The 54,204-nt window shown below is 74.2% G+C and carries 59 protein-coding genes, 1 other RNA gene and 2 pseudogenes (1 of these 62 only partly in view); 41 read left to right on the top strand and 21 right to left on the bottom strand.

From position 1 onward, the window contains the following. Positions 1–677: the 3' portion of an Imm1 family immunity protein gene (locus DLJ47_RS15165; protein ID WP_146228097.1), read on the top strand. 370 nt of this gene lie to the left of the window's left edge; 677 of the gene's 1,047 nt are visible here — the last part of the coding sequence; its start codon lies off the left edge, out of view; its stop codon occupies positions 675–677. Between the two features lie 54 nt (positions 678–731). Here the strand turns inward: DLJ47_RS15165 and DLJ47_RS15160 are convergent, their stop codons facing one another. Then, a complete protein-coding gene (locus DLJ47_RS15160; RefSeq protein ID WP_109900659.1) occupies positions 732–1,262 on the bottom strand; it encodes a GNAT family N-acetyltransferase in 531 nt (176 codons plus the stop codon). Positions 1,263–1,355: 93 nt separating this feature from the next. Between DLJ47_RS15160 and DLJ47_RS15155 the strand changes: the two genes are divergently transcribed. Continuing rightward, the gene (locus DLJ47_RS15155) at positions 1,356–2,081 is read left to right on the top strand and encodes a GNAT family N-acetyltransferase (RefSeq protein WP_109900658.1); all 726 of its coding nucleotides are present in this window, start codon (positions 1,356–1,358) and stop codon (positions 2,079–2,081) included. A gap of 35 nt (positions 2,082–2,116) precedes the next feature. Continuing rightward, the gene (locus tag DLJ47_RS15150; RefSeq protein ID WP_109900657.1) at positions 2,117–2,680 is read left to right on the top strand and encodes a hypothetical protein; all 564 of its coding nucleotides are present in this window, start codon (positions 2,117–2,119) and stop codon (positions 2,678–2,680) included. Between the two features lie 18 nt (positions 2,681–2,698). Here DLJ47_RS15150 and DLJ47_RS15145 read toward each other — a convergent pair whose 3' ends face one another. Together DLJ47_RS15145 and DLJ47_RS15140 are read right to left on the bottom strand one after the other, a co-directional pair. Further along, positions 2,699–3,025 (bottom strand): DMT family transporter, encoded by a 327-nt coding sequence (locus DLJ47_RS15145; protein WP_109900682.1) that lies wholly within the window; start codon positions 3,023–3,025, stop codon positions 2,699–2,701. A 51-nt stretch (positions 3,026–3,076) separates the two neighbouring features. After that, on the bottom strand, positions 3,077–3,985 hold the full coding sequence (locus DLJ47_RS15140; RefSeq protein ID WP_109900656.1) for a LysR family transcriptional regulator: 909 nt from the start codon (positions 3,983–3,985) through the stop codon (positions 3,077–3,079). A gap of 70 nt (positions 3,986–4,055) precedes the next feature. On the opposite strand from DLJ47_RS15140, the gene DLJ47_RS15135 reads away from it, so the two are divergent. Further along, positions 4,056–4,913 carry a dihydrodipicolinate synthase family protein gene (locus DLJ47_RS15135; RefSeq protein WP_109900655.1) on the top strand — a complete coding sequence of 286 codons (858 nt, stop codon included), beginning with the start codon at positions 4,056–4,058 and terminating at the stop codon, positions 4,911–4,913. A gap of 51 nt (positions 4,914–4,964) precedes the next feature. Beyond that, positions 4,965–5,762 carry an alpha/beta fold hydrolase gene (locus DLJ47_RS15130; protein WP_109900654.1) on the top strand — a complete coding sequence of 266 codons (798 nt, stop codon included), beginning with the start codon at positions 4,965–4,967 and terminating at the stop codon, positions 5,760–5,762. A 127-nt stretch (positions 5,763–5,889) separates the two neighbouring features. Here DLJ47_RS15130 and DLJ47_RS15125 read toward each other — a convergent pair whose 3' ends face one another. The 3 genes from DLJ47_RS15125 to DLJ47_RS15115 all read right to left on the bottom strand — a co-directional run bounded on the left by DLJ47_RS15125 (position 5,890) and on the right by DLJ47_RS15115 (position 8,001). After that, the gene (locus tag DLJ47_RS15125; RefSeq protein ID WP_109900653.1) at positions 5,890–6,633 is read right to left on the bottom strand and encodes an SDR family NAD(P)-dependent oxidoreductase; all 744 of its coding nucleotides are present in this window, start codon (positions 6,631–6,633) and stop codon (positions 5,890–5,892) included. Between the two features lie 118 nt (positions 6,634–6,751). Then, the gene (locus tag DLJ47_RS15120) at positions 6,752–6,967 is read right to left on the bottom strand and encodes a DNA-binding protein (RefSeq protein WP_109900652.1); all 216 of its coding nucleotides are present in this window, start codon (positions 6,965–6,967) and stop codon (positions 6,752–6,754) included. 98 nt (positions 6,968–7,065) lie between these two features. After that, positions 7,066–8,001: a phosphotransferase gene (locus DLJ47_RS15115; RefSeq protein WP_199235859.1), complete on the bottom strand. Its 936-nt coding sequence runs from the start codon at positions 7,999–8,001 to the stop codon at positions 7,066–7,068. A gap of 145 nt (positions 8,002–8,146) precedes the next feature. On the opposite strand from DLJ47_RS15115, the gene DLJ47_RS15110 reads away from it, so the two are divergent. The 3 genes from DLJ47_RS15110 to DLJ47_RS15100 all read left to right on the top strand — a co-directional run bounded on the left by DLJ47_RS15110 (position 8,147) and on the right by DLJ47_RS15100 (position 10,144). Further along, complete coding sequence (locus tag DLJ47_RS15110; RefSeq protein ID WP_109900651.1) at positions 8,147–8,440, top strand: hypothetical protein; 294 nt, start codon at positions 8,147–8,149, stop codon at positions 8,438–8,440. A gap of 8 nt (positions 8,441–8,448) precedes the next feature. Next, positions 8,449–8,928 carry a GNAT family N-acetyltransferase gene (locus tag DLJ47_RS15105; protein ID WP_109900650.1) on the top strand — a complete coding sequence of 160 codons (480 nt, stop codon included), beginning with the start codon at positions 8,449–8,451 and terminating at the stop codon, positions 8,926–8,928. 67 nt (positions 8,929–8,995) lie between these two features. After that, on the top strand, positions 8,996–10,144 hold the full coding sequence (locus DLJ47_RS15100) for a polysaccharide pyruvyl transferase family protein (RefSeq protein ID WP_109900649.1): 1,149 nt from the start codon (positions 8,996–8,998) through the stop codon (positions 10,142–10,144). A 69-nt stretch (positions 10,145–10,213) separates the two neighbouring features. Here DLJ47_RS15100 and DLJ47_RS15095 read toward each other — a convergent pair whose 3' ends face one another. Then, complete coding sequence (locus tag DLJ47_RS15095) at positions 10,214–10,420, bottom strand: hypothetical protein (RefSeq protein WP_088992592.1); 207 nt, start codon at positions 10,418–10,420, stop codon at positions 10,214–10,216. Positions 10,421–10,502: 82 nt separating this feature from the next. Between DLJ47_RS15095 and DLJ47_RS15090 the strand changes: the two genes are divergently transcribed. After that, on the top strand, positions 10,503–11,024 hold the full coding sequence (locus DLJ47_RS15090) for a DinB family protein (protein ID WP_109900648.1): 522 nt from the start codon (positions 10,503–10,505) through the stop codon (positions 11,022–11,024). 68 nt (positions 11,025–11,092) lie between these two features. On the opposite strand, the gene DLJ47_RS15085 is transcribed toward DLJ47_RS15090, so the two are convergent. Continuing rightward, positions 11,093–11,956, bottom strand: coding sequence for a carbohydrate kinase family protein (locus DLJ47_RS15085; protein ID WP_109900647.1), 864 nt, complete (start codon positions 11,954–11,956; stop codon positions 11,093–11,095). 63 nt (positions 11,957–12,019) lie between these two features. On the opposite strand from DLJ47_RS15085, the pseudogene DLJ47_RS37880 reads away from it, so the two are divergent. From DLJ47_RS37880 to DLJ47_RS15075, 3 genes and pseudogenes are all read left to right on the top strand, one after another. After that, a pseudogene (locus tag DLJ47_RS37880) lies at positions 12,020–12,695 on the top strand (ATP-dependent helicase); the annotation flags it as partial. Between the two features lie 65 nt (positions 12,696–12,760). Then, positions 12,761–15,289: pseudogene (locus tag DLJ47_RS15080) on the top strand (DEAD/DEAH box helicase); the annotation flags it as partial. Further along, positions 15,286–16,242 carry an SWIM zinc finger family protein gene (locus DLJ47_RS15075; protein ID WP_109900645.1) on the top strand — a complete coding sequence of 319 codons (957 nt, stop codon included), beginning with the start codon at positions 15,286–15,288 and terminating at the stop codon, positions 16,240–16,242. The pseudogene DLJ47_RS15080 and the gene DLJ47_RS15075, both read left to right, overlap by 4 nt. Here DLJ47_RS15075 and DLJ47_RS15070 read toward each other — a convergent pair. Beyond that, positions 16,237–16,494, bottom strand: coding sequence for a DUF3040 domain-containing protein (locus DLJ47_RS15070; protein WP_109900644.1), 258 nt, complete (start codon positions 16,492–16,494; stop codon positions 16,237–16,239). The genes DLJ47_RS15075 and DLJ47_RS15070 overlap by 6 nt on opposite strands. 480 nt (positions 16,495–16,974) lie before the next feature. Between DLJ47_RS15070 and DLJ47_RS15065 the strand changes: the two genes are divergently transcribed. Genes DLJ47_RS15065 through DLJ47_RS15045 form a run of 5 tightly spaced genes read left to right on the top strand, consistent with a single transcriptional unit; the run spans position 16,975 to position 23,250 of the window. Next, positions 16,975–19,017 carry a DUF1800 domain-containing protein gene (locus tag DLJ47_RS15065; RefSeq protein ID WP_109900643.1) on the top strand — a complete coding sequence of 681 codons (2,043 nt, stop codon included), beginning with the start codon at positions 16,975–16,977 and terminating at the stop codon, positions 19,015–19,017. 8 nt (positions 19,018–19,025) lie between these two features. Next, positions 19,026–20,405: a DUF1501 domain-containing protein gene (locus DLJ47_RS15060; protein WP_109900642.1), complete on the top strand. Its 1,380-nt coding sequence runs from the start codon at positions 19,026–19,028 to the stop codon at positions 20,403–20,405. Next, positions 20,402–21,880 carry a ferredoxin reductase family protein gene (locus DLJ47_RS15055; RefSeq protein WP_109900641.1) on the top strand — a complete coding sequence of 493 codons (1,479 nt, stop codon included), beginning with the start codon at positions 20,402–20,404 and terminating at the stop codon, positions 21,878–21,880. The genes DLJ47_RS15060 and DLJ47_RS15055 overlap by 4 nt, the downstream gene beginning before the upstream one ends. 10 nt (positions 21,881–21,890) lie before the next feature. Then, positions 21,891–22,478, top strand: coding sequence for an FMN-binding protein (locus DLJ47_RS15050; protein WP_109900640.1), 588 nt, complete (start codon positions 21,891–21,893; stop codon positions 22,476–22,478). Between the two features lie 49 nt (positions 22,479–22,527). Continuing rightward, positions 22,528–23,250: an FAD:protein FMN transferase gene (locus tag DLJ47_RS15045; RefSeq protein WP_109900680.1), complete on the top strand. Its 723-nt coding sequence runs from the start codon at positions 22,528–22,530 to the stop codon at positions 23,248–23,250. A gap of 30 nt (positions 23,251–23,280) precedes the next feature. On the opposite strand, the gene DLJ47_RS36290 is transcribed toward DLJ47_RS15045, so the two are convergent. Both DLJ47_RS36290 and DLJ47_RS15035 read right to left on the bottom strand, forming a co-directional pair. Then, entirely contained in the window at positions 23,281–23,442 is a 162-nt protein-coding gene (locus DLJ47_RS36290) for a hypothetical protein (protein ID WP_157748057.1), read from the bottom strand. 79 nt (positions 23,443–23,521) lie between these two features. After that, positions 23,522–24,202: a bifunctional DNA primase/polymerase gene (locus DLJ47_RS15035; RefSeq protein ID WP_199235858.1), complete on the bottom strand. Its 681-nt coding sequence runs from the start codon at positions 24,200–24,202 to the stop codon at positions 23,522–23,524. A gap of 235 nt (positions 24,203–24,437) precedes the next feature. Here DLJ47_RS15035 and DLJ47_RS15030 point away from each other — a divergent pair, with 235 nt between their 5' ends. The 7 genes from DLJ47_RS15030 to mctP all read left to right on the top strand — a co-directional run bounded on the left by DLJ47_RS15030 (position 24,438) and on the right by mctP (position 31,278). After that, positions 24,438–25,664, top strand: coding sequence for a helix-turn-helix domain-containing protein (locus tag DLJ47_RS15030; RefSeq protein WP_109900638.1), 1,227 nt, complete (start codon positions 24,438–24,440; stop codon positions 25,662–25,664). A 16-nt stretch (positions 25,665–25,680) separates the two neighbouring features. Continuing rightward, positions 25,681–26,262, top strand: a complete 582-nt coding sequence (locus DLJ47_RS15025) for a flavoprotein (RefSeq protein WP_109900637.1) — start codon at positions 25,681–25,683, stop codon at positions 26,260–26,262. Between the two features lie 95 nt (positions 26,263–26,357). Continuing rightward, positions 26,358–27,188, top strand: coding sequence for a Nif3-like dinuclear metal center hexameric protein (locus DLJ47_RS15020; RefSeq protein ID WP_199235860.1), 831 nt, complete (start codon positions 26,358–26,360; stop codon positions 27,186–27,188). Next, on the top strand, positions 27,185–27,922 hold the full coding sequence (locus DLJ47_RS15015) for a zinc ribbon domain-containing protein (protein WP_109900635.1): 738 nt from the start codon (positions 27,185–27,187) through the stop codon (positions 27,920–27,922). The genes DLJ47_RS15020 and DLJ47_RS15015 overlap by 4 nt, the downstream gene beginning before the upstream one ends. Positions 27,923–27,925: 3 nt before the next feature. Further along, positions 27,926–29,146 (top strand): bifunctional RNase H/acid phosphatase, encoded by a 1,221-nt coding sequence (locus DLJ47_RS15010; protein ID WP_109900634.1) that lies wholly within the window; start codon positions 27,926–27,928, stop codon positions 29,144–29,146. Between the two features lie 225 nt (positions 29,147–29,371). Next, a complete protein-coding gene (locus tag DLJ47_RS15005) occupies positions 29,372–29,629 on the top strand; it encodes a DUF3311 domain-containing protein (RefSeq protein WP_088992608.1) in 258 nt (85 codons plus the stop codon). Continuing rightward, complete coding sequence (mctP, locus tag DLJ47_RS15000) at positions 29,629–31,278, top strand: monocarboxylate uptake permease MctP (RefSeq protein ID WP_109900633.1); 1,650 nt, start codon at positions 29,629–29,631, stop codon at positions 31,276–31,278. The genes DLJ47_RS15005 and mctP overlap by 1 nt, the downstream gene beginning before the upstream one ends. A gap of 61 nt (positions 31,279–31,339) precedes the next feature. Here mctP and DLJ47_RS14995 read toward each other — a convergent pair whose 3' ends face one another. Next, the gene (locus DLJ47_RS14995) at positions 31,340–32,101 is read right to left on the bottom strand and encodes a sulfite exporter TauE/SafE family protein (RefSeq protein ID WP_109900632.1); all 762 of its coding nucleotides are present in this window, start codon (positions 32,099–32,101) and stop codon (positions 31,340–31,342) included. A 151-nt stretch (positions 32,102–32,252) separates the two neighbouring features. Here DLJ47_RS14995 and DLJ47_RS14990 point away from each other — a divergent pair, with 151 nt between their 5' ends. The 7 genes from DLJ47_RS14990 to DLJ47_RS14965 all read left to right on the top strand — a co-directional run bounded on the left by DLJ47_RS14990 (position 32,253) and on the right by DLJ47_RS14965 (position 37,947). Then, positions 32,253–32,768 (top strand): SigE family RNA polymerase sigma factor, encoded by a 516-nt coding sequence (locus DLJ47_RS14990; RefSeq protein WP_109900631.1) that lies wholly within the window; start codon positions 32,253–32,255, stop codon positions 32,766–32,768. Continuing rightward, complete coding sequence (locus DLJ47_RS14985) at positions 32,765–34,198, top strand: hypothetical protein (protein WP_146228096.1); 1,434 nt, start codon at positions 32,765–32,767, stop codon at positions 34,196–34,198. The genes DLJ47_RS14990 and DLJ47_RS14985 overlap by 4 nt, the downstream gene beginning before the upstream one ends. A gap of 172 nt (positions 34,199–34,370) precedes the next feature. Continuing rightward, positions 34,371–34,784, top strand: an RNA gene (rnpB, locus tag DLJ47_RS14980) — RNase P RNA component class A. 497 nt (positions 34,785–35,281) lie between these two features. After that, positions 35,282–36,673, top strand: coding sequence for a ferredoxin reductase family protein (locus tag DLJ47_RS14975; RefSeq protein ID WP_109900629.1), 1,392 nt, complete (start codon positions 35,282–35,284; stop codon positions 36,671–36,673). Positions 36,674–36,731: 58 nt separating this feature from the next. Continuing rightward, a complete protein-coding gene (locus DLJ47_RS14970; protein ID WP_109900628.1) occupies positions 36,732–37,214 on the top strand; it encodes an FMN-binding protein in 483 nt (160 codons plus the stop codon). After that, positions 37,211–37,390, top strand: coding sequence for a hypothetical protein (locus DLJ47_RS36285; protein ID WP_199235857.1), 180 nt, complete (start codon positions 37,211–37,213; stop codon positions 37,388–37,390). The genes DLJ47_RS14970 and DLJ47_RS36285 overlap by 4 nt, the downstream gene beginning before the upstream one ends. A gap of 38 nt (positions 37,391–37,428) precedes the next feature. Continuing rightward, positions 37,429–37,947 (top strand): FAD:protein FMN transferase, encoded by a 519-nt coding sequence (locus tag DLJ47_RS14965; RefSeq protein ID WP_199235856.1) that lies wholly within the window; start codon positions 37,429–37,431, stop codon positions 37,945–37,947. A gap of 136 nt (positions 37,948–38,083) precedes the next feature. Here the strand turns inward: DLJ47_RS14965 and DLJ47_RS14960 are convergent, their stop codons facing one another. Genes DLJ47_RS14960 through DLJ47_RS14950 form a run of 3 tightly spaced genes read right to left on the bottom strand, consistent with a single transcriptional unit; the run spans position 38,084 to position 39,277 of the window. After that, positions 38,084–38,470: a VOC family protein gene (locus DLJ47_RS14960; protein ID WP_109900627.1), complete on the bottom strand. Its 387-nt coding sequence runs from the start codon at positions 38,468–38,470 to the stop codon at positions 38,084–38,086. Continuing rightward, entirely contained in the window at positions 38,467–38,757 is a 291-nt protein-coding gene (locus DLJ47_RS14955) for an ArsR/SmtB family transcription factor (protein WP_199235855.1), read from the bottom strand. Before DLJ47_RS14955 ends, DLJ47_RS14960 begins: the two co-directional genes overlap by 4 nt. 22 nt (positions 38,758–38,779) lie before the next feature. Further along, a complete protein-coding gene (locus tag DLJ47_RS14950) occupies positions 38,780–39,277 on the bottom strand; it encodes a hypothetical protein (protein WP_146228095.1) in 498 nt (165 codons plus the stop codon). Positions 39,278–39,439: 162 nt separating this feature from the next. Here DLJ47_RS14950 and DLJ47_RS14945 point away from each other — a divergent pair, with 162 nt between their 5' ends. Together DLJ47_RS14945 and DLJ47_RS14940 are read left to right on the top strand one after the other, a co-directional pair. After that, the gene (locus tag DLJ47_RS14945; protein WP_109900625.1) at positions 39,440–39,925 is read left to right on the top strand and encodes an FBP domain-containing protein; all 486 of its coding nucleotides are present in this window, start codon (positions 39,440–39,442) and stop codon (positions 39,923–39,925) included. Between the two features lie 62 nt (positions 39,926–39,987). Next, entirely contained in the window at positions 39,988–40,368 is a 381-nt protein-coding gene (locus tag DLJ47_RS14940; RefSeq protein WP_109900624.1) for a VOC family protein, read from the top strand. A 13-nt stretch (positions 40,369–40,381) separates the two neighbouring features. Here the strand turns inward: DLJ47_RS14940 and DLJ47_RS14935 are convergent, their stop codons facing one another. The 3 genes from DLJ47_RS14935 to DLJ47_RS14925 form a co-directional block, all read right to left on the bottom strand. Beyond that, the gene (locus tag DLJ47_RS14935) at positions 40,382–41,209 is read right to left on the bottom strand and encodes a TrmH family RNA methyltransferase (RefSeq protein WP_109900623.1); all 828 of its coding nucleotides are present in this window, start codon (positions 41,207–41,209) and stop codon (positions 40,382–40,384) included. Positions 41,210–41,276: 67 nt separating this feature from the next. Then, the gene (locus tag DLJ47_RS14930) at positions 41,277–42,071 is read right to left on the bottom strand and encodes a nucleotidyltransferase (protein WP_109900622.1); all 795 of its coding nucleotides are present in this window, start codon (positions 42,069–42,071) and stop codon (positions 41,277–41,279) included. A gap of 46 nt (positions 42,072–42,117) precedes the next feature. Next, positions 42,118–42,609 carry an NUDIX hydrolase gene (locus tag DLJ47_RS14925; protein WP_109900621.1) on the bottom strand — a complete coding sequence of 164 codons (492 nt, stop codon included), beginning with the start codon at positions 42,607–42,609 and terminating at the stop codon, positions 42,118–42,120. A 507-nt stretch (positions 42,610–43,116) separates the two neighbouring features. Between DLJ47_RS14925 and DLJ47_RS14915 the strand changes: the two genes are divergently transcribed. The 3 genes from DLJ47_RS14915 to npdG all read left to right on the top strand — a co-directional run bounded on the left by DLJ47_RS14915 (position 43,117) and on the right by npdG (position 46,265). Beyond that, positions 43,117–43,887: a histone gene (locus tag DLJ47_RS14915; protein ID WP_109900620.1), complete on the top strand. Its 771-nt coding sequence runs from the start codon at positions 43,117–43,119 to the stop codon at positions 43,885–43,887. Between the two features lie 93 nt (positions 43,888–43,980). After that, a complete protein-coding gene (locus DLJ47_RS14910; RefSeq protein ID WP_109900678.1) occupies positions 43,981–45,414 on the top strand; it encodes an RNB domain-containing ribonuclease in 1,434 nt (477 codons plus the stop codon). 152 nt (positions 45,415–45,566) lie between these two features. Further along, positions 45,567–46,265, top strand: coding sequence for an NADPH-dependent F420 reductase (gene npdG / locus DLJ47_RS14905; protein ID WP_109900619.1), 699 nt, complete (start codon positions 45,567–45,569; stop codon positions 46,263–46,265). Positions 46,266–46,388: 123 nt separating this feature from the next. Here npdG and panB read toward each other — a convergent pair whose 3' ends face one another. Both panB and DLJ47_RS14895 read right to left on the bottom strand, forming a co-directional pair. Beyond that, positions 46,389–47,234: a 3-methyl-2-oxobutanoate hydroxymethyltransferase gene (panB, locus tag DLJ47_RS14900; RefSeq protein WP_109900618.1), complete on the bottom strand. Its 846-nt coding sequence runs from the start codon at positions 47,232–47,234 to the stop codon at positions 46,389–46,391. 129 nt (positions 47,235–47,363) lie between these two features. Beyond that, entirely contained in the window at positions 47,364–49,124 is a 1,761-nt protein-coding gene (locus DLJ47_RS14895; RefSeq protein WP_109900617.1) for an NAD+ synthase, read from the bottom strand. Between the two features lie 235 nt (positions 49,125–49,359). On the opposite strand from DLJ47_RS14895, the gene glnA reads away from it, so the two are divergent. From glnA to DLJ47_RS14875, 4 genes are all read left to right on the top strand, one after another. After that, the gene (gene glnA / locus DLJ47_RS14890; RefSeq protein ID WP_088992624.1) at positions 49,360–50,709 is read left to right on the top strand and encodes a type I glutamate--ammonia ligase; all 1,350 of its coding nucleotides are present in this window, start codon (positions 49,360–49,362) and stop codon (positions 50,707–50,709) included. Between the two features lie 89 nt (positions 50,710–50,798). Continuing rightward, a complete protein-coding gene (locus DLJ47_RS14885; RefSeq protein ID WP_109900616.1) occupies positions 50,799–51,224 on the top strand; it encodes a DUF350 domain-containing protein in 426 nt (141 codons plus the stop codon). Between the two features lie 35 nt (positions 51,225–51,259). Beyond that, the gene (locus DLJ47_RS14880; protein WP_109900615.1) at positions 51,260–51,958 is read left to right on the top strand and encodes a helix-turn-helix transcriptional regulator; all 699 of its coding nucleotides are present in this window, start codon (positions 51,260–51,262) and stop codon (positions 51,956–51,958) included. Positions 51,959–52,160: 202 nt separating this feature from the next. Beyond that, positions 52,161–52,535 carry a VOC family protein gene (locus DLJ47_RS14875; protein ID WP_109900614.1) on the top strand — a complete coding sequence of 125 codons (375 nt, stop codon included), beginning with the start codon at positions 52,161–52,163 and terminating at the stop codon, positions 52,533–52,535. A 165-nt stretch (positions 52,536–52,700) separates the two neighbouring features. Here the strand turns inward: DLJ47_RS14875 and DLJ47_RS14870 are convergent, their stop codons facing one another. Continuing rightward, a complete protein-coding gene (locus DLJ47_RS14870) occupies positions 52,701–53,168 on the bottom strand; it encodes a hypothetical protein (protein WP_109900613.1) in 468 nt (155 codons plus the stop codon). 217 nt (positions 53,169–53,385) lie between these two features. On the opposite strand from DLJ47_RS14870, the gene DLJ47_RS14865 reads away from it, so the two are divergent. Continuing rightward, a partial coding sequence (locus DLJ47_RS14865) for a Vgb family protein (RefSeq protein ID WP_109900612.1) occupies positions 53,386–54,204 on the top strand: 819 nt, incomplete at its 3' end.

Here is a 54,204-nt window from a genome sequence, read left to right as displayed (position 1 = left end):
CCTGGCTGGACCTTGCCGGCAACCAGCTTGCGGAGCTGCCGGAGTGGTGGGGTGAGCTGACCGCCCTCTCCCGGCTGGACCTGACCGAGAACCAGCTCACCGGGCTACCCGAGTCGATGGGCGAGCTGACCGCTCTCACCCAGCTCTTCCTGACCGGCAACCGGCTCACCGCGCTGCCGGAGTCGCTCGGTGCCCTGACCACCCTCACCCGGTTGGACCTCGCCGGCAACCAGCTCACCGTGCTGCCGGAATGGCTGCGCAACCCGACCGCCGGCGAGCCGACGACCGGGCCGTTGCAGGCCTGGATCGACGGCACTCAAAGCACGGTCGCCGGCCCGGCCGACCTCGACGCCATCCTCGACCGCGTCCCGCCCAGCGGCGTGTCGCTGGTCAGCGAGGACGGTGTCCGGAGTCTGCACATCACCCTGCACGGGGACAGCTCCGGGCTGGTCTGGGAGAGCGAGGACGAGATCATGCTCAGCTGGGGACCGGTGCCGGCGGGCGCCCCGCCCGGCCAGACGGCCGGCGACGCCGAGTACGCCTACGACGACCCGTGGTTCACCGCCGAGGACGCGGAACCCTTCGACCTCAGCGAGGAGCAGGCCCGCCGGGCGGGGCACGAGTTCCTCCGCACCGGCCGCCGCCCCGTCACCGTCCAGTGGGTGGACAAGCCCTAGGCTTGCCCATTCCCGGCCAAGGGGACCAGCCGCCGGGTCCGCGCTACCGGCCGGTCAGCCGGGCAGCTTCTCGAAGAGTTCGTGCGGGGCGTCGTAGTACCGCGTCGTACGGCCGAGGTGGGTCATGCCGAGCCGCCGGCAGACGGCCTGGGAGGCGTGGTTCGCCGGATCCGTGACGGCGACCACCCGGGTCAGCCCTCGGGCGAACGCATCGTCGAGGGCGGCCGCCGCCGCCTCGGTGGCGTAGCCGTGCCCCCAGGCGTCCGGGTGCAGGTGCCAGCCGATCTCGACCTCGCTCGGCCCGCCGACGGGCTCGCCCGCCGACCCGGGGATCGGCTTGAGCAGCAGGTTCCCCACCAGCCGGCCGTCCGCGGCGGTGGTGACGGCCCAGATCCCGTGGATCGGGTGGTCGACGGCGCGCCGCCGACCGATCGAGGCGAGGGCGTCCTCGCGGCTGCTCATGGTGGCGGGGTGCGCGCCCAGGAAGCGGACGACCTCCCAGCGCGACTCCAGATCCAGCAGGAAATCGGCGTCGTCGTCGCGCCAGGGGCGCAGCAGGAGGCGGTCGCTGGTGATGGTGCGCACGGCAGGCAATCTAGTCGGCGCCGGTCGGACCACCTGCACTCGGGCGCACGAAGTCGGTGGCCGGCGAGGCGCCTGCCCGGGGAGGATGCGTCGATGGCGAGTTCCACCCCGCTGCGCCGCGCGCAGGATCTCTGGGTGCACCTGACCGGTGTGCCGACCAGCTTCCCCGCCGACGGCGTGCGGGTGGTGGTGGCCGCCGACTCGCGGCTGTGCCCACCGGGGTGGGCGGGCGTCGTGGTGCTGGGAGACGCCGGCCTCGCCACCGCGCCGGACGCCGCCACCGCGCGGTTCCTGCGCGACCCGCTCGCCGGCCGGTCCGCCCGGGCCGCCGTCGCGGCGCAGCGGTGGCACGGCGTGCCCGGAATCCGGGACGTGCTCGGTCCCGCCACCCTGGCCTACCTGGACGAACCCGAGTTCCGGCCGACGACGGCGGCGGTCGACGTGGCGCCGCTGCCGCCGGGGCACCCGGACGTTGCCGGGTTGCTCGCGGAGGTCCCCGCGGACGACGCCGCGGAGAGCGGCCTGGGGGACGTCACCTCAGCGGTATTCGTCGTACGGGAGGATTCCCGGGTGGTCGCGGCGGCCGGATACCGCCGGTGGCCGGGCTCCGTCGCCCACCTCGCCGTGCTGGCCGGCGCCCGGTCGCGGGGCCGAGGGCTCGCCGCCGCGGCGGCCTCCGCGGCGGTCGCGGACGCCCTCCGCGACCACCTGCTGCCGCAGTGGCGGGCACGTCCCGAGCCCTCCCGCCGGCTCGCTCACCGGCTCGGGTTCCGCGAACTCGGCAACCAGGTGAGCATCAGGGTCGACCCGAATGCCTGACGCCTGCCGTTGACAGGGAGCGACACCATTCAGGCGTGAGCCTCCCTCCCGTCTTTCCGCCGCCCGAGGCCGCCGCCGGGTCGGCGCCGTCCGGGCGGGGCACGGCGGGGCGGTGGGTCGTCGGTGCCGTCCTGATCCTCGTGGTCGCGGTCGGCGGCGTCGTCGTGTTCTGCGCCGGTCTCTGGACGTACGCGAACCACGACCGGCCCGAGCTGATCGACAACCCGCCGGTCAGCGAGGTGGCGGAGAGCGCCTGCGCCACGATGCGCGCCGCCGTGGCGGCGCAGGCCGCGCCGCCCGGCGCCCCGGTCGACGCGCGGGTGCGCGCGATCCGCGAGCAGAACGCCGCGGTGACGGCCATGGTGGCGCAGGTGCGCGGCCTGGACCGCGACCTGCTCGCGGACGACCGGCCGACCAACCTGTGGCTGGCCGACTGGGAGACCCTCGTCGAGGCCCGCGAACGGTACGCCGCCGACCTGGCCGCCGGCGGCCGACCGCACTTCGTGGTGCCGACCGCCGACGGTGAGCCGCTCACCCAGCGGATGAACTCGGTGGGGCTGATCTGCGAGGTCCCGCCGCAGCTCGTAGACCTGACATAGCCGGACGGGCCCGCCCGGTCAGTGCGACGTCGCCCCGCCCGCGTTCAGGGTCACCACGCCGGCGACGATGAGGCCGACCCCGACCACCTTGACCACCGTGATCGGTTCGCCCAGGAACGCCGCGCCGATCGCGACGATCGCCGCGGTGCCCAGCGCCGACCACAGCGCGTACGCGACGCCGACCGGGATGTCCTTCACCGCCTGCGACAGCGCCGCGAAGGAGACCAGGTAGCCGGCCAGGCAGGCGACCGTCGGCCAGAGCCGGCTGAACCCGTCGGTCGCCTTGAGCGTGCTGGTGGCGAAGACCTCGGCCGCGATGGCGGCGAGCAGGAAGACGTACGGCACGGGCACTCCTCGGGGGCGGTCAGGCGATCCGGGCTGGTCCCGTTCCGCCGGTCATTGTGCCGGGCGATCCGTCAGCAGGTCGGTGGCGGCCCGCAGCGCGCGTACGCAGGCGGCCACCGCCGGATGGTCGCCGGCGCCCCGGCGGTACGCCACCCGGGTGCGCCGCCGGACGTCCAGCGGCATCAAACGGACCCGGGGTACCGGTTGCCCGACCGCGAGCTCGGGCACCAGGCCGACGCCCTGGCCGGCGGCGACCAGGGCGAGCACGGCGGTGAAGTCGTCGGCGTGGTGCCGCACGGTGGGGCGGAAGCCGGCGAGCTGGCAGGCGTGCAGGGCCACGGTGTGGCACAGCGTGCCGGGGCTGCCGACGATCCAGTCCGCCGACCGCGCGGCCCGCACCGGGTCGCCGTCCGCGGTCGCGGCTGGCACCGCCGGCACCGCCAGGTAGACCGTCTCGTCGAGCAGCGGGGTGGACTCGAGCGCCGGATCCGGCTCGACCGGGGCGATGTCGTAGTCGTGCAGCAGCGCCACGTCGAGGCGCCGGTCGCGCAGCGCGGCGGGCACGGCGACCGGGTCCAGTTCGGTCACCATCAGGTCGAGCGCCGGGTGGTCGCGGGTCAGCGTCACCAGCGCCGCCGGCAGCAGGGTGCGCACGGCGCTGGGGAAGGCGCCGATGCGTACGGTGCCGGACAGGCCCGCCCGCGCGGCGGCCAGGGTGGCGTCGGCCGCCTCCAACGCGGCGAGGACCGCCTCGGTGTGCCGGACCAGCGCCTGCCCGGTCGCGGTGAGCGCGACCCGTCGGCCGGCCCGTTCCAGCAGCGGTACGCCGGCCTGGCGTTGCAGCGCCGCCAGTTGCTGGCTGACCGCGGAGGGCGTGTACGCGTGGGCCTCGGCGACGGCCGCGATGGTGCCGAGCCGGGCCAGGTCGCGCAGCAGGCGGAGACGGCGAACGTCGAGCATCAGCTCAGCTTACGTTTCCGTTCAGGAATCTGAACTGGTGCTGCACGATCCTCCGGCCCAGGCTGGAGGCATGACACTGACCGGCCTGTACGTTCCGCTGATCACCCCGTTCGACGACGCCGGGGCGGTGGCCCCCGCCGCGCTCGCCGCGCTCGCCCACCAGGTGCTGGACGCCGGCGCCACCGGGGTGGTCGCCCTCGGCACCACCGGGGAATCCACCGCGCTGACCGAGCGGGAGCGCCGGGAGGTGGTCGACGTGGTCGCCGGGGTGTGCCGGGAACGCGCGGCGCCACTGCTGGTCGGCGCGAGCAGCGTCGAGGCGCTGCGCGCGCTGGCCGGCCGGCCCGAGGTGACCGCCGCGCTCTGCCTGGTGCCGCCGTTCGTCCGCCCCGGAGAGGCGGGCGTGCTCGCCCACTTCGCCGAGCTGGCCCGGGTGAGCCCGGTGCCGCTGGTCGCCTACCACGTCCCGTACCGGACCGGGCAGCCGTTGTCGGTGGACGCGCTGCGCCGGCTGGTCCGGCTGCCCGGCGTCGCGGGCGTCAAGTACGCGACCGGGATCGACGCCGACACCACCGCGTTCCTCGCCGACCTGCCAGCCGACGTCGCGGTGCTCGGCGGCGACGACGCGGTGGTCGCACCGCTGCTCGCCCTCGGCGCGCACGGCGGCATCCTGGCCTCGGCGCACCTCGCCACCGCCGAGTTCGCCGCGCTGATCGACGCGTGGCGGGCCGGCGACGTGGCCCGGGCCCGGCCCCTCGGCCACCGCCTCGCGGCGCTGTCGCGGGCGTTGTTCGCCGAACCCAACCCCGCGGTGGTCAAGGCCGTCCTGCACGCGCACGGCCGCATCCCGACCCCGGCGGTACGGCTGCCGCTGCTGCCCGCCGGCCCGGCGACGGTCCGGGCGGCGCTGGCGCACCTCGACGGGTAGTCGTCGTCGTTGCCCTGGTGTGGGCTCGGGACGACGACGGCGGGAGGCGACGTGAGCTACGCGGAGGTCAACGGGCTGCGGCTCTGGTACGAGTCGCACGGCACCGGGCGACCGCTGGTGCTGCTGCACGGCGGCTACGGCGCGGCGGAGACGTTCGCCGGGATCCTGCCGGCGCTGGCTCGACGCCGCCGGGTGATCGGGGTCGACCTGCAGGGCCACGGGCACACCGCCGACGTCGACCGCCCGCTGCGCTACGAGTCGATGGCCGAGGACATCGCCGCGTTGATCGGTCACCTCGGCCTGGCCGAGGCCGACCTGATGGGCTACTCGCTCGGTGGCGGGGTGGCCCTGCGTACCGCGATCCAGCATCCGGCGCTGGTCCGCCGGCTGGTGGTGGTCTCCGCGCCGTGCCGCCGGCAGGGCTGGTATCCCGAGGTGCTGGCCGCGATGGCGGAGCAGGACGAGCGGGTCGGCGAGCGGATGCGCGGCACCCCGCCGCACCAGCTCTACGTGCGGCTCGCGCCGCGGCCGGCGGACTGGCCGGCGCTCTGGGCCAAGTCCGGCGCCCTGCTGCGGCGCGAGTACGACTGGTCGGCGGAGGTGGCCGCGCTGACCGTACCGACGCTGCTGGTCTTCGCCGACGCCGACTCGATCCCGGTCACGCACATGGCGGAGTTCTTCGGGCTGCTCGGCGGCGGCCACCGGGACGCCGGCTGGGACGGCGCCGGTCGGCCGGCCGCCCGGCTGGCGGTGCTGCCGGGGCTGACCCACTACGACATCGTCCGCTCACCGGCACTGCCGGCCGCGGTGCTGCCGTTCCTCACCCACCCGGCCGGCGCGCCCGGCTGACCGGCGGCTCCGAGCGTCGCCCCGCCGCCGAACAGCAGGTCCGCCGTCGGCGGGCGGTCGCGGCCGGGCGCGGCGGCCGAACGGCACCGCCGCGCCCGGTTGTCGCCGGGCGTACCCGGCGCGGCGGTCAGCCGGTGAAACCGCCGTCCACGTTGACCACCGCGCCGGTCACGTATCCGCCGTCGGCGCTGGCCAGGTGCGCCACTGTGGCGGCGATCTCGGCCGGCTCGGCGAACCGGCCGAGCGCGGTGAAGCCGGCGATCGCCGCCGCGTTCGGCCCGTCGGCCGGGTTGGCGTCGGTGTCGGTCGGCCCGGGATTGACCAGGTTGACAGTGACGCCGTGCGGCCCGAGTTCCCGGGCCAGGCCCCGGGTCAGGCCGATCAGCGCGGTCTTGCTCATCGAGTACAGCGACAGCCCGGGGAAGACCGCCCGTTCGCCGACGTTGCTGCCGATGTTGATGATCCGGCCGCCGGCGCCCAGGTGCCGTACGGCCGCCTGCGCGGCGACGTACGGCGCGCGGACGTTCACCGCGATGGTCCGCTCCAACTCGTCGGGGCCCAACTCGGCCACCGGACCGACCAGGAACACCCCGGCGTTGTTGACCAGGATGTCCAGCCGGCCCAGCTCGGCCGCCGTACGGTCGACCGCGGCGCGCACCGCCGCCGGGTCGGCGCTGTCGGCCTGGACGGCGAGCGCGCGCCGACCGAGCGCCTCGACCTGCTTCGCCACCACCGCCGCCCGGTCGGCACTGTGCTGGTAGGTGATCGCCACGTCGGCGCCGTCCTGGGCGAGGCGCAGCGCGATGGCGGCGCCGATGCCCCGGGCGCCGCCGGTGACCAGGGCGACCTTTGCGTTCAACGGGTTCGTCATGACTCGATCATGGGAGTCGGGACCGCCGCCGGTCTGGCGGTGATCGGACGCCTCGTCGCGGACCTGATGTCCGATAACCGCGGGTCGAAACCGGCCGCGTGGTCGACGCCCGGGCGGGTCAGCGGTCGGTGCCGGGTGGATCGCCGGCCAGGCCGAGGCCGCGCTCGCGCAGCGCCGCGCGCAGCACCCGGACCGCCTTGGGGCCCACGCCGTGCAGGGCCAGCAACTCCCGCTCGGTCACCGCTGTCAGTTGGGAGAGGCGGGTCCAGCCCGCCGCGGCCAACGCGCCGCGGGCCGGTGCGCCGGCCGCAGGCGGAATGTCGTCGTCGTTCATCGTGTCGGCTCCTCGCCGTGTGCCATCTGCCCCGCCGCCGACGGTGTCCGCGCGGCCGGCCCCGGTGGGGGGACGGTAACGCCGACCACCGACACGGTTCAGCGCAGCCGCTGGGCCAGCCAGGGCAGCAGGGCGTCGGCCTGGGCCTGCTGGAACGCCCGGACGGTGGGGATGCCGGGCGGCGGCGGTCGCCGGGCGGCGTCGGCGAAGAAGCCGGCGAGGCCGGCGTACACGCCGGTCAGCGCGGCCGGGTCGACGTCGGCGGTGAGCGGCAGCCGGCGCAACAGCGCCTCGGTGTCGTGCCCGCCGTGCAGGCGGACGTTGACCAGCAGCAGCGCGGTGTCCAGCCAGGCCGGCCCGCGGCAGGCCCACGGCCAGTCCACCACGGTCACCCGGCCGGCCGCGTCGAGCAGCAGGTTGTCGGCGCGCAGGTCGGCGTGGCAGAGCGTGTCGCCGTCCAGCGCGGCGAGGCCCCGCTCGGCGGCGGCGCAGAGGCCGGGCAGGCGCGCGGCGGCCCACGGGTCCAGACCCGGCGGCGGATCGGCGGCGATCCGGTGCCAGCCGGTGAAGTCGTACGCCAGGTGCTCGGCGGCGGTCGGCGCGTGCGGCACCGGGTTCGGGGTGAGCGCGGTGGCCATCGTCTCCAGGGCGGCGAGCACGACGGTCAGTTCGTCGGCCCGCCACGGGGTGACCGGATGCCGACCGTCCACGTCGGTGAGCACCAGCGCCACCCAGTGGCCGTCGTCGTAGTGGCCGAGCAGCCGTGGCGTCGGGGCGTGCCCGGGCAGCGCCGCGGTGTTGCGGGCCTCGGTGCGGTGCAGCCGGGGACTGACGTCGTTCTGCGCGGGGCTCACCGCCTTGACGAACGCGCGCCGGCCGGCGGCGGTGCGGACCCGGTCGGCGGTGCCGGGGGAGAAGCCGCCCGGCTGCGACACCGCCTGCACCACCCGGCCGCCGAGGATCCGCTCGACCTCGGCGCGCACGTGGTCGGGCAGGTCGGCCCAACCGATCCGGCCCTTCGTCAGGCTCTCCACCGGTCCACCGTGCTCGACGCCGGAACCGGCGGGCAAGCCGATTACCGGCGGGCAAGCCGATCACCGGCGGCGCGGATCGTCACCTCGGCGTTGCCGGCAGCCCCGGCTCGGCCGTCACGAGGCCGCCGCGCCAGGCACCCCGTTCGTGGTCAGCGGGCGGGTGTGGTGCAGGACGACCACCCCGCTGGCGAGCGGCCGGTCCGACCTGGCCCAGGTGCGCGGCGACACCTGCGCCGCGGTGACGTCGCCTTCCAACGCTGCCAGCGGGTTACCCGGTGGCGCGTTCGAGATCGCTCTGCTGCACTACGCCATGGACGGGCTGCTGCCCGACCTGCCGACCACCTCGACCGACGTCGGGTCCGACCTCGACGACGTGGTTTCCGCCTTCGTGTCCGGGCTGGTCGCCGCCGTTGGCGAGGACGCCGACCCGCCGGAGTAGGGAGCGCCATGAGCCTGTCCCTGGAACCGATGACCGCGGCCCAGCTGGCCCGGCTGCGCGTGCCGCTGGAGCGGTCGTACGCCGAGGCCCTGGCCGGGACCGGTGACCTGACCCCGGAGGCCGCCCGGGCGCAGGTCGCGCTCCAGGTCGGCCGGCTGCTGCCGGATGGCGCGGCCACCGCGGACGTGCTGCTTCGGGTCGCGGTGGTCAACGGCGTCGAGGTGGGCTGGATCTGGGTCACCCTGCCTGGCGGCGACCACCCGAACACGGCCTGGATCCACAACATCGAGGTACATCCCGGACACCGGGGCCAGGGGTACGCACGCCGGATGATCCAGCTCGTCGAGGCGGAGCTCGCCCGGCTCGGGGTGGGCCGGCTCGGGCTCAACGTCTTCGGCGACAACACCGGGGCGATCCGGCTCTACGAGAGCCTCGGCTTCCAGGTCATCACGCAGCAGATGGCCAAGTCGGTCGACCCGGTGGGCTGACCGGGCGAGGGTTGTTCCCCGGTGCAACGGGAAACCCGCCCGGGACGCACCTGGGGAGGAGCGACGGATGACGCGTGGCGCCGGACTGACCATCGGTGTGCTCGGCTCGTACGGTGGTCGCAACCTCGGTGACGAGGCGATCCTCACCGGGCTGCTCGCCGATCTGCGCGAGCAGGAGCCGAACGCCCGGATCATCGTCTTCTCCCGCAATCCCGCACACACCCGGGTGGCTCACCCGGACGTGGAGGCGGTGCCGTGGGAGGGGGTCAGCCGCACCGACTCCGCGCTCGTGCTGGCCCAGCTCGACCTGCTGATCCTCGGCGGTGGCGGCATCCTGTACGACAAGGAGGCCCGCCGCTACCTGCGGGTGGTCCGGGTCGCCCAGGAACGCGGCCTGCCGCTGCTGACGTACGCGGTCGGGGTCGGGCCGCTCAGCGAGGGCGTGGACACCGGGATGGTGCGGGAGACCCTGGCCAGCGCCACCCAGGTGACCGTCCGGGACCAGGAGTCCCGGATGGTGCTGGAGGAGGCCGGCCTGCTCAACCCGATCACGGTCACCGCCGACCCGGCGTTCCTGCTCGAGCCGGAGGACTTCCCGGCGCACCTGCTGCGTGAGGAGGGGGTGCCGGCCGGCAAGCGGCTGATCGGGATGAGCGTGCGCGAGCCGGGTCGGGCCGCGGAACGCCTCGACGTGGACGGCTACCACCGGCTGCTGGCCCAGATCGGTGACTTCCTGGTGCACCGGGTCGACGCGTACGTGCTCTTCGTGCCGATGGAGCGGGACGACATCCGGCACTCGCACGGCGTGCTGTCCCACATGATCGCCGCGGAGCGGGGCCGGATCCTGCACGGCACCTACTCGCCCCAGCAGGTGCTCGGCCTGATGCGCCACTTCGACCTGGCCGTCGGCATGCGGCTGCACTTCCTGATCTTCGCCGCCATGGTGGGCACCCCGTTCCTGCCCCTGCCGTACGCCGGCAAGGTCTTCGACCTGGCCCAGCGGCTCGGCGTGCCGGCGCTGCGCGGCGTGGAGCGGGAGGTGGAGGGCCCGCTGCTGGCCGAGGTGGACCGGCTCTGGGACGAGCGGGACCACCGGGCCGAGGCCACCGCCCGGCGGGTGGCCGAGGTGTGCGACCAGGCCCGGGGCACCTCGCAGGTCACCCGCGCGGTGCTGGAGAGCCTGCGCGCCCGCAACCTGGCCCAGGTCGGCGCCTGAGCGCCGGCACCCGAGCGCCGGACCGTGCCCCGTCCGGCACCGGCCCGCCACCCGGCCGGCCCGGGGCCCTCACACCGCCGGGCCGCGCCAGGAGTAGCGCCAGTCGCGGGCCCGGCCGTCGACCGTCTCCAACTCGTAGATCTCCGCCTGGGTGAGTCCCTCCGGACCCAGGTGGTGATGGGTCAGCGGGGGACGGCCGTTCGGGTCCAGCTCGACGGTGACCGTCTCGCCGTCGGCCGGACCGCCCGCCAGAGGGATCTCTACCGTTGTCGCCATGGGCCCATCCTGCCCCGGCGACCGCGCCACCGCAGCGATAGCGGGGCAGCGGGCCGGCCGGTCGCGGGGCTACCGTCGGCCGATGGCGGAGATCTCGATCGACCCCACGCTCGGCCCGGTGCTGGCCCGGACGGGCGACGAGCGGGCAGTGCTCGAATCCTTCCTCGACTTCCACCGGGCCGTGCTGCTGCGCAAGGTGCGCGGGCTCGCCGACGCGGACGCCACGCGCCGGCTGGTGCCCTCCGCGACCACCCTCGCCGGCCTGGTCAAACACCTCACCATGGTGGAGCGCAACTGGTTCCCCTGCCTGCTCGCGCCCGGCCCGGACGACGTGTACCTGACCACCGAGGAGGAGGCGTTGGCCAGCTTCACGCTGACCGGGGAGGACACCGTCGAGCGGCTCGCCGCCGACTACGAGCGGGCCTGCGCCCGGTCCCGGGAGGTGGCCGCCCGGTTCCCACTCGACCACGTCGTGCCGCACCCGCAGCTCGGCGAGGTCTCGCTGCGCTGGATCCTGGTGCACATGATCGAGGAGACCGCCCGGCACGCCGGCCACGCCGACATCCTCCGCGAGCTGACCGACGGCACCACCGGCGCGCTCTGAGCCGCCACCGTCGACGACGCCGCCCCGGCCGGCCACCCCCGCCGCCGGGGCGCGGACCGGTGGCGGGGTCAGAGTCGCGGCAGCAGGCCGGGCGGGTACTCCATGCCGTCGTGCGTGCAGGCCGCGGCGGCCACCCGGGCCGCGTACGCCGCCGCGTCGGGCAGCGCCGCGCCGCGCAGCCGGGCCGCGATCAGACCGGCCGCGAAGGCGTCCCCGGCGCCGTTGGTGTCCCGCACCGGCGCCGGCGGCGCGGCGGCCGGCACCGACCGGGCGCCGGGGTGCAGTTCGGCGCCGGAAGCGCCCCGGGTGACCACCACCGTGCGCGGCGCCAGCGCGGCGGCGACCTGCCCGGCCGCGGCGTCCAGCCGGACCCCGCTGACGAAGACCAGGTCGGCGGCCTCGGCGAACGGGCGGTGGTAGGGGTTGGTGCCGTCCCAGTCGTGCAGGTCGGTGGAGATCGCGGCGCCCGGCGCGAGCCCGGTACGCAGCGCGGGCAGCAGGTCGAGGGTCCAATCCATGATCGACAGATGCACGTGCGCCGCGTCCCGGACCAGCCCGGCCAGCTCGGCCGGGGTGAACGGGGCCGGTCCGCGCCACGGCCGCGGGTCGTAGAGCGACATCCGCCGGCCGGCCGGGTCGACCAGGTTCACCGACCGCCGGGTGCCCGCCGGGTCGGCGGCCAGCACGGCGTGCACCCCGGTGCTGGCCAGTGCGGCCCGGACCACGTCGCCGACCGGGTCGGCGCCCAGCACGTCCAGTACCGCCACCCGCAGGCCGAGCGCGTGCGCGGCCAGCGCCACCCCGGCGCCGGTGTTGCCGATGCGCAGCTCGATCGGGTCGACGGTGACCGAGTCGGCGGCCGGCAGCGGCAGCGCGGGCACCCGCACCCGTACGTCGACGCCGAGGCCGCCGATCACCAACAGGTCGTACATGGCGTTCGACGGTAGCCTGCCCGGGCCGCCTATCCTGGGTCGGGCGTCGACGAGGGGGAACGAGTGCTGGTCATCCACGGGTCGTGGCTGCCCGGCGACGGCCCGGACGGCGCGCTCGCCGTCTGGGCCGAGGACAGCACCCGGCCCACCGACGGGCCCCGGCGGCCCGGCCGCGCGCCCCGGGAGCGTCCGCACCCGTTCGCCGCCGACCACGCCACGCTGGCCGCCGCGCTGGCCGAGGGCGCCGACCCCGCCGAACTCGGCACCGCGCTGCTCACCCTGCCCACCCGGGCCGGCGCGCCGCTGGACTCACCGGAGCTGGTGCGGACCTCCGTCGTGGCACCGGCCCGCGGGTCGGTCACCCTCGCCGGCTGGCGGGTTCCCGTCCTGCTGTACGCCCCGGACGCCGCGTGGGCGCTGCTGGGCCGCCTCGACCTGGCGGCCGCAGCACCCGGCGCCACCCTGCGGCACCTCGCCGAGCTGGCCGAGTTCGCCGCCGACCTGGTCACCCGCGGCCGGGTCCTGCCCGGCCTCGCCGACCTCCCCGCCCGGGCGACGGATCCGGCCGGTGCCCCCGGTCGACCCGGTGCCGATGGTTCCGCCGGAGCCGGAGCCGGAGCCGGAGGCGGCGCGGCCCGGGCGGTGTGGCGGCCGCTGCTCACCGGCACCGACGCGGCCTGGGCCCGGTCGCTCGCGCTGGCCCTGCCCCCCGCCGCCCGGGCCGTGGTCGAGGTGGACCGGCTCGACCCCGAACCGGTCACCGGTCCGCCGGCCCGGCGCACCCCGGCCGGCCCCGGTCGGGACACCGCCGGTCGCCGGCCCGCCGCCGGCACCGTGGCAGAGGTGGCGCCGGGCGCGCTCGTCGCGCAGGCCCTCGACGCGCTCGCCGACGCCGCCGCCCGGGCGGCGCTGGGCGAGATCCGGCTCGGCCGGGGCGTCCGCCCGAACGGCGCGGTGCCGGCCTGGCTGGCCGCGCTCACCGGCCCGCGCCGGGACTTCACCGCCGACCCGGCCGCCCTGGACACCCTCCGCACCGAGCTGGACGCTTGGCAGCGGGACGCCGCCGGCGGCTCGGTACGGGCCAGCTTCCGGCTGGTCGAGCCGCCCGCCGACGAGCTCACCGAGCCGGTCGTCGTGGTGCCCGCCGACCCCACGGCGGCGGTCGGGCAGGGCGGACACTGGCGGGTCGAGTTCGGGCTCCAGGCGGCCGACGAGCCGAGCCTGCACGTCGACGCCGGGCAGGTCTGGCGGGCCCCGCAGGCGGCCGCTGGGCTGGCCGGGCGGCTGGACAGCCCGCAGGAGACCTTGCTGGCCGAGCTGGGCCGGGCCAGCCGGCTCTGGCCGGAGCTGGACGCGGCGTTGCGTACCGCCACCCCGGAGGCGCTGGAGCTGGACGTCGAGGGGGCGCACCGGTTCCTCCGCGAGGGCGCCCCGGTGCTGCACGCCGCCGGGTTCGCGGTGCTGCTGCCCTCCTGGTGGCAGCGCCCCTCGTCGCGCCTCGGCGCCCGGCTGCAGGCGCGCAGCCGGACCGCGCCGGGCACGGTGGCCACCGCCGCCGGCGGGGTCGGGCTGGACGCCCTGGTCGACTACCGGTGGGAGGTGGCCCTCGGCGACCAGCCGCTGACCGCTGACGAGCTGGCGTCGCTGGCCGCATTGAAGACCCCGCTGGTCCGGCTCCGCGGCCGCTGGGTGGAGCTGGACCCGAAGCGGCTCGCCGCCGGGCTGCGGCTGCTCCGCTCGGCCGGCGAGCTGACCGTGGCCGACCTGCTCCGGCTCGGCCTCGCCGACGCCGAGCAGCCCGACGCGCTGCCGGTGCTGGAGGTGACCGCCGACGGCGCGCTGGGCGACCTGTTGGCCGGCGCGGTGGAGCGGCGGCTCACCCCGGCCGACCCGCCGCCGGCCTTCCACGGCACGCTGCGGCCGTACCAGCGGCGGGGGTTGGCCTGGCTGGCCTTCCTCCAGTCGCTCGGGCTGGGCGGCGTGCTCGCCGACGACATGGGGTTGGGCAAGACCGTGCAACTGCTCGCGCTGCTCGCCGGCGACCCGCCGCAGGCCGGGCCGACCCTGCTGGTCTGCCCGATGTCGCTGGTCGGCAACTGGCAGCGGGAGGCCGCCCGGTTCGCGCCCGGGCTGCGCGTACACGTGCACCACGGCGCCGAGCGGGCCCGGGGGGCGGGGTTCACCACGGCCGTGCACGACGCGGACCTGGTGCTCACCACCTACTCGGTGGCGGCCCGGGACGCGGTGGAGCTGGCCGGCGTCGACTGGCACCGGGTGGTGCTGGACGAGGCCCAGGCGATCAAGAACGCCGCCACCCGCCAGGCCGAGGCGGTACGCGCGCTGCCGGCCCGGCACCGGATCGCGGTCACCGGCACCCCGGTGGAGAACCGGCTCGCCGACCTCTGGTCGATCATGCAGTTCGTCAACCCCGGGCTGCTCGGCCCGGCGGCCACCTTCAAGAAGCGGTTCGCCGAACCGATCGAGCGGCACGGCGACGCCGAGGCCGCCGAGCGACTGCGCCGGATCACCGGCCCGTTCGTGCTGCGCCGGCTCAAGACCGACTCGTCGATCATCTCCGACCTGCCGGAGAAGCTGGAGATGGAGGTGGTCTGCAACCTGACCGCCGAGCAGGCCTCGCTCTACCAGGCGGTGGTCGACGACATGATGGCCCGGATCGAGTCCAGCGACGGCATGGAGCGGCGCGGGCTGGTGCTGGCCACCATGACCCGGCTCAAGCAGGTCTGCAACCACCCCGCCCAGTTGCTGCGCGACGGCTCGCCGCTGGCCGGGCGCTCCGGCAAGCTGGCCCGGCTGGAGGAGATCCTCGACGAGGTGCTCGCGGCGGGGGAGAAGGCCCTGCTGTTCACCCAGTACGCCGAGTTCGGCGGCATGCTGCGCGGGCACCTCGCCGCCCGGTTCGGCCGGGAGGTGCTGTTCCTGCACGGCGGGGTGGGCAAGGCCGACCGGGACGCGATGGTCACCCGGTTCCAGTCGCCGGACGGGCCCGCGCTGTTCGTGCTCTCGCTCAAGGCCGGCGGCACCGGGCTCACCCTGACCGCCGCCAACCACGTGGTGCACGTCGACCGGTGGTGGAACCCGGCGGTGGAGGACCAGGCCACCGACCGGGCCTTCCGGATCGGTCAGCGCCGCCGGGTGCAGGTACGCAAGTTCGTCTGCGCCGGGACGGTGGAGGAGAAGGTCGCGGCGCTCATCGCCGACAAGCGCGGTCTGGCCGAGCGGGTGGTCGGCACCGGCGAGCAGTGGGTCACCGAGCTGTCCACCGCGCAGCTGCGCGAGCTGTTCAGCCTGGAGGCCGGGGCGGTGGTGGAGTGAGCGAGCCAGTGAGTGAGACCGCGCGCGGCCGGTTCGCCGACTACGGCCGTCCCCGCCGGGTCGACGGCGGCCTGCGCGCCCGCAGCACCCGGGGCGCCATCGGCCGGTCCTGGTGGTCGCGGCGCTTCCTGGAGGTGCTGGAGTCGTTCGCGCTCGGCACCCGACTGACCCGCGGCCGGTCGTACGCGCGGGCCGGCCAGGTGGTCAGCCTGGACATCGCCCCCGGCATGGTCAGCGCCGTGGTGCAGGGCTCCCGGGCGCAGCCGTACCAGGTGCGCATCGCGCTGTCGCCGTTTCCGGCCGCGCTCTGGTCCCGGATCGAGAACGAGTTGGCCGCCCAGGCGTTCTTCAGCGCCCGGCTGCTCGCCGGTGACCTGCCGGCCGAGCTGGAAGAGCTGTTCGCCGCCGCCGGCGGCCCGCTCTTCCCCGCCGGGATCGACGAACTGGTCCAGCACTGCAGCTGTCCGGACTTCGCCGTGCCGTGCAAGCACCTCGCGGCGACCTTCTACCTGCTCGCCGAGGCGTTCGACGCCGACCCGTTCCAACTGCTGCACTGGCGGGGCCGGGCCCGGGCCGAGCTGCTCGACCGGCTGCGTGCCCTGCGCGCGGCGGCCGGCGGCACGGACGACGCCGCGGCGGGCGCCGTGGCAGGCGATCGACCGTCCACGACGGACGACGCGGCCGCGCCGGCGCCGGCCGGACCGGCGGCGGACACTGTGGACGTTCCGGCGGTCGGCGCCGCGCGGGCGGTGGCCGGCCTGCCGCCGGCGCCGCTGGCCGAGGCGGTGGACCGGTTCTGGCTCCCGCCGGTGCCGCTGCCGGACCGGCCGCCGAGCCTGGCCACCGGGCCGGACCTGCTGCTGCGCCAGCTCGGCCCGCCCGCTCCGGCCATCGGCGGTCCGGGGCTGGTGGAGCGGCTGCGGCGGGCCTACCGGGCCCTCGGCGGGTCATAGCCAGCGGCGCCGGTACCGCCACATCACGGCGGCGTTGGCCAGCAGCACCACCGCGCAGATCGCGCCGGCCATCCGGCCGGCCAGCACCGTCGTCGCCGGCAGCGAGGCCCACAGCACGATGGTCAACAGCATCAGATAGCGGCTGCGCCGGGCCCGGGCCCGGCTGTCCAGCCGGGCGAAGAACCTCGGATCGCTCTCCCGGAGGTGGCGGGTGATCTGCTCGAACCTGCGCTGATCCTCTTTGCTGAGCATGTGCCTTCCCCTCACGCGTTCAGCGGTTCGGCGGCATACCCGTTGCGGCGGCGGCTCACGCCCTCGTGCTGCTACTTTGCCCGTCCGCCCGGCGGGCCGGCGGCATGGTCGCGCCCGGGGAGCCGACGCCCCGGGTGACCGGTGTCCGGACACCTCAGCACAGGCTTATCCGGACCTTAAGTTTCGCTGTGCCGTTGAACGGCGCGAAAAGCGTCGCGGACGGCGAAAACGTTACGTCGGGGTCGGCGGGTGACGGGTCGGTCCTGCTCCCGGGGCCCGGGACCGGCCGGGTGGCGATCCCGCCCGGCGGCGCGCCGCTGAGCGCTGTCTTAAGTGCCCTCACGGGGCCCTCCGGCGCGCCTTGAGGCGGCCGGAGCCCTTTCACTACCTTGCCGGTCAACCCCCTCAGGCAACAGTCGCCGGACCTCGACCTCGCTGGTCGCAGCCGTGCCGGCGCACGGTAGGAATCGGGATTGGTACATGGCCGACCAGAATGTGCCACCACGGCGACCGCGGGACGACCGCCGCTGGGACGTACGACAGCACCCCAGCACCGGATACCGCGACCCGAACGCGTCAACCCCGCACGGATACCGCTCCGCCCACCCCGGCGGTCAGCCGGAGTATTCACGCGGACCGCAGTGGGTCGGTCCGGACGGCTTCGGCCAGCCGACCGGCCCCACCGGCGGCTTCGCCCAGCAGACCGGTGGCGCCGGACTGCCCAACCTGGACGACGACGAGGAGCCCGGTCGCCCGGTCGGTCGCCGCAAGGCGCTCGCCGCGCTCGGCGGCACCGCCGCGGTGGTCGCCGGCGGCGCCGCCCTCGCGATGACCCCGCAGGTGCGCGGTCTCTTCGGCGACGAGCCGGTCGGTGACGCGACCGGCACCGCGGTCACCGACGGCACCGCCGCCCGGCCGAGCGGGCAGCAGCCGAGCACGGTGCGCACGTACACCGAGCAGAACGAGAGCTACATGGGCTCCCGGGCCGGCGAGGCGCTGAAGAGGAACGCGCCGGCCGGCGGCCGGACCTTCTCCGGGCCGGCCGCCGCCGCGGCGGAGACCCCGGTGACCGTCAAGACGGTGCTGGCCAAGGACCCGATCCTGCACCTCGCCCGCCGGGCCACCTTCGGCGCGACGCCGAAGCTGGTCGCCGACATCCGCGAGCGGGGCATCGACGCCTGGCTGCGCACGCAGCTCGACCCCGACAAGATCGCCCCCACCCGGGCCGAGCTGAAGCTCGCCGAGCTGCCCACCCTCAAGCTCTCCACCCAGCAGCTGCGCGACCAGCGCGACCAGCTCAACGAGCGGGGCGCCCAGCCGGAGCGGGAGCTGGTCGAGGCCACCATCGCCCGGCAGATCTGGTCCGACCGCCAGCTGTACGAGGTGATGGTCGACTTCTGGAACGACTTCCTGCACGTCGCCGCGGACTTCGACGGCGGCGAGGTGTACCGGGCCGCCTTCGACCGCGACGTCGTCCGGGCACACGCGCTGGGCAGCTACCCGGAGATGTTCCTGGCCGCCAACAAGCACCCCGCGCTGCTGCTCTACCTGAACCAGAACGACTCCCGCGCCGACGCGGTCAACGAGAACCTGGCCCGGGAGAACCTCGAGCTGTACACCGTGGGCGTCGACGGCGGCTACACCGAGAAGGACGTCCGGCAGGCCGCCCTGCTGCAGACCGGGCGGGGCGTCAACGACGGCAAGTACGTCTTCCGGCCCGAGCGGCACTACGTCGGCAAGGTGAAGATCCTCGGCTTCAGCCACGCCAACAACTCCAAGGACCCGAAGAAGGCCGAAGCGGCCATCGATGCGTACCTGACCTACCTCGCGCTGCACCCGTCGACTGCGAAGTACGTGGCGCAGAGCCTGGCCACCCGGTTCGTCTCGGACACCCCGCCGAAGTCCCTGGTGGACCGGCTGGCCAAGACGTACACGGCGAACAAGGGCCTGGTGAAGCCGGTGCTGATGACGCTGTTCAGCTCGTCGGAGTTCTGGGCGGCGGTGGGGCAGAAGGTGCGCCGGCCGATGGAGTACCTGGTCGCCACCTACCGCACCCTCGGCGTCTCGCCCGAGGCGTCGCCGAAGCACGACAACGGCGACAACAAGCGCACCCCGTTCGCCCGCGGCCTGCGGCAGATCCACGACAAGCTGCGCGAGCTGGGCCAGTACCCGATGGGCCAGCCCACCCCGGACGGCTACCCGGACGTCTACGTCGCGTGGACCTCCGCCGGCACGATGGTCAACGGCTGGAACGAGGCCGGCGACCTGCTGGCCGGCTACCGCACCACGTTCACCTACACCCGGCCGGAGAAGCTGGTCGCCAAGCCGCCGGCCACCGCCGGGGCGTACGTGGACGCGCTGGCCAAGCGGCTGGTGCAGCAGAAGCTCTCCGCCCGGGAGAAGGCGCTGATCCTCGGCGTGGCCGGCGTCTCGGCCGGCACCCGGGTCGACGCCACCTTCAACGGGGCCATCGCCGCCGTCGCGCGGGCGATCCTCGCATCCCCCCAGCACCACCTCCGGTGAGGCATTCGATGGAGAAGACCGTGTACTCGTACCCCCTGCACCCCGAATGCCCCGACCTGCGGCGGCTGGCCGACAACCCGGCCGAGGCGCTGCTGCGCGCGGAGGCCGACGTCGTCGCCGCCGAGAACGCCGCCGAGCGGGACCGCTACCGGCGGCTGGAGGACCTGGAGGAGGCCCAGCAGGACGGGCGCGGGGTGACCCGGCGTACCTTCGTCGCCGGCGCCGCCGCCACCGCCACCGCGCTGGCCACCGCCCAGTTCGTCACCACCTCGGCGTCGTTCGCCGCCACCAGGACCGGCACCCTGATCCACGTCTTCCTCTACGGCGGGCTGGACGGGCTGAGCCTGGTCGCCCCGGCGGACGACCCGGTGCTCGCCAAGGCCCGCCCCGACCTGCTGCTCGCCGACGACTCCCTGGCGGTGGGCCGCGGCTTCAAGCTGACCAGCGCGTTCAAGTCGCTGGAGCCGTGGCTGAAGTCCGGCCGCCTCGGCTTCGTCCCGGCCGTCTCCGACGAGCGGCTCTCGCGCAGCCACTTCCAGGCCGCGGACGCCTGCAACCTGGGCGGCCTGCCCGGCGAGACGGGTGGTCGGGGCTGGCTGGACAGCCTGGTCGACGCGCTCGGCAAGGGCACCGCGTTCCGCAGCGTCGGCGTCGGCAGCACGCTGCCCCGCTCCCTGGTCGGCACCAACGGCGCGCTGTCGCTGAACAGCGTCGGCTCGCTGCGGCTCAACGGCGACGACCGGTTCCGCGCCGCCACCGAGAAGGCGATCAAGGGGCTGTTCACCGGGATCAACCACCCCGTCGAGGAGGCCGTGCAGTCCGGCCTGGGTGCGCTGGCCACCGCGCAGAAGCTGGCCGCCAAGCCGTACCAGCCGGCCGAGGGCGTGCGCTACGAGGGCGTCGGCCGCGCCTTCCAGCAGCTCGCCCAGCTCATCAAGGGCGGCGCGAACGTCCGGGTCGCCACGGTCGGGATGGGCGGCTACGACACCCACGAGAACCAGGGCACCCGCTCCGGCGGCCAGCTGCACCGGCGGCTGACCGAGCTGGCCGACGCGATGGCCGCGTTCTTCACCGACCTCGGCGACCAGGCCGACGACGTGACGATCATGGTGTCCAGCGAGTTCGGCCGGCGGGTCGCCTCCAACGGCGGCGGCACCGACCACGGGCACGGCGGGGTGGTCACCATCCTGTCCGGACGGAAGCTGGCCGGCTCGCTGCTCGGCACCTGGAACGGATTGAACGATCTCGACTCCGGCGACGTACCCGAATACAACAACATGTTCAACGTCTACGGAGCCGTGGCGCAGGGCCGCTTCGGGCTCACCAACGCGGAGGTGGAGAAGATCTTCCCCCGGCAGAAGTACACCCCGATGAAGCTGTACGCGTGACGTACACCCGTACGCACGCCGCCGGCCGCCGCACCGGGACCCCGTCCCGGCACGGCGGCCGGCCGGTGAGCGCGAGGAGTGAGCCGGGTCTGCGAGCCCCGCAGTCGCGAACGACGGAGGGCGCGGCCGCGGACGTACCGCCGGCGGTGCCGCCGCGGCGCGGACCCGGCGGCCGGCGGCTGCTGGCCGCCCTGCTGGTGGTCGGCCTGCTGGCCAGCGTGCTGCCCTGGTGGCTGGACACCCCGGCCGGCTCGCTGCGCGATTCCGCCGCCACCCTCACCGCGGCCGGCCGGATCACCGGCCTGGTCGCCGGGTACCTGCTGCTGGTGCAGGTGCTCATGATGAGCCGGCTGCCGGTGCTGGAACGGTGGATCGGCGGCGAGCAGCTGGCCCGCTGGCACCGCGACGTCGGCGCCACCCTGCTGGTCGCGGTGCTCGCGCACACCTCGCTGATCGTGGTCGGCTACGCCGGGCTGGAGGACAACCCGGTGCTCACCGAGGCCGGGGTGCTGCTGCGCGACTACGAGGACATGGTCTCCGCGTTCGCCGCCGCCGGCATCATGGTGCTGGTCGGCTTCACCAGCATCCGGGCGATCCGCACCGCGCTGCCGTACGAGCTGTGGCACGCCCTGCACCTGTCCGCCTATCCGGTGCTGCTGCTCGGCTTCGGCCACCAGTTCAGCAACGGCGCGCAGCTGTTCCGCCCGGGTCCGGTGCGCACCTTCTGGATCGCCCTGTACGTGCTGGTGGTCGCCGCCCTGCTCGGGGGCCGGGTGCTCGCCCCGCTGGTGTTCAACCTGCGGCACGGGCTGCGGGTCGCCGACGTGGTCGCGGAGAGCCCGGACACCATCTCGATCTACCTGACCGGCCGGCGGCTGGACCGGATGGACCTGCTCGGCGGCCAGTTCTTCCGCTGGCGGTTCCTCACCCGGGGCTGCTGGTGGCAGTCCCACCCGTTCTCGGTCTCCGCCGCGGCCAACGGCCGCTGGCTGCGGCTGACCGTCAAGGTGGTCGGCACGCACACCGCCGACCTGCGTGACCTCGACCCGGGCACCCGGGTCTGGGTGCAGGGGCCGTCGGGCACCTTCACCGCCGCGCACCGCACCCGGGAACGGGCCCTGCTGATCGCCGGTGGCAGCGGGATCACCCCGATCCGGGCGATGCTGGAGGAACTGCCGCCCGGCGCGGCGTTGATCTACCGCGCCCGGACCCCGGCCGACGTGCTGCTCAGCCGGGAACTGGACTGGCTGGCCCAGGCCCGGCACGTCTCGGTCTGGTACGTCATCGGCTCCCGCCACGACCCCGGCCCGCGTCAGGTGATGAGCCCGGACGGGCTGCGCCGGCTGGTGCCCGACGTCGCCCGCCGGGACGTCTACCTCTGCGGGCCGCCCGGCCTGGTCGAGCAGTCGCTCCAGGTGCTCCGGCAGGCCGGCGTGCCCCGCCGGCAGATCCATCTCGCCACGTTCGAGCTGTAGAGAGGCATCCATGCGCCGCGCACTCCTCGCGATCACCGGCCTGGCGGCCAGCACCACCGCGATGGTGGTGCTCAAGGGCGGGCCGGACACCACGCAGGTGGCCGCCCAGGGCGGGCCGGTCGACGGCCAGCCGGTGGCCCCGGGGGCCGGCTCGGCACCGCCGGAGGCGCCGGCCGGGGCGCGCGAGGCGCCCGCCGGCGGCACCGCCTCGCCCCGGCCCATCCGCACCACCGCCCGCCCACCGGCGAGCCGGCCCGGCGCCGGCACCCGGACCCCGTCCGCACCGCGGACCAGCAGCCGGCCGGCGCAGCCGACCACCCGCACGGTGACCGGGCCGGTGGTGGAGAACGAGTACGGCAACGTCCAGGTGCAGATCACCCTCTCCGGGTCGCGGATCGTCAACGTGGTCGCGCTCGAGCTGCCCGAGGAGACGGCCCAGTCCGACCAGCGCAGCGAGCAGGTCGACGACCGGTACAGCGGCTCCGCCGGGCTGGTGGTGCAGCAGCAGAGCGCCGACCTGGACACCGTCTCCGGGGCCACCGCCACCAGCGAGTCGTACCGGCGGTCGCTGCAGGCCGCCATCGACCGGGCCGGCTGAGGTGCCGGCCGCGCCGGCCCGGCCCGGGCTGCGCCGGGTCGAGCAGGTGATGGGTACGGCGATCAGCCTGGACCTCGCCGACGACCTGCCCACCGTCGAGCTGACCGCGCTGGCCGACGCCGTGTTCGGCTGGCTGCGCGAGGTGGACGCCCGGTTCAGCACGTACCGGGCGGACAGCGAGGTGTGCCGGGTGGACCGTGGTGAGCTGGCGGTCGCCGACGGCTCGGCCGACCTGCGGGACGTGCTGGCGCGCTGCGCGGACCTGTGGCGCGCCACCGACGGCTTCTTCGACGCGTACGCCACCGGCCGGCTGGACCCGTCCGGCTACGTCAAGGGCTGGGCGGCGCAGGTCGCCTCGGACCGGCTGCTCGCGGCCGGCGCGGCGAACCACTGCCTGAACGCCGGCGGGGACGTGCGGGTGCGCGGCCGGTCGGCCACCGGCCGGCCGTGGCGGATCGGCGTCCGGCACCCGTGGGACCCGATGGCCACCTGCCTGGTGCTGACCGGCACCGACCTGGCGGTCGCCACCTCGGGGGTGTACGAGCGGGGCGCGCACGTGCGGGATCCCCGCCGGGGTGTGCCGGCCAGCGGCCTGCGTTCGGTCACCGTGGTCGGGCCGGACCTCGGCGTCGCCGACGCGTACGCCACCGCCGCGGTGGCGATGGGCGCCGCCGGTGTCGGCTGGCTGGACCGGCTCGCCGGCCACCAGCACGCGATCGTCACCGACGACGGCCGGCTGCTGCACTCCGCCGGCCTGCCGCTGGCCGGCTGACCGGTGCCGCGCGCGGCCGCCGCCACCACCTCAGCGGGCCGGGCGGTGGGTGCCGGCGGGCCGGGAGCCGGCCGGCCGGGGCCGGCCCGGGCGGGAGCCGGCCGGTCGGGTGCCCGCCCAGCGGTACCGCGGGCGGCTGTGCCGGGGCGGCTCGGTGCCGTCCGGCTGACGCGTGGTGTCGTCGGTGGACATGAAACCCCCGCTCCTGGCGTCTGCGCCGTCGCCCTGTGCAACGAGGACGGACCGGCCGGCGACGCTGCCCGGGCGGGGTTCACATCCCGCGACGCGGCAGCGGCAGGTGGCCGGGGAGCAGTTCCGAGGTCAGCGTCACGCCGGTGGCCCGCAGCGCGTCGATCAGCGCGTTCTGCACCAGATAGGAGTCGGGCAGCCGCCAACGGGCCTGCTCCGGGGCGACGGCCCAGCGGACGGTGCCCTCCGGCAGCCGGGTCGGCGGCGCGGGGATCCACGACCCGGGCCCGTGCCGTACCACGTGGAAGCAGTGGTCCAGCTCCGGCCGCAGGGGGTCGCCCGGGCGGACCAGGAACATCCACCGGCCGGTGGGGGTCACCAGCACCGGCCCGCGTACGCCCGGGCCGGCGGGGTGGGTCTGCACCACGTCGAGGACCCGCCGGCCGAGGTGCGCGGCGACCTCCAGCACGTCGAACGCCCGGCCGGTGGGCAGCAGCACGCCGTGCGGCCGGGTGCGCCACCAGGTCGCCACCCGGGCCGGGTCGGCGCTGGCCGCGTGCTCCCAGTTCTCCAGCGCGGGGTGGCAGCCGACCGTGGGGCAGCCGGCGCGGCCGCAGACGAACCGGCTGCGCGCCAGGCAGGCGCCGGGGGTCACCTCCCAGCCGTGCAGCGCGTAGCGGACGGCCACCCGGCGCAGGCGGACCCGTTCCAACGGCGACAGTTGGACGACGCGTGGTCCGACGTTCCCCCACATGTGTGCCATCTCCCCTCGGCGGCCCGGTCCGGCATCCGGCCCGCATGTCGAACACCGTCACTGCCGTAACCCACGGTCGTTGAGCTGACGAACGGCTGATGCAAGTTGCACGAAAACTACGAGGACTGGCTGTACGGCTGACGCACAGACTGTGCGACCAGCGAAAACCTGAGACCTACCGCGCGCCCGCAACCGCGAGGTGGTCAGCCGGCCACGGCCGGGGTCGCACCAGGGGAGGGACGGGATGGACGAGTTACCCATTGGGCGGCGGGTGGCCTACTGGCGCGGGCGGCGCAAAATGTCGCAGCAGGTCTTCGCGGACCGGCTGGGCAAGTCGAAGAGCTGGGTGGACAAGGTCGAGCGCGGGGTGCGCCGGCTGGACAAGTTCTCCGTCGTCTACGAGATCGCCGACATCCTCCAGGTCGACGTGCAACTGCTGCTCGGCAAGGACCCGGAGCGGCGTACCGACGCGTTGAACTGCATCGACCAGGTCGAGGTCCAGGAGATCCGGGCCGCCCTCGAGCGCTACGACGCGATGAGCGCCTACTTCGACGCGGCGCCGCACCCGCCGCCGCTGGCCGACATGCGCAAGGCGGTCAACCACGCCTGGCTCACCTACCAGTACGGCCGCTACGGGATGCTCACCCGGGCGCTGCCCAAGCTGCTGCGCGACGCCCAGGCCGCCGACGCCGGCTACGGCGGCGACCAGGCCCGCGAGGCGGCCCACCTGCTCGGGCAGGTCTACCAGATCGCCTCCTCGGTGCTGCGCAAGCTGGGCGAGTGCGACCTGGCCTGGCTGGCCGCCGACCGGTCAATGGCGGTCGCCCAGCGCGCCGACGACCAGCTGCTCGCCGGCATCGCCACCACCCGGGTCTGCAACGCGCTGGCCGCGATGGGACGGTCCCGTCCCGCGCTGGAGCTGAACGTCACCATCGCCAACCGGCTCGCCCCCGGCGGGAGCAACGACGCCTCACCGCAACGGCTCTCCGTCTACGGCATGCTGCTGCTGCAGGGCGCGATGGCGGCGTCCCGGATCGGTGACTCGGCGACCGTTGACGACCTGCTCAACGGCGCCCAGGAGGCGGCTCGGCTGCTCGGCAGCGACCAGAACCACTACTGGACCTCGTTCGGGCCGACCAACCTGGAACTGCACCGGGCGGCCGCGGCCGTCGAGCTGGGCGACGGCGGCCGGGCGGTCGAGGTGCACCAGCGCATCCAGGAGCCGGCGTTCAACGCGCTGCTGCCCGAGCGGCGGGCCCACCACCTGCTCGACATCGCCCGCGGCTACGCCCAGATCGGCGATGTGGCCAACGCCGGCGAGATGCTGCTGCGCGGTGACCGGCTGGCGCCGTCCGAGATCCGCTGCCGGCCGATCGCCCACGAGGTGATGTCGGACATCCTGCGTCGCACACGTGGTGCGCCGCCTTCTCCGATCGCGGAGTTGGCTGAGCACATGGGAGTAGGGGTATGAGCGCGGAGCCGGTCTGATGACCGGCCGGCAGCACACCGAGCGCCGCGAGGTGCTCTACGTCATCGCCTGCGGATCGCCGCTGGCGCGCCACGTCGGCCGGCTCGTCGAGCTGGCCCAGCGGGACGGCTGGGACGTCTGCGTGATCACCACGCCGGACGGCGCGAAGTTCGTCGACCGGGCCGCGCTGGCCCGGCAGACCGGTCACCCGGTACGGACCCACTACAAGAACCCGGGGGATCCGGACGTCCTGCCGCCGGCCGACGCCATGATCGTCTGCCCGGCCACTGTCAACACGGTCAACAAGTGGGCGGCCGGGATCACCGACACGCTCGCGCTGGGCCTGCTGGTCGAGGCGCAGGGCCTGGGGGTGCCGCTGGTCGCGGTGCCGTTCACCAACACGGCGATGGCCCGCCACCCGGCGTTCCGCAGCGGCCTGGCGCGGCTCGCCGAGTGGGGGGTGACGGTGCTCTTCGGCGACCACGTCGTCCCGCTGCACCCGCCCGGGACGGGGGAGCGGCACCTGAGCGCCTTCCCGTGGGCGCTGCCGCTCGCCGCGGTACGCGACCGGCTCTGCCGGGTCGGCCCCGCCGTGGCCTGAGCAACCGCCGCGCCCGAGCATCCGCCCGGGCCGGCCGGGTACCGGTAAGCTGGCCCGCCGTGAGCACAACCGCAGTTCCGCCGACCGTCGCCGACGTGGTGGCCGAGCTGGAGCGGCGCTACCCGCCGGCCTGGACGGAGGACTGGGACCGGGTCGGGCTGGTGCTCGGCGAGCCCTGCGCCCCGGTACGCCGGGTGCTCTGCGTGGTCGACGTGGTGCCCGAGACGGTCGCCGAGGCGCTCGCCGCGGGGGTCGACATGATCGTCGCCCATCACCCGCTGCTGCTGCGCGGGGTCTCCTCGGTGGCGCCCACCACGTACAAGGGTCGAATCGTCCACCAGTTGATCAAGGCGGACGTGGCCCTGTACGTCGCGCACACCAACGCCGACGTGGCCGCTCCGGGCGTCTCCGACGCGCTGGCCGCCCGGTTCGGGCTGACCGGGCTGCGCCCGCTGCACCCGCCCGCGCCCGGGTCACCGGCGCACGGCGCCGGGCGGGGGATCGGCCGGATCGGCGAGCTGCCGGAGCCGATGACCCTCGCCGAGCTGGCCCGGCACGCCGCCGCCGTGCTCCCGGTCACCGCCTGGGGCGTACGCGCGGCGGGTGACCCCGAGCGCATGGTGCGTACGCTCGCGGTCAGCGGCGGATCGGGCGACGCCTTCCTGGCCGACGCGACCGCCGCCGGGGTGGACGCCTACCTCACCGCCGACCTGCGCCACCACCCGGCCGGCGAGCACCTCGCCGCCGACGGGCCGGCGCTGCTGGACGCCGCCCACTGGGCGACCGAACGACCGTGGCTGGACGACCTGGCCGCCCTGCTGCGGGCGACGCCGGGTGTCGAGACGCAGGTGTCCGACCTGGACACCGACCCGTGGACCGTACACGCCGCCCCACCCGCGGTGGACGACAAGGAGCCCCGACCGTGAAGGCTGACCCCCAGGTCCAGCGCCGCCTGCTCGACCTCCAGGCGATCGACACCGCGCTCACCCAGCTCGCCCACCGCCGCCGCGCGCTGCCCGAGCGGGCCGAGCTGGAGGCGCTGGCCCGCCAGCTGTCGGCGCTGGAGGACGAGCGCGTCCGTGCCCAGGTGGCGGTCGACGACCTGGACCGGGACATCGCCCGGCTGGAGAAGGACATCGACCAGGTGCGGGCCCGCAAGACCAAGGACGAGGCGCGGCTCGCCGCCGGCAGTGGCCCGGCCCGGGAGCTGGAGGCGCTCCAGCACGAACTGGCCTCGCTCAACCGCCGGCAGGGCGACCTGGAGGACGCCGAGCTGGAGCTGATGGAGCAGCGGGAGACCGCGCAGGCCGTCCTGGACGACGTGGAGCGCCGGCTGGCCGAGGCCCGGGAGCAGCGGGACGCCACCGAGCGGCGCCGGGACGAGGCGCTGGCCGAGATCGGCAAGGAGGAGGAGTTCAAGCGGTCGGCCCGCCGGCCGCTCGCCGACGACCTCCCGGCCGACCTGGTGCAGCTCTACGACAAGATCCGCGAGGACACCGGGCTCGGCGCGGCGCTGCTCGCCGCCGGCCGGTGCGGCGGCTGCCGGCTCGAACTGTCCGGGGCGGACCTGGCCCGGATCCGCAAGGCGGACCCGGACGACGTGGTCCGCTGCGAGGAGTGCCGGCGGATCATGGTGCGTACCAACGAGTCCGGTCTGTAGCCCGTGGCGCCGCGGGTGGTGGTCGTCGAGGCCGACGGCGGATCGAGGGGCAACCCGGGCCCGGCCGGCTACGGCGCGGTGGTCCGCGACCCGGAGACCGGCGAGGTGCTCGCCGAGCGCTCCGAGTCGATCGGGGTGGCCACCAACAACGTGGCCGAGTACCGGGGGCTGATCGCCGGGCTGACGGCCGCCGCCGAACTGGGCGCCGCCGAGGTGGAGGCCCGGATGGACTCGAAGCTGGTGGTCGAGCAGATGTGTGGCCGCTGGCAGATCAAGCACCCCGGGCTGCGCCCGCTCGCCGCCCAGGCGGCCGGGCTGGTCGAACGGTTCGCGGCGGTCCGGTTCAGCTGGATCCCGCGGGAGCGCAACCGGCACGCCGACGCCCTCGCCAACGCCGCGATGGACGCCGCCGCCGGCACCGCGCCGGTGGCTCCGGCCGTCGCACCGCCGCGCGTGGTGGAGCCCCCGCGCGAGCTCGCCGGCCCGGAGCCGGCGGGCCGGGAGCAGGCCCGCGAGGCGGCCGCCCGCGCCGCGGCGCAGCGGACCACCGGCACCGACCCGGCCACCGCGCCCGCCTCCTGGGAGCCGCGCCCGAGCTTTACCGCCACCCGGCTGATCCTGGTGCGGCACGGCGAGACCGAGTACACCGAGCAACGCCGCTACTCCGGTCGCGGCGACGTGCCGCTCTCCGACCGGGGCCGGGCCCAGGCCCGGGCCACCGGCGACCGGGTGGCCGAGCTGGCGCCGACCGTCGCGGCAGTGGTCAGTTCCCCGCTGTCCCGGTGTACGGCGACCGCCGAGGCGATCGCCGCGGCGCTCGGCGGCGTGCCGGTACGCCGCGCGGACGACCTGATCGAGTGCGACTTCGGCGCCTGGGAGGGGCGGACCTTCGCCGAGGTACGCGAGGGGTGGCCCGGCGAGATGGACGCCTGGCTCGCCTCCACGGCGGTGTCCCCGCCCGGCGGGGAGTCGTTCGCGGCGGTGGCCGAGCGCACCCGCCGGGCGCTGGACGCGCTGGTCGAGGCGTACCCCGGGGAGACCGTCGTGGTGGTCTCGCACGTCTCGCCGATCAAGCTCGCGCTGCGCGACGCGCTCGCTGCCGGTGACGCCTTCCTGCACCGGCTCTTCCTGGACGCCGCAGGCATCTCGGTGCTGGACCGGTGGCCGGACGGCGGCATCGCCGTCCGCACCGTCAACGACACCGCCCACCTCCCCACTCCCTGACCCCGCCCCGCACCCGTCGCGCTCGTTCACCGAAAGAGTGGCCATTCTCCGCGGAATGGCCACTCTTTCTCGGTTCGTGCGGACCGCAGGGCGGTGGGTGCCCGCCGTTCGGCGCAGCCGAGCGGCCGTTCGGCGCAGCGCAGTGGATCAGCCGAACGTGACGGCGCTCACAGGGCCGTAGCCTCCGGCCGTCACATCACGAGCGACGACTGGAAGGTGGGTCTGATGGCTGCACCCGAACCGGCCACACCCGCACCGGAGGCACCCCTGACGGGGTCGTCCCGGGCAAAGGACAAGAGCAGATGGAACTGGTTGCTCTTCATCCCGATCGTGGTGCCGCTGATCCCGGCGTTCTTCAACGCCGACGGCCCACGGCTGTTCGGCTTCCCGCGGTTCTACTGGCTCCAGTTGGCCTACATCGTGCTGGGCGTGGCCACCACGACGGTGGTCTACCAGCTCACCAAGAAGCGGGGTGACCGCTGATGTGGCGCGACCACCTCACCGAGATCATCATCTTCACGCTGCTCTTCCTGCTGGTCAGCGTGATGGGTTTCGTGGCCGCCCGGTGGCGGGCCCCACGCGACATGGCCCACCTCGACGAGTGGGGGCTGGGCGGGCGCAACTTCGGCGGCTGGATCACCTGGTTCCTGGTCGGCGGTGACCTCTACACCGCGTACACCTTCGTGGCGGTGCCGGCGCTGGTGTTCGGCGCGGGGGCGATGGGCTTCTTCGCGGTGCCGTACACCATCGTCATCTACCCGCTGGTCTTCCTGGTGCTCTGTCGACTCTGGTCGGTGTCGCACCGGCACGGCTTCGTCACGCCGGCCGACTTCGTCCGCAGCCGGTTCGACTCGCCGGTGCTGGCGCTGCTGGTCGCGATCACCGGCATCGTCGCCACGATGCCGTACATCGCGCTGCAGCTGGTCGGCATCGAGGCGGTGCTCAAGGCCATGGGCGTGACCGGGGAGAGCACGATCGCCCGGCACCTGCCGATCATCATCGCGTTCGCCATCCTGGCCGCGTACACGTACCAGTCCGGGCTGCGCGCGCCGGCGCTGATCGCCTTCGTCAAGGACACGCTGATCTACATCGTGATCCTGGTGGCGGTGCTGTACCTGCCGTACAAGCTGGGCGGCTGGGGCGAGATCTTCGACGCGGCGGACGCGAAGTTCGACGCCTCACCGAGCCCCGGCGACGGGGTCCTGCTCAACGCCAACAACCAGCTCCAGTACGTCACGCTGGCGTTCGGCTCGGCGCTGGCGCTGTTCCTCTACCCGCACAGCATCACCGGCGTGCTGGCCAGCCGGAACCGCGACGTGATCAAGCGGAACATGTCCGCGCTGCCGGCGTACAGCCTGCTGCTCGGGCTGATCGCGCTGCTCGGCTACATGGCCATCGCGGCCGAGGTGAAGCCGCTGCCGGGGGCGAGCGAGGGGACGGTGGACAACAACACCATCGTGCCGCTCCTCTTCGACCAGCAGTTCCCGAGCTGGTTCACCGGCGTCGCGTACGCGGCCATCGGGATCGGCGCGCTGGTGCCGGCGGCGATCATGTCGATCGCGGCGGCGAACCTGTTCACCCGCAACATCTACAAGGAGTACCTGCGGCGCGACGCCACCCCGGCGCAGGAGGCGAACGTCTCCAAGATCACCTCGCTGGTGGTCAAGATCGGCGCGGTGGCCTGCATCGTCTTCCTCGACCCGCAGTTCTCCATCGACCTCCAGCTGATCGGCGGCGTGATCATCCTGCAGACGCTGCCGGCGGTGGCGCTCGGCCTCTACACCCGCTGGTTCCACCGGGGTGCGCTGATCGCCGGCTGGGTGGCCGGCATGGGGCTCGGGATGTGGATGCTCTACCAGATCTCCAGCCCGACCCGGAAGCACTTCGCCGGCTCGGCGTTCCCACTGGAGAAGTTCGGCTTCGACACCCCGAAGACGATCTACGTGGGCATCGTGGCCGTCCTGGTCAACCTGCTGGTGGCGGCGATCCTGACGCTGATCCTGCGGGCGGTGAAGGTACGCGAGGGCGTCGACGGCACCACGTCGGACGACTACTTCGCCGACGAGGGTGACCCGCGGGTGACGCCCGGCGACCGCCAGGACGCCGACGCGGCTCCGGAGCCGGTCGCCTGAGCCCGCCCCGGCCCCCGGCTGCGCGACGCCCGGGGGCCGGGAGCGGCGGGTTCCTCCCCAGTCAGCTGAGCGCGCGGTAGAGCAGGTAGAGCCCGATCACCGTGCCGAAGCTGACGATCAGCGTCTTGAGCACCACCGACGGCAGCCGGCGGACCAGCCGGGCGCCGGCGTACCCGCCGACCAGCGTGGCTGGCGCGACCAGCGCCACCGCCGCCCAGTTCACCGGGCCGAAGAGCGCGAAGACCACCAGCGTGGTCACCCCGACCAGGGCGGAGAGCAGGTTCTTGATGGCGCTCACCCGGGCCAGCGTGGCGTCCAGCACCAGCGCCAGGCCGGCGACCAGCATCACCCCGAGCGCCGCGCCGAAGTAGCCGCCGTAGACCGCGCCGACCGCGACCATTGCCTGCACCGCGACCGTACGGCGGCGCGGCGACAGGTCGCGCGGATGCCCGACCAGCCGGCGCAGCGGGTCCTGGAAGGCCAGCACAGCGGTCGCGCCGAGCACCAGGAACGGTACGACCAGCTCGAACGCCCGCGCCGGGGTGGCCAGCAGCAGCAGCGCCCCGGCGATGGTGCCGACGATGGTGGTGGGCACCAGGGTGGCCAGCGCCCGCCCGGGTGGCAGGTCCACCCGACTGCCCGCCACGCTGGCCACGTAGCCGGGGAAGACGGCCACCGAGTTGCTGACGTTGGCCGGCACGGGCGGCAACCCGACCGCGATCATCGCGGGGAAGGTGATGAGCGAGCCCCCACCGGCCACCGCGTTGACCGTGCCCGCGGCGAGACCGGCGACGAGCAGCAGGGCGGCGTCGGCGAGATCCATGATCCCCAGAGGCTAGTACGGGCTCAGGCCGACCGCCGGGGGCGGTGCCGCCGCGCCTCTCAACCTTCCGGCCCGGTGCCGCGTCGTACCGGTTGAGACGGACCCAGGGAGAGGAAGCGGACCATGACCGGTCACGACCAGGGGGCGGCGCGTGGCTGACGCCGACTTCCGGGAGTTCGTCGAGGCGCGCTACGGCGACCTGCTGCGGACCGCGTACCTGCTGACCGGCAGCAGGGACGCCGCACAGGACCTGGTGCACGACGCGCTGCTGAAGGTGATGCGGCACTGGCGCACGGTCGACGAGCCGATGGCGTACGTCCGTCGGGCGATGGTCAACGAACGCACCAGCCGTTGGCGGCGGATCGGCCTGCGGGAGCTGCTCACCTCGGTCGTGCCCGATCGGGCCGGGCCGGATTCCACGGACGCCGTCGTCGTCCGGGACGAACTGCTGGTCGCGCTGGACCGGTTGCCCGCCCGGATGCGGGCGGTGCTGGTGCTGCGCTACTGGGAGGACCTCTCCGAGGCCGACGTGGCGGCGGCGATGGGCTGTTCGGTGGGGACGGTGAAGAGCCAGGCGGCGCGGGGGCTGACCCGGCTCCGCGGGGTGCTGCACCCGCCGGCCGGCCGTCCGGCGGTTCCCGGCGACCTGATGGGGGAGCGGGCATGAGCGTGGACGAACTTCGTACCGGGCTGGCCCGGATCGCCGCGACGGTGGTGCCGGACGAGGACGCGTACGGCCGCTTGATGCGGCACGCCCGACGGCGCCGGCGGCGTCGCCTCGCGGGGCTGTGGGCGACGGCGGCAGCGGTCCTCGCCGCCGCGCTGGCCGGCCCGGCGGCCTTCAGCGCCGCGGGCCTGGACGGCCGCCCCGACGACGGTTCGCGGGTCCTGCCCGGCTTCCCGGTCGACTCGGAGTGGACCTGGCGCCTGATCAACTCGCCCACCCGGGGAAGCCTCGCCGGCGACCGGGCCTTCCTCAGCGAGCTGACCCGCCGCGCCGATCGGGACGGCGACCGGCTGTTCATGAGCGCCGAGTTGTCGACGGTGAACGTGCTCTGGGCCGACGACACGGCGGGCTTCCGCACCGTCGTGCTGGCCTACCACTCCGACACCCATGCCGCGCTGGCCACCCTGGAGGCCGAGGTCGGAGCGTCACCGCGGGACCTGCTCCGGGGCAACAGCCGGGCGAACCTGGAGCCGGCCGCTTTCACCGTGCTGGAAACCAGCTACGGCACCGAGCAGAACTGGCTGCTCGGGTTGGCGCCGTCCGGGTGCACCGTGTCCCACGCCCGCTCGGCTCAGTTGTGGAGCGGCGTGCAGCGGCGCTGGCAGACCGCGCCCGGTGGCGACCACCTGCTGGTCGAGCCGGTCCTGGCCCGCGGTTGGTGGCGGGTCGAGTGCGACGGCCAACTCCGCCAGGCCGGTCCCATCGCCATCCAGCACGGCACCGTGGAAACCCGATGGGCGGGGAAGGACGACCCGCTGGACGGGCGGCCGAACCCCTCGCCGACGGCCGACTGGCGGGCGGCGCGGGGCGCGGACACCGCGTACCGGCGGCTGGTGGACGGCAGCGGCCTGGTGGGCGGCGTCATCCCGCCCGAGGTGCGCTGGGTGGGCCGGCTCGACTCCCGGGACGCTGTCCTGGTCGGCCCGCCCGGCGACGGCCCGCTGGTCCTACAGCTCGGCTCCGGGGAACACGGGCGGCTCGCGCTGGCCGGCCCCGGCGAGACCCGGCCCGACGACCCGAGGATCGGAGGGCTCGACCCGGACCTTGCGCTGGTGGCCACCGGGACCAGCGTCGCGTACGACCTGGCCGCGGTTCGCGTGCCGGCGCTGGTCGACGGCCATGCCGCCCTCACCGACCGGCTGCTGGTGGTGCCGCGCCCGCAGGCCGTGCGGGTCGAGGCCGTCGCGGACGGCCAGGTCCGTGCCACGGCCGAGGTACGCGCCGGCGCGGCGCTGCTGACCCTGCCGCTCGGCGCGCAGGTGACCCTGCGGGCGGTGGACGGCGACGGGAAGGTGGTGGGCTCCGGGACGCTGCGGGAGCCGGCGAACGGTGAGCGGCTCTTCAACGAGTCGCTGGTGTGGAACTGGTGAGCCGCTCACGACGTCGATCACCGGGGCCGGCGGTCGACACGGGGCGATCCGCCGGCCGCCGGATATTCCCGCTGCCGCCTCACCTTCGGCGGCGCGGCTCGCGACCGGCGCCACCCCGCCCGGGGCGGAAATGGGTGCCGCCGCCGCGTCGTTAGGATGAGTGCGCGACGGACGAGTCGACCGGGCGGTCGCGTCGGCGGGCTCCGGCCCGCCGCCGAGGAACGTCCGGACTCCACAGGGCAGGGTGGTTGCTAACGGCAACCCGGGGTGACCCGCGGGACAGTGCCACAGAAAACAGACCGCCGGCCCCATCGGGGACGGTAAGGGTGAAACGGTGGGGTAAGAGCCCACCAGCACCCCGGGTGACCGGGGTGGCTCGGTAAACCCCACCCGGAGCAAGGCCAAGAAAGGGTCGTCGCCCGCAGGATGACGATCCGCGCAGACGCTTGAGGGCGGCCCGCCCGATGTCTGCGGGTAGGCCGCTGGAGCCTGCCGGCGACGGTAGGCCGAGATGGATGGCCGCCGCCGACCCGCGCCTCCGGGCGCGCGTCGGTCACAGAATCCGGCGTACAGGTCGACTCGTCCGTCGCCCACCAGGTCAGCCGCCTCGATCGAGGTTGCGACCTGGCTCTATGTTCTGTCATCTATGGGCATCGCTGGTCACTCTTGTTGTCGTATGACGCCCTGGCGACGCCCTGACGCCCCATCCCCTTGCGGCTTAGCACGGCGAGCTTGCTCCGCCGCTCACATGAACGGCGCGAATGCGGGAAGAAGCTGTTCTCCGTAGTGAGCGGATCGGGTCGAGGAGGGCAGTTTCAAGGCGGTGTGCCGAGGCCACCATGCTCCGGACGCCGTGGAACGACGGGAACTGCCTGCAGGTGGGAGGAGCTAGGCGACGCGCACGAGGACGTTTCGTCCTGACTCGCCGGTGAATAGACGCGACCGTACTCAATGACCTTTGTCCGGCGCGACGCCTTCTGACCATTTTCCGGCCACACCCTGGCGCGACGGCTCCGGCGATGGGGAGGAGAAATCCCGAGGTCAAAGGGCGAACAGGCGTGGGCTGGTGCGGGAGGGGGTCCGGTGACGGGGAAGGCGCAGGCGGTCGACGCGGCGGCCAGGCCCGTACGAACCGCCGCCTGGTCATGGTGGGCCGATGTGATCGCCTCGGCCGGCGTGGTCAGCGTGCTGATCGTCGTCGCGCTCTGGGTGCGGGGCGGCGGCGTGCAGGATCTTCGTGGCTGGGCGGCGGGCCTGACGTCGCTCGGTCGGTTGACCGGGCTCGTAGCAGCCGACCTGCTGCTCATCCAGGTGCTGCTGATGGCGCGCGTGCCGTGGATCGAGCGCACCTACGGTCAGGACAGGCTCGCCCGTTGGCATCGCGTCGTCGGGTTCGCGTCGTTCGATCTGCTGCTCGCGCACATCGTGCTGATCACGGTCGGATATGCCGCGACGGATGGGGTTTCTGTGACAGGCGAGGCGTGGACCCTCGTCACGACGTACCCGGGAATGCTGCTGGCGGTCGCCGGGGCGGCCGCCCTGACGATGGTCGTGCTCACCTCCCTGCGGGCCGCGCGGCGGCGGCTGCGCTACGAGGCGTGGCACCTGCTGCACCTGTACGCCTACCTCGGTGTCGGCCTGGCGCTGCCGCATCAGCTCTGGACCGGGGCCGACTTCACCAGCTCCCGGGCCGCGACGCTGTACTGGTGGGCCGCGTACGCCGCGTGCGCTGGAGCGGTTGTCGCCTTCAGGCTCGGGCTGCCGGCCTGGCGGACGCTGCGGCACCGGCTCACAGTCGCCGCAGTCGTCCCGGAGGCACCGGGCGTTCACTCGATTTACCTGCGCGGGCGCCATCTGGACCGGTTGCCGGCACGCGCCGGGCAGTTCTTCCAGTGGCGCTTCCTCAGCGGCCCGGGTTGGAGTCGCGGCCATCCGTATTCGTTGTCCGCGGTGCCGCGTGAGGACATGCTGCGGATCACGGTGCGATCCCGCGGTGAGGGCAGCGAGAAGGTATCAGAGTTACGGCCGGGCACTCGTGTGCTGATTGAGGGGCCGTACGGGCGGCTGACCGCCTCCCGGCGCACGGCTCCGCGGGTAACCATGATCGCGTCCGGGATCGGAATTACCCCGCTGCGGACGTTGTTGGAAGAGTTACCGTACGCGCCGGGCGAGGCGACGCTGCTGTACCGCGCGCGCTCGGCGGATGACCTGGTGTTTCGCCAGGAACTGGAGCGCCTCGCGGCCGTCCGTGGCCTGCGCGTGGAGTACCTGTTGGGGCCGCGCGGGCGGGAGGGCTCGTGGTTGCCGGCCGGATTCGGCGACGACGCGAAAGCCTTACGTGAGCTTGCCCCGGACATCGCGCAGCACGACGTGTTCGTCTGCGGACCGGATGAGTGGATGCAAGCGGTGGTACGGGCGGCGCGGCAGGCAGGCGTGCCGGCGGAGCGCATTCACCTCGAACGCTTCACCTGGTAACTCCGAGCCACCCCCCATCGTCATGGCGCTCACAATCCGACCTCCAGAGGAGGACGACATGCGCAAGATCACGATGTGGTTTCTCGCCACGATCGCCGTGGTGGTACTTCTCTTCAGCTACCGGACTTCAACCGGACCCAACAGCTCGCCTTCGGGCGAGACCGTTGGCGGCGCAAGCGCGCCGGGTGTGGTGACCGGCACCGGTGCGCCGGCGGACCCTGGGACGTCACGGGGCACAGCACGGTCCGGTTCCACCACCGTTACCGACGGCCCAGTCGTGCAGACGAAGCGGGGGCGCGTCCAGGTGCAGGCCCACATCAGCGGCGGCCGCATCACCGACATCACGCCGCTGAAGGTGCCCAACACCAACAACCGGGATCGCGAAATCAACAAGTACGCGGTGCCGCAGCTGCGCGCGGAGGCCCTCGCCGCGCAGAGCGCGCAGATCGACGCGGTGTCCGGGGCGACGGCCACGAGCGAGGGCTACACGGAGTCGCTTCAGGCCGCGCTGGACGCCGCTCAGTTCAAGGCCAAGCCGTGACCAGGCAGGCGTTCGTCGAGCAGATCATGGGTCTGCCCGTCAGCGTGCATGTGCGCGGTCCCGGTGCCGACTCCCCGGCGGCGGCGGACGCCGTCGCCGGGGTCTTCGCCGAACTGCGCGCCATGGACGCCGTCTTCAGCCCGTACCGCCCGGACAGCCGGCTCAGCGCGCGCTGAACCGGGGAGAGCCGGTACATGATCCGCTGGTCGACGCGGTGATCGACCTGTGCGAGCAGGCGCGGCAGCGTACCGGTGGCTACTTCAACGCGTACCTTCCCGAACCCGGCAGTGACACCCGCTTCGATCCCTCCGGCCTCGTCAAGGGCTGGGCCGTCGAGCGCGCCGCGGAGCACCTCGAGGGGTACGAGTTCTACCTGAACGCGGGTGGGGACATGACGGTACGCGGATCCTGGCGGGTGGGCGTTGAGGATCCGGCACAGCCCGACCAGCTCCTCACCGCCATCGAGGTCGTCGACGGAGCCGTCGCGACCTCGGGCAGTGCACACCGCGGAGCGCACATCGTAGATCCGCACACCGGCGCCCCCGCCCGGGGCCTGCGCTCCGTCACCGTCATCGGCCCGTCCCTGACCTGGGCGGACGTGTACGCCACGGCGGCGGCCGCGCAGGGGCCTGAGGCGGTGACCTGGCTGGCCACGCTGCCCGGGTACGAGGCCCTGCTCGTCGGCGACGACGGTGCCCTACTAGCCACGCCCCACTGGCCACTACCGGCGTAGCGCGGTGGCCGAGCTCGACCTGCACCTCGACGCCTGACGGTGGAGACACGAAAGAGGTCAGGCCCGGCCGGTCAACGCGGGCCACCACCGTCACCGTTGCGGCTCGTGGCCGTCCGCCGTCCGGGTCGGGTGTCGACTACTTCGGCTGTGCGATCTGGATCAGGTTGCCGCAGGTGTCGTCGAAGACAGCGGTGATCACCGCACCCATGTCGGCGGGCTCCTGCGTGAACACCACCCCGAGCTGCTTCAGCCTCTTGTACTCGGCGTCGATGTCGTCCACAGCGAACTGCGTGAGGGGGATGCCGTCGCTGACCAGGGCCTCCTTGAACGCCTTGGCGGCCGGGTGCGCGTCGGGCTCCAGCAGCAGTTCGACCCCGTCCGGCTGGTCCGGCGAGACGACGGTCAACCAGCGGTACTCGCCCACCGGCACGTCGGTCTTCTTCACGAAGCCCAGCACCTCGGTGTAGAAGCGCAGCGCGTTGGCCTGATCGTCGACGTACACGCTGGTCAGGTGGATCTTCATGTCGTCTCCTCTGGGGATTCGGGCCGCAGCCATCGCTCGGCGATGGAGTGCAACGGCCGGACATCGATGTGGTGGAACTTGTAGCGACCCTGCCGACGCGTGACGATCAGGCCGGCGGCCTCCAGAACGTCAAGGTGCTGGGAGATCGCCTGGCGCGACGACGTGACCTGGTGCTTGGTGGCCAGCCGGCCACAGATCTCGAAGAGGGTCTGGCCGTCACGGTCGGTCAGCTCGTCGAGGATCTGCCGGCGCGTGGGATCGGCCAGCGCCTGGTACAGGTCACCCATGCGGACCACTATAGGCAAGTGGCTACTTGCCTATCAAGCCGGACGCGAGGCCGGAGCCACCGGGGACCACCCACGGACAGCCGCCGTTCGCCGATTGATCTCTGACGCTCTGCTCGCCGTCACCCGTGGGCGAGTGGGCTACCGACCGCCAGGCGTGGAACGCCCAGCTGAGGTCGGCGGCGTCCGAGCCGGTGAAGACGGTCTCCAGGCAACCGCCGTCGGAGAAGTTGTAGCCGTGGAGGGTGTACCTGACCTCGCCGGTGTGGCGGTAGAGCCAGGCAGCGCGGTGCCCGACCCCGTTGCCACCGGCCTCGCCCACCTTGCCCACCGGGTCTGGTGGCAGTTCCGCGTCGAGCCAGGCGAGTACGTCGACCGAGGTGGCGCAGCGCCACTGGTACCCCCGGTCGACGCGCACGGTCCGGCCCGGCGCGCGCCACGACGTGACACCGTCTGCGCCGCGCCCGCGCTGCCACTGGCCGGGCAGCTCGATCGACCAACCGTCGCCCAGCGACCTTCGCATCCGTGCAGTGTGGCTGCCGGGCGGCAGCTCGGTCCACCTCTGATCGGCGGGGTTCTGATGATCGGCGGCGTTGCTGACCGACAGGCGCGGTGCCGCGCGCATGTGCCGCACGCCATACCTAGCCATCTTATGTAGTTTCCTAAAGGGGTTAGGCTTATTCCTATGCAACCTCTCAGCGAGTCCGCCATCCGCGCCTCCTTCGTCAACTGCACGAAGGGCGAGGCGAAGCGCCTGGCCGTGCCGAAGGATCTGGCCGAGCGCCCCTGGGACGACCTCGACTTCCTCGGCTGGCGGGACGGGTCCGCGGCGGAGCGGGCCTACCTGGTCGCCGACTCCGGTGCCGGGCTGGTCGGGGTGGCGCTGCGGGTGGCGCCGCAGACCGGACGGGTGCGGCGCAGCATGTGCTCGTTCTGCCTGACCACCCACACCGGAGACGGCGTCTCGCTGATGACCGCGCGCAAGGCCGGGAAGGACGGGCGGCAGGGGAACTCCGTGGGCGCGTACATCTGCACCGACCTGGCCTGCTCGCTCTACCTGCGGGGGAAGAGGAACGCCGGGCGGCGGATCGACGAGTCGATCACGCTGGCCGAGAAGGTCGAGCGCACCCGGGCCAGCGTCACCGCCTTCCTGCACAAGGTGGTCGAGTGAGCCGTCCAGGCCGGCCGGACGGGGACGGACAGGTCCGGGCCGAGGCACTACGCTTGCGTCGCATGCATCGCAGCCGGGTCTACGCCCTCCTCATCGACACCCCCGAAGCCGAGGCCGCCCAGGCGACCGCGTTCTGGTCCGCCGCGCTCGGCGTCCGCAGTGAGGTCGACCCCCAGTACCCGCAGTTCATCGGCCTGCACGACGCGCTGCCCGGGATCGTCACCGCTGTGCAGTCGGTCGACGACGCGCCCCGCTTCCACCTCGACTTCGAGACCGACGACGTCGAGGCCGAGACGGCGCGGCTGATCGCCCTCGGCGCCACCGAGGTGACGCGGTGGCAGGAGTGCCGGGTGCTGCGGGTGCCGGGCGGGCACCTGGTCTGCGTTCTGCCCGTGGAGAGCCCGCCGGAGGTCTTCGACGCCCAGGCCAAGACCTGGCCCTGACCTCGCCCGGCGGCTACCCCTGCCTGGCTCGCTGCCGAGCGGCCTCGTACAGCACGACGGTTCCGGCTGCCGCTGCGTTCAGCGAACTGGCGGCACCGACGATGGGGATGCGGACCGTCCGGTCACTCGCCTCCTGCCAGCCGGCGCTGAGTCCGTGTGTCTCGTTGCCTACGACAAGGAGTGTGGGGCACGTCAGGTCGTGCTCGGCGACATCCACCTCGCCGTGCTCGTCGGTGCCGATGATCTGAACCCGCGGCAGGCCGGGCGCACGCACCGCGGCTATCCAATCGAGAACCTCCCGATGGCTGGCGACCCGTACCACGGGGAGGGCGAACAAGGATCCCGTGCTGGCCCGGACCGCCTTCGGGTCGTACGGGTCAGCCGCGTGACCGGTGATGATGACACCCGAGGCGCCGAAGGCGTCCGCGGAACGGATCAGCGTGCCGATGTTGCCCGGGGTCTTCGGGCGATCGAAGACCACGACGAGCATCTTCGGGCCGACCGGAATGCGATCCAGGCTGTCCTCGGGCTGCGCCACCACGGCCAGCAGCTCGGGCGACTCTTCCTCCTTGCCGCCAAGTTCATGCATCAGCTCGGGTGCGAGAGCCACCCGAGTGGCCGAGGCCTGATCGAGGAGATCCCGACCCCACCGGGACAGAATCTGCCGGTCGGGATAGAGGAGAGCCCGAATCTCCCATCCGTGTTCCAGGGCCAGGGTGATCGGGCGCACCCCCTGCACCAGGAACTCCCGCAGACGCTGGCGCTTGTTCCGATTGGTCAGCAGCGCCTGCCACTGCTGGAAACTCGCGTTCCGGGCGGTGATCTTCAAGGTCTTCGCCACGGAGCCGATTCAACACCATCCGCCCGTCCATGGGCCGTTTCCCGTGGACGCTCCGGTCGGCACGGCCTCACTCAGCGATGCCGCTGATCTCGGCCAGCACGCGCCGCTGGAAGGCGCGGGCTTCGGGGCCGCTCGGTGCCGGGCCACCGGCGCGGGCCGCGATCGACCGTTCGATCAGGCCGGCCGGCCCGCCCGCGTCGGCCGCCCAGCCGTCGGCGAGCAGCCGGCGGCCGGCCTCGGCCTTCGACAACCACCGGCCGTGCCGGACCTTGGCCAGCGACCGGCAGGCGCCGAGCACCGCGTCCTCGGCACCGGGGGCCGGACCGTCGCCGGGCGGGGTGGGCAGGGCCAGCCACCAGCGCAGCGCGTCGACCAGCAGCCGGCGCAGGTCCGCCGGGGACAGGTCGGCGAACGCCTCGGCGGCCGGCGGCCCGAGCAGGGCCTGCCCGCACTCGTGCAGGATGCTGCGGTCCAGCCCGTACCAGAACCGGCCGTCGGACGCGGGCCGCTCGTCCGCGTCCCAGGTGACCCGGAAGTCCATCCGCGCCCCGGTGTTCAGCTCCACCTCGAAGCCGGGCTCCGGGGTACCGGAGCGGGCGGCCGCGGCGGTGTAGACGACCAGTTCCAGGCCGCGCGCCGGGCAGGGCAGCGCCTCGTGCCGCAGTCCGGCGACCAGCCGGCGCTTGCGGTCCGGGTCCAGCGGTCGCGCGCAGACCAGCGCCACGTCGACGTCGCTGCGGCCGGGCTGGTAGGCCCCCAGGCCGACCGAGCCGGCGGCGTACCCGCCCACCAGATCGTCGCCGAGCACGTCACGGGCCACCCCGACCAGGTCGGTCAGGTAGCGGCGCACCTCGCTGTCCACGCCACATTGTGGCCCGCCGGTTCGGCGGGGCCGCGCCGAGGGGCGGTCAGTCGTCGGTCCACGTGGTGCCCGGCGGCAGGTACCAGGCGGCGGACTTGTCGGCCAGGGCGTGCGCGACGACCGTACGGGCGTGCGCGTCCAGCGTCGGCAGCGCGTCCATCGGGAACCAGCGCACGGCCAGCGACTCGTCGTCGTTGACCCGGGCCGTGCCGCCCAGCAGCCGGCAGTGGAAGCCCAGGTTCAGGTACTCGCAGCGGTCGCCGTTGGGATAGCTGTGCGGGTGCGAGACGACGCTGCTCAGCCGCACCGGCTCGACGTCCAGGCCGGTCTCCTCGTACACCTCGCGGACCACCGCGGTGGCCGGCTGCTCGCCGGGCTCGACGAAGCCGCTGACCACCGACCAGCGCCCGTCGTCGGCGCGCTGGCCGAGCAGTAGTTCGCCGGCGGCGTTGCGGACCACCGCGCTGACGCTCGGCAGCCAGAGCAGGTCGTGGCCGACGTGCTTGCGCATCCGCAGGATGTAGTCCGGTACGCCCATCCGCCGACCCTAACCCCGGCGAACCGGCCGGTCGGTCGCCGCCGCCACGGCGCGGCCCGTGCCGGCTCCGCGCCCCGGGCGTACGCCGGCGAACTGGCCGGGCCTCGGCCGGCGCCTGTTTCCGCAGTTCCGGCCCACCCCGCGAGGTAGCACGTCTACTGTGGAGACGATCGGACATTTGCGGTGTTCCGGTGGCGGCCGGGCGATTCGCGGTGCACAGTGATCTCATGAGCGACAGCGGGAGTGGTGGGCACTACTACTGGTGCACCCGACACCACCGGGTCGAGACCGATGCCGACGTGTGCCCTGCCAAGCACGTTCTCGGACCGTACGCCTCAGCCGCCGACGCGGAGAACGCCCTGCAGCGGGTGCGGGAGCGTAACGAAGCGTGGGACGCCGAGGACGCCCGTTGGGCCGGGGAGGACAGATGAGCGGCGCGGGACGGCCCGCGTCGAGGTACCGCGTGCTCCGCGAGGGCGAGAGCACGTCCCCAAGGAGGGAACCGAGATGGCCGTAACACCGAAGGCCACCCGCCCGGCCGCGAAACGGACCACCGCGAAGAAGACCGCCGCGGCGGAGCGGAACACCGGCGCGAGCCGCACCACGCCCGCGCGCCGGGCCGCCTCGACGACGGCGGCCAAGAAGGCGACCACGGGCGCCGGCCGGGCACCGGCGAAGAAGACCGCCAAGACGACCCCCGCCCGCAAGGCCGGCGCCAAGGCCACCACCGCGGCGAAGAAGGCCGCCGCGAAGGCGCCGGCCAAGAAGGCGGCGACCCGGACCACCGGCCCCGCCAAGAAGACCGCGGCGGCGGCGAAGAAGGCGCCCGCCAAGACCTCGACCGCGGCCCGGAAGGTCAGCTCCACGGCGAAGAAGACCACCGCGGCCGCCAAGAAGACCACCACGGCCGCGAAGAAGACCACGACGGCCGCGGCGAAGAAGACCACCACGGCGGCGAAGGCTCCGGCGAAGAAGGCCACCACGGCGGCGAAGGCTCCGGCGAAGAAGGCCGCCGCCAAGAAGACTGCCGCCAAGAAGACGGCGCCGACCCGCCCGACCGGCACCGCCCGCAAGGCCGCGGCGAAGACCGCCCCGGCCCGCAAGGCGCCCGCGAAGAAGGCGACGGCGACCTCCTCGACCACGGCCCGCAAGGCGGCCACGGCCAAGAAGGCGCCGGCGAAGCGGACCACGGCGGCCAAGGCGCCGGCGAAGAAGGCCAGCACGCGTACGGGGGTGGCCCGCGGCACCCGGACCACGGCCCGGAAGGCCACCGGCTGACCTGCCGCCCCGGTCGGCGCCGACCGACCGGCTCGCTCCGACCGGCCCGCGCCGGGGGAGCGGATCATCCGCCGCGCTGTCAGGATGGACTCCGTGGTCATCCGACGCGTACTCGCGCCCCGCATCGACTTCGGCGCGCTGCGCCGCGAGCTGGGACTCCCCGAGGAGTTCCCGGTCGCGGCGCAGCGCGAGGCGGACGCCGCGGCGGCCGGGCCACCCCGCCCGAGCGTCGACCGCACCGACGTGCCGTTCGTGACCCTGGACCCGGCCGAGTCGCGCGACCTGGACCAGGCGATGTGCCTCACCCGCCGGCCCGGCGGCGGCTACCGGGTGCGGTACGCGATCGCCGACGTGGCCGCGCACGTCCGCCCCGGCGGCGCGCTGGAGGAGGAGACCTGGCGGCGGGGGCAGACCGTCTATCTGCCCGACGGCAACGTGCCGCTGCACCCGGAGACGCTCAGCGAGGGCGCGGCGAGCCTGCTGCCGGACGTCGACCGGGCCGCCGTGGTGTGGACGATCGACCTGGACGCCGACGGCGGCACGGTCGCCGTCCACCTGGAACGGGCGCTGGTGCGCAGCCGGGCCAAGCTCGACTACGCCGGCGTCCAGGCCGACGCCGACGCCGGGCGGCTGCCCGACCCGATCGCCCTGCTGCCCGAGCTCGGCGCGCTGCTCACCGCCCGCGGGCTGCGCCGGGGCGCGATCAACCTGCCGCTGCCCGAGCAGGACGTGGAGGCCGACGGCGACGGTTGGCGGTTGGTGCTGCGCGGCCCGGTGCCGATGGAGGAGCACAACGCCCAGATCTCGCTACTGACCGGGATGGCCGCCGCCAACATCATGCTGGCCGGCGGGGTCGGCCTGCTCCGCACGATGCCGGCGCCGAAGCCCGACGCGGTGCAGCGGCTGCGGGCCGCCGCCGCCCCGCTGGGCGTGCACTGGCCGGACGGCGCCGGCCCCGGTGAGGTGCTCGCCGGGCTGGACGCCGGGCAACCCCGGGCGGCCGCCTTCGTCGACCAGGCCGCCGAGCTGATGCGCGGCGCCGCGTACACCGCGTTCGACGGCGAGGTCCCCGAGCAGCCGCGGCACGGCGGGGTCGCGGCCGCGTACGCCCACGTCACGGCGCCGCTGCGGCGGCTGGCCGACCGGTACGCCACGGAGGTCTGCCTGGCGTTGCACGGCGGCCGGCCGGTGCCGGACTGGGTGCGCGCGGCGCTGCCCCGGCTGCCCGAGGCGATGGCCATGACCGACCGGACCGCCTCGGCGGCCACCCGGGGCGCCATCGAGCTGGCCGAGGCGGTGCTGCTGGCGCACCGGGTGGGGGAGACCTTCGACGCCGCGGTGCTGGACGTCGACGCGCCGCCGAACGGCCGCGCCCGGCCCGGCCGGCCGCCGGGCGGCACGGTGGCGCTGGACGACCCGCCGGTGCGGGCCCGCTGCCTCGGCGAGCTGCCGCTCGGCGAGCGGATCCGGGTCCGGCTGGTCACCGCCGACCCGACCGCGCGCTCGGTGGTCTTCGAACGCGCCTGACCGGGCTACCCCGACGCGCCGCGCGCTGCCCGTCGAGGACGGTCCACCCGGACCGCCGGGGCGGTCCGCCAGTCTCAATCCGATGGGGTCAGCGGGGTTTGTCACAGCGCCGGACGGTGCTGCCGGGACACCGGGTTTGCGAGGATGACCGCATGGCATACGACGCGAGCGCACTGCCCGACGTGTCCGGGCTGACCGTCGGCATCATCGGCGGGACCGGCGACCAGGGGCGGGGTCTCGCCTACCGGTTCGCCCGGGCCGGCCAGCGGGTGCTGATCGGCTCCCGGTCGGCCGAGCGGGCCGCGCGGTCCGCCGAGGAGATCGCCGCCCTGCCCGGCGTACCGGGCGGGACGAGCGTCACCGGGGCCGGCAACGACGAGGTGGCCCGGGGCAGCGACATCGTCATCATCGCGGTGCCGTGGGACGGGCATGCGGCCACCGTCGCCGCGCTCGCCGAGCCGCTCGCCGGCAAGATCGTCGTCGACTGCGTCAACCCGCTCGGCTTCGACAAGCAGGGCCCGTACGCGCTGCCGGTGCCCGAGGGCAGCGCCGTCCAGCAGGCCGCCGGCCTGCTCCCCGACTCCCGGGTCTGCGCGGCGTTCAACCACGTCAGCGCCCCGCTGCTGGCCGACCCGGAGATCGACCGGATCGACCTGGACGTGCTGATCTGCACCGAGGACCGGGAGGTGGCCGCGGTGGTCGCGGCGCTCGCCGCGCGGATCCCCGGCATGCGCGGCATCTACGCCGGCCGGCTGCGCAACGCCCACCAGATCGAGGCGTTCACCGCCAACCTGATCGCCATCAACAAGCGCTACAAGGCGCATGCCGGCATCCGCGTCACCGACCTCTGACGACGAACCCGGTGATCCACTGACGCTGGGCAGGGCGGATCAGCCGCTCCGCGCCTGCCCAGCAGCAGACGATCCTGCCGTTGTCCCCGGCGGGACGTGCGCGACCCGCCGGGGGACAGCGGGTCAGAAGGTGTGTTCGGGGGCGGGGAAGTCGCCGCCGCGTACCTCGTCGGCGAAGCGGCGGGTGGCGTCGGCGAGGGTGCCGGCCAGGTCGGCGTAGCGCTTCACGAAGCGCGGCGCCTTGCCGGCGCGCAGCCCGGCCATGTCCTGCCACACCAGCACCTGGGCGTCGGTGTCCGGGCCGGCGCCGATGCCCACGGTCGGGATCCGCAGCTCGTGCGTGATCCGCTTGGCGACCTCGCCGGGCACCATCTCCAGCACCACCGCGAACGCGCCCGCCTCGGCCACCGCGTGGGCGTCGGCGATCACCTCGTCGGCGGCGTCGCCGCGGCCCTGCACCCGGTAGCCGCCGAGGGCGTGCTCGCTCTGCGGGGTGAAGCCGATGTGCGCCATCACCGGGATGCCGGCACCGGTGATCGCCGCGATCTGCGCCGCGCAGCGCCGACCGCCCTCCAGCTTCACCGCGTGGCAGCCACCCTCCTTCATGAACCGCACAGCGGTGCGCAGCGCCTGCGTCGGGCCCTCCTCGTACGAGCCGAAGGGCAGGTCACCGACGACCAGCGTGTGCCGGGTGGCCCGGACCACCGCGCGGACCAGCGGCAGCAGCTCCTCGGCGGTCACCGGGACGGTCGTCTCGTAGCCGAACACGTTGTTCGCCGCCGAGTCGCCGACCAGCAGCACCGGGACGCCGGCCTGGTCGAAGATCGACGCGGTGTACTGGTCGTACGAGGTGAGCATCGGCCACCGCTCGCCGCGCTCCTTGGCGGCGATCAGGTCGCGGGTGCGGATCCGGCGGGTGGCCGGGCCGCCGTAGAGGGCGGTCACCTCGGTCGGGGTGGACTCCACCATGACTCTCTCCTTCCTCGAGGCCGCGTGCGCGGTCCCCGGGTTCCGCCGCGATCGTCGCACCGGACGGCCCGCCGGCGGCAGGGCGCAGTGGAGGATTTCACTCCCGGACCGGACCCCGGCCCGACCGGCTCAGCCCTTCTCCCGCCACCGGTTGGTGATCGGCAGCCGCCGGTCCCGGCCGAACGCCTTCATCGAGATCTTCGTGCCCGGCGCGGACTGCCGCCGCTTGTACTCGGCGGTATCCACCATCCGCAGCACCTTGTCGACCACCGCCGGATCGTGGCCGGACTCGACCAGCCCGTCCCGGCCCAGGTCGCCGTCGACGTAACCGATCAGGATCGGGTCGAGCACGTCGTAGTCGGGCAGGGTGTCGCTGTCCAGCTGGCCCGGGCTCAGCTCGGCGCTCGGCGGCTTGCCGATCGAGTTCTCCGGGATCGGCGGGGTCTCGCCCCGGCGGGCCGCGTCGGCGTTGCGCCACTTCGCCAGCCGCCAGATCAGCGTCTTCCAGACGTCCTTGACCGGGTTGAAGCCACCCACCGAGTCGCCGTAGAGGGTGGAGTAGCCGACCGCCAGCTCGCTCTTGTTGCCGGTGGTCAGCACCAGGTGGCCCTCCTGGTTCGACAGCGCCATCAGGATCACCCCGCGCACCCGGGCCTGGAGGTTCTCCACCGTCACCCCGGACAGCGACATGTTGGCCAGGAAGGTGTCCACCATCGGCTGGATCGGCTCGGTCCGGTAGTCCAGCCCGGTGCGCTTGGCCAGCTCCGCCGCGTCCTCCCGGCTGTGCTCGGAGGAGTGCTGGCTGGGCAGCGACACCCCGACCACCCGGTCGGGGCCGAGGGCGTCCACGGCCAGCGCGGCCACCACCGCCGAGTCGATGCCGCCGGAGAGGCCGAGCACCACCGAGGGGAACCGGTTCTTGTTGACGTAGTCGCGCAGGCCGAGCACCAGCGCGTGCCACACCTCGGCCTCGTCGGCCACCGGCGCGATCAGCCCGCCGGTCACCGCCGGCCCGGTCGGCGCCGGCGGCAGCTCGCCCACCGCGGCGCGTACCACCCGCAGCCCGTCGGCCAGTTCGGCGTCCGCGCCGGCCGGCTCGGCGGCGGCGGGCAGCGCCAGGTCGTGCACCAGCAGGTGCTCGACGAACTGCGGGGCTCGGGCGAGCAGCTCGCCGTCCGCGCCGACCACCATCGAGTCGCCCTCGAAGACCAGCTCGTCCTGGCCGCCGATCATGTTGACGTACGCGATGGCCGCGCCCGCCTCGGCGGCCCGGCGGCGGACCAGCGGCAGCCGGATGTCGTCCTTGTTCAACTCGTACGGCGAGCCGTTGATGTTGACGACCAGGCCGACGCCGGCCTGCCGGGCGGCGGCGAACGGGCCGCCGGCCTGCCACAGGTCCTCGCAGATGGTCAGCGCCACGTCCACCCCGCCGACCCGGACCACTGTCAGCATGTCGCCCGGCAGGAAGTAGCGGTCCTCGTCGAACACCCCGTAGTTGGGCAGGTGGTGCTTGAAGTAGGTGGCGACGACCTCGCCCCGGTGCAGCAGCGCGGCGGCGTTGCGGGCGCCCCGCCCCGGTTCCGCGTCCCCGGCGACCTGCGGCGGGCCGTCGGCGTCCAGATAGCCGACCACCACCGCGAGATCGCCCAGCCCGTCCGCGGCCAGGTCGGCGGCGAGCCGGCGCAGGGCCGCCTGCGAGGCCGCCACGAACGACCGCCGGAAGACCAGGTCCTCGACCGGGTAGCCGGTGAGCGCCATCTCCGGGAACGCGACGAGCTGGGCGCCGGCGTCGGCGGCCTGGCGCGTCCAGTCGCGGACCAGGGCGGCGTTGCCGGCGAGGTCGCCGACGGTCGGGTTGACCTGGCACAGGGCGAGACGCAGGGTGGGCATGCCCTCATCTTGCCCCAGCGGTCGGGGCCCGACACGGCGGGCGGCGCGAGACGGCGACCACCCCCGCGGCGCCGCGGGTGCCCCTGGCCGGCACGGGCGGTCCGCGCGGCGGGACACGGCGGGACGCCCGGCGGGAGGTTCGCGTAACGTCGGCGTAACGAGGCCGGTGGAGACTGGTCGGTCAGGCCGGGCCGGGGCCCATCCGGTGGTCGACGAGGTGTCGCGAGGAGTGGAAGTGGACCGTCAGCAGGAGTTCGTCCTCCGTACGCTGGAAGAGCGGGACATCCGGTTCGTCCGGCTCTGGTTCACCGACGTGCTCGGCACCCTGAAGAGCGTGTCGGTGGCGCCCGCCGAGCTGGAGGCGGCGTTCGAGGAGGGCATCGGGTTCGACGGCTCGGCGATCGAGGGCTTCGCCCGGGTCTTCGAGTCCGACATGGTCGCCATGCCCGACCCGACCACCTTCCAGGTCTTCCCGTTCGAGGGCGGGGTCAGCGGCGAGAGCGCCCGGATGTTCTGCGACATCCTGCTCCCCGACGGCGGGCCGTCCTGGGCCGACCCGCGGCACGTGCTGCGCCGGGCGCTGTCCAAGGCCGCGGAGAAGGGCTTCACCTTCTACACCCACCCCGAGATCGAGTTCTTCCTGCTGGAGAATGGCCCGCTGGACGGGTCGGTGCCCACGCCGGTGGACACCGGCGGCTACTTCGAGCACACCACCCACGCGGTGGCCCGCGACTTCCGCCGCCAGGCGGTGCTGGCGCTGGAGCGGATCGGCATCTCGGTGGAGTTCAGCCACCACGAGGTGGCCCCCGGCCAGCAGGAGATCGACCTGCGCTACGCCGACGCGCTCACCACCGCCGACAACATCATGACCTTCCGGCACGTGGTGAAGGAGGTGGCGCTCTCCACCGGCGTGCAGGCCACCTTCATGCCGAAGCCGTTCACCGACCAGCCGGGCAGCGGCATGCACACCCACCTGTCGCTGTTCGAGGGGGAGCGCAACGCGTTCCACGACGCCGGCGACCCGATGAAGCTGTCCAAGGTGGCCCGCGCGTTCATCGCCGGGCTGCTGGTGCACGCCCGCGAGTACACCGCGGTCACCAACCAGTGGGTGAACTCCTACAAGCGACTCTTCCCGCAGGCCCTGCCGGACCGGGTCACCGAGAGCCCGGCGTACGTCTGCTGGGGTCACCTGAACCGGTCCGCGCTGGTCCGGGTGCCCGCGTACGGCAAGCCGAACTCGGCCCGGGTCGAGGTCCGCTCGCCGGACTCGGCGGCCAACCCGTACCTGGCCTTCGCGGTGCTGCTCGGCGCCGGCCTGAAGGGCATCGAGGAGGGCTACGAGCTGCCGCCGGGCGCCGAGGACGACGTCTGGTCGCTGACCAGCGCCGAGCGACGGGCGATGGGCTACGAGCCGCTGCCGGAGAACCTCGCCGAGGCGATCGACGTGATGGCCGGCTCGGAACTGGTCGCCGAGGTGCTCGGCGAGCACGTCTTCGACTTCTTCCTGCGCAACAAGCGCGCCGAGTGGGAGCAGTACCGCCGCGAGGTCACCCCGTACGAGCGGCAGCGCTACCTGTCGCTGTAGCCGGGGCTGTCAGCGGTGGCGCGCTGCCGCTATCGTCTCGATCACCGCGCCGGCACCCCCGCCGGGCGTAGCCGGTCGGGAGGCAGTCGGTGGTGGAGGATCTGCTCAGCGGAGCCTGGCAGAGTGTGGTGTTTGGGGTCGTCGGCGTGGCCCTGATGGCGGCCGGTTTCCTGCTGGTCGACCTGCTGACCCCGGGGCGGCTGCGGGAGCTGATCTGGGTGCGCCGCAACGGCAACGCCGCGCTGCTGCTCGCCGCCAACCAGCTCGGCATCGCCGGGATCGTCTTCACCGCGATCCTGACCAGCTACAGCGACTTCACCAAGGGGTTGGCGTCCACGCTGATCTTCGGGCTGATCGGGTTGGCCATCATGGCGCTGGCCTTCTTCGTACTGGACCTGCTCACCCCGGGCCGGCTCGGGGAGATCATCTGCGCGGACGAGCCGCACCCGGCGGCGCGGGTCAGCGCCGCCACCCACTTCGGCGCCGCGCTGATCGTCTGCGCCTGCATCGCCTGAGCCGGCCTGTCGTACCCGCGGCCTAGGGTCGCGGGGTGAACCGCACGGACCGTCTCTACGCCCTGGTCGAGGAGTTGCGCGCGGTGTCGCCGCGACCCCGCAGCGCCCGCTGGCTGGCCGAGCGATTCGAGGTCAGCACCCGCACCATCGAGCGCGACATCGGCGCCCTGCAACAGTCCGGGGTGCCGATCTGGGCCGAGCCGGGCCGCACCGGCGGCTACGCGGTCGACCGCGCCCGCACCCTGCCGCCGGTGAACCTGACCCCCGGCGAGGCGGTGGCGATGGCGGTGGCGCTGCACCGGCTGCGCGGCACGCCGTTCGCCGCGGCGGCCGGCACCGCGCTGCGCAAGCTGCTCGCGGTGATGCCCGCCGGCGATGCCGCCGAGGCGCACCGGCTGGCCGCGCGGGTGCACCTGATCGGCGACGGGCCGGTGACGCCCGTCCCGGCCACCGTCGCCGACGCGGTGCCCGCCGGGCGGGTGCTGCGCATCCGGTACGCCGACCGCGCCGGCGCCGGGACGCTGCGCGAGGTCGAGCCGCTCGGCTACCTCGGCAACCCCCGGCACTGGTACCTGCTGGCCTGGTGCCGGCTGCGCGACGGCATCCGGGCGTTCCGCACCGACCGGATCGTCGCGGTGACCACCCTCGCCGAGCGGGTCCCGGAGCGGGATCTCGACCTGGACACCGCCTGCGACATCCCGCGGGAGCGGCTGCGCCGCCTCACCCTGGTCTGAGCCGTGCACGGCGACAGTCGCCGGCCGGTCGCGGGGGAGTCCGCCACCGCTGACGCTGTCCCGTGCCGGCAGTGCCGGTCGCTCGCCGGGACCCGTCCGCGGACAACGACGGAAACACCGACAGGACGCTGTCGCGGGTGACCGTGAGGCTGCTTCTCGACGGCGCCGGCAGAACGCCGGCGCACGGCACGGGAGGCAATGCATGACGACCAACAACGGCGTGACCTGGTTTGAGATCGGCACCGAGCGGCCGGACGAGGCCGAGCGGTTCTACGGCGACCTGTTCGGCTGGAGCTTCACCGAGGAGGGTGCCGGCGGCGCCACGTACCGGACGACCGGGGCCGGCGGGAGCGAGGGGATCGGCGGCGCGATCCGGGGCACCGGCGGCACCGGCCCGAACTACGCCATCTTCTACGTGCAGGTGGCCGACGTGGCGGAGATTTGCCGGCGGGCGGAGGCGGCCGGCGGCAAGGTGCTGGTGCCGCGCAAGCAGAACGACAACGGGCTCAGCTTCGCCCACCTGCTCGACCCGGCCGGCAACCACGTCGGCGTCTTCACCCCGCCGCCGGCCGGCTGAGTGCGGACCGGCCGGTCCGCACCGCCTGGAACGCGCGGACTCGTCGCCGGACCGTGCTGCCGGGGAGTCGTCACGATGACTCCCCGGCAGCACGGCGGGACGGGTCACCCGACCCGGGCGAGCGGTGGGCAGGCCCGGGTCGAGCGCGTCGGTGTCAGCCCGATCTCACTTGCCGGCCGGGCCGCCGTGCCCGCCGAGGCCGCCCGGGCCACCCTGGCCGTGGCCGCCCGGGCCGCCGGGAAGGACGCCGGCCTCGACCGCCGCGCTGATCGCGTCGGCCTGCTCCTGGGTGAGCTTGCCGTCCTCGACGGCCTGCGCCAACCGCTCCTTCAACGCCGCCTGCCGTTCCTCGGCGGACGGGCGCTCCGGCCGGTCGGCCGGCTTGCGCTCCGCGCGGATCTTCTCCAGCGCGGCGGTCACCTTGTCGGTGGAGACGCCCAGCTCCTTCGCGAGCGCCTCGGCGAACTCGGCCTGGCGGTCGGCCCGCTGCTGCTGCCGGTCGTCGCTGGCGCTGGCGCTCGGCGCCGGATCGGTGCCGTCGGCGGCGAAGGCGACCGTCGGGGCGGCGACCCCGAGGCCGAGCACGCCGGCCGTCGCCAGCCCCGCGATCAGGTGCTTCCTCGTCATGGCCATGCTGTCCTCCAATTCGTCGGTACGTGTTGCGCTGACCTCACCGACGGTGACCAGCCGACCTGGGGGCGACCCATGGCGAAGCTGTCAGCGAGCTGGCAATCCGGGCCGCGCGGCCGGACAAACCGGTTGCTCGCGGACGCCACGTCGGTAAGGGTTGACGGTCGCCAGGCCCGGCCCGAACCGGGGCCGGCCGCGTGCCGACGGAAGGTGACCACCAGTGACAACTCCGCAGCTCCGCGAGATCCCGCTGCCCGATCCGGCCGCCGGCCCGTACGGCATCACCGTGGGGCCGGACGGCGCGCTCTGGGTGACGCTGGTCCACGCCGGCGCGATCGCCCGGGTGGAGCCGGACGGCGGGGCCCGGATCCATCCGCTGGAGCCGGCCGGCGGCCGGCCGCTGATCATCACCCCCGGCCCGGACGGTGCGCTGTGGTTCAGCCGCTCCGGCGACGACCGGATCGGCCGGATCACCACCGACGGGCGGCAGAGCACGGTCGTACTCCCGGCGGGCACCGGCCCGTGCGGCATCGTCGCCGGCCCCGACGGCGCCCTCTGGTACGCCGGGATGAACTCCGACACGGTCGGCCGGGTCGGCGCCGACGGCGAGCTGACCGAGTTCCGGCTCCCGGTGACCGGCGGGTTCCCGTCGATGCTCGCGGCCGGGCCGGACGGGGCCGTCTGGTGCACGCTCAACCAGGCGAACGCGATCGCCCGGGTCGGCCCGGACGGGGCGGTGGACCTGCACCCGCTGCCGACCGAGGGCGCCGGGCCGGTGGGCATCACCGCCGGGGTCGACGGGGCGCTCTGGTTCGTCGAGATCGCCGCCGGCCAGCTCGGCCGGATCACCCCGGACGGCCGGATCGACGAGTTCCCGCTGCCCGACCGGGCCGCCCGGCCGCACGCGATCGTCGCCGACCCGGCGGGCGGCTGCTGGTACACCGAGTGGGCCGCCAACCGGATCGGCCACGTCGACCCGACCGGCCGCATCGACACCTACCCGCTGCCCACCCCCGCCGCCGAACCCCACGGCCTGACC

Origin of the sequence: Micromonospora sp. S4605 (assembly GCF_003176715.1) — a bacterium.
Lineage (GTDB): Bacteria > Actinomycetota > Actinomycetes > Mycobacteriales > Micromonosporaceae > Micromonospora > Micromonospora echinaurantiaca.
Note: the sequence above shows the minus strand (reverse complement) of the source record. Positions and strands in the feature narration are given on the sequence as shown.

Coding starts and splice junctions, on each gene's coding strand:
- DLJ47_RS15105 (WP_109900650.1), top strand. CDS start 8,449: ATGAGCCTGTCCCTGGAACCGATGACCGCGGCCCAGCTGGCCCGGCTG.
- DLJ47_RS15085 (WP_109900647.1), bottom strand. CDS start 11,956: ATGTACGACCTGTTGGTGATCGGCGGCCTCGGCGTCGACGTACGGGTG.
- DLJ47_RS15070 (WP_109900644.1), bottom strand. CDS start 16,494: ATGCTCAGCAAAGAGGATCAGCGCAGGTTCGAGCAGATCACCCGCCAC.
- DLJ47_RS15095 (WP_088992592.1), bottom strand. CDS start 10,420: ATGGCGACAACGGTAGAGATCCCTCTGGCGGGCGGTCCGGCCGACGGC.
- DLJ47_RS15060 (WP_109900642.1), top strand. CDS start 19,026: ATGGAGAAGACCGTGTACTCGTACCCCCTGCACCCCGAATGCCCCGAC.
- DLJ47_RS14940 (WP_109900624.1), top strand. CDS start 39,988: ATGCATCGCAGCCGGGTCTACGCCCTCCTCATCGACACCCCCGAAGCC.
- DLJ47_RS14925 (WP_109900621.1), bottom strand. CDS start 42,609: ATGGGCGTACCGGACTACATCCTGCGGATGCGCAAGCACGTCGGCCAC.
- DLJ47_RS15140 (WP_109900656.1), bottom strand. CDS start 3,985: ATGCTCGACGTTCGCCGTCTCCGCCTGCTGCGCGACCTGGCCCGGCTC.
- DLJ47_RS14915 (WP_109900620.1), top strand. CDS start 43,117: ATGGCCGTAACACCGAAGGCCACCCGCCCGGCCGCGAAACGGACCACC.
- DLJ47_RS15155 (WP_109900658.1), top strand. CDS start 1,356: ATGGCGAGTTCCACCCCGCTGCGCCGCGCGCAGGATCTCTGGGTGCAC.
- DLJ47_RS36290 (WP_157748057.1), bottom strand. CDS start 23,442: ATGTCCACCGACGACACCACGCGTCAGCCGGACGGCACCGAGCCGCCC.
- DLJ47_RS14950 (WP_146228095.1), bottom strand. CDS start 39,277: ATGCGAAGGTCGCTGGGCGACGGTTGGTCGATCGAGCTGCCCGGCCAG.
- DLJ47_RS15005 (WP_088992608.1), top strand. CDS start 29,372: ATGGCTGCACCCGAACCGGCCACACCCGCACCGGAGGCACCCCTGACG.
- DLJ47_RS15045 (WP_109900680.1), top strand. CDS start 22,528: ATGGGTACGGCGATCAGCCTGGACCTCGCCGACGACCTGCCCACCGTC.
- npdG (WP_109900619.1), top strand. CDS start 45,567: ATGGCATACGACGCGAGCGCACTGCCCGACGTGTCCGGGCTGACCGTC.
- DLJ47_RS14970 (WP_109900628.1), top strand. CDS start 36,732: ATGCGCAAGATCACGATGTGGTTTCTCGCCACGATCGCCGTGGTGGTA.
- DLJ47_RS15100 (WP_109900649.1), top strand. CDS start 8,996: ATGACGCGTGGCGCCGGACTGACCATCGGTGTGCTCGGCTCGTACGGT.
- DLJ47_RS15125 (WP_109900653.1), bottom strand. CDS start 6,633: ATGACGAACCCGTTGAACGCAAAGGTCGCCCTGGTCACCGGCGGCGCC.
- DLJ47_RS15050 (WP_109900640.1), top strand. CDS start 21,891: ATGCGCCGCGCACTCCTCGCGATCACCGGCCTGGCGGCCAGCACCACC.
- DLJ47_RS14955 (WP_199235855.1), bottom strand. CDS start 38,757: ATGGGTGACCTGTACCAGGCGCTGGCCGATCCCACGCGCCGGCAGATC.
- DLJ47_RS15135 (WP_109900655.1), top strand. CDS start 4,056: ATGACACTGACCGGCCTGTACGTTCCGCTGATCACCCCGTTCGACGAC.
- DLJ47_RS15035 (WP_199235858.1), bottom strand. CDS start 24,202: ATGGCACACATGTGGGGGAACGTCGGACCACGCGTCGTCCAACTGTCG.
- DLJ47_RS14995 (WP_109900632.1), bottom strand. CDS start 32,101: ATGGATCTCGCCGACGCCGCCCTGCTGCTCGTCGCCGGTCTCGCCGCG.
- DLJ47_RS15025 (WP_109900637.1), top strand. CDS start 25,681: ATGACCGGCCGGCAGCACACCGAGCGCCGCGAGGTGCTCTACGTCATC.
- DLJ47_RS14875 (WP_109900614.1), top strand. CDS start 52,161: ATGACGACCAACAACGGCGTGACCTGGTTTGAGATCGGCACCGAGCGG.
- mctP (WP_109900633.1), top strand. CDS start 29,629: ATGTGGCGCGACCACCTCACCGAGATCATCATCTTCACGCTGCTCTTC.
- panB (WP_109900618.1), bottom strand. CDS start 47,234: ATGGTGGAGTCCACCCCGACCGAGGTGACCGCCCTCTACGGCGGCCCG.
- DLJ47_RS14960 (WP_109900627.1), bottom strand. CDS start 38,470: ATGAAGATCCACCTGACCAGCGTGTACGTCGACGATCAGGCCAACGCG.
- DLJ47_RS14945 (WP_109900625.1), top strand. CDS start 39,440: ATGCAACCTCTCAGCGAGTCCGCCATCCGCGCCTCCTTCGTCAACTGC.
- DLJ47_RS15120 (WP_109900652.1), bottom strand. CDS start 6,967: ATGAACGACGACGACATTCCGCCTGCGGCCGGCGCACCGGCCCGCGGC.
- DLJ47_RS15090 (WP_109900648.1), top strand. CDS start 10,503: ATGGCGGAGATCTCGATCGACCCCACGCTCGGCCCGGTGCTGGCCCGG.
- DLJ47_RS15030 (WP_109900638.1), top strand. CDS start 24,438: ATGGACGAGTTACCCATTGGGCGGCGGGTGGCCTACTGGCGCGGGCGG.
- DLJ47_RS14895 (WP_109900617.1), bottom strand. CDS start 49,124: ATGCCCACCCTGCGTCTCGCCCTGTGCCAGGTCAACCCGACCGTCGGC.
- DLJ47_RS14985 (WP_146228096.1), top strand. CDS start 32,765: ATGAGCGTGGACGAACTTCGTACCGGGCTGGCCCGGATCGCCGCGACG.
- DLJ47_RS15065 (WP_109900643.1), top strand. CDS start 16,975: ATGGCCGACCAGAATGTGCCACCACGGCGACCGCGGGACGACCGCCGC.
- DLJ47_RS14870 (WP_109900613.1), bottom strand. CDS start 53,168: ATGGCCATGACGAGGAAGCACCTGATCGCGGGGCTGGCGACGGCCGGC.